Here is a 57,671-nt window from a genome sequence, read left to right as displayed (position 1 = left end):
AAGGCGAGGTGATGGGTACGCTGGTTTGCTATAGCGGCGTTTCAGCCGCCCCGTCTACAGAGGAGCAAAAAGGCGTCACCTTGCTGGCCAACACCGCCGCACTGGTTGTGCAGCGCGACCGCGCGAATCGCGCGCGATCCAAGGTCGAGCGTCGTTTCCAGGGATTGGTCAAAGCCACCAACAGCTTGGTCTGGTCAGCGAGCCCAAGCGTTGAAGTCATCGAACCGCAGCCTGGTTGGGAAGAATTCACCGGACAAGACTTCGACCGGTATCGAAACGGTGGATGGCTACAGGCCGTGCATCCTGATGATGTCGGCGAAGTTCAGGTAGTTCTCGACGAAATGCGTAGGGAGCGCTCGAACAAACGTGCCGAGTTCCGTGTTCGCCGTGCTGACGGCGAGTACCGCCACATGGCTGGCCATGCCGTGCCGATCTTCGACGAGCAAGGCGAGATGAAGGAATGGTCGGGTGGCCTCACCGACATCACTGATCGCAAGCAGGCCGAGCAGCGCCTTAATCACCTGGCGACCCACGACGCGCTGACGGGCCTGCCGAACCGGACTTATCTAAACGACCACCTGCGCGAGTTGGTCAACTTCATCCCGGAAGGCCAGCAGTTGATGATCATGCTCATCGACCTGGACCGCTTCAAGGAAGTGAACGACTCCATGGGCCACGGCTATGGCGACGTCCTGCTGGTGCAAATTGCGCACCGCCTGCTTGAGGCGCTGCCCACTGGCGATCTCGTGGCGCGCCTGGGCGGGGACGAATTCGTCGTGGTTGTGCATCTGCCTGACGGCATGGCCTCGGCCGAGCGCATCGCCACTGACCTGATGCGCGCGATTCAGATCCCGTGCGACGTGCTCGGTACACGCTATTACCCCTCTGCGTCGATGGGCATGTGCCTGTACCCGACCCCCGACACGCGCATCGACGAATTGCTGCAGCATGCCGACATCGCCATGTACCGTGCCAAGGATGCCGGCGGTACGCGCATGCAGTTTTTCTCCGCGGAGATGAGTGTGGAGACCAAGAACCGCATGGCGTTGGAGCTGGACCTGCGCGAAGCGTTGGAGCGCGGCGAGTTCGTGCTGCACTACCAGCCGCGAATCTGCCTGGACGATGATTCTCCCTGCGGTGTCGAGGCGCTGATCCGCTGGAATCATCCAAGCAAGGGGCTGGTTCCGCCGGATGTGTTCATCCCGATCGCCGAAGCAACCGGGCTGATCTGCCAGATCGGCAACTGGGTGCTGCGCCAGGCCTGTAGCGACGTGCAGCGCCTGGTCGAGCGCGTCGGCACCAAACTGATGCTGTCGGTCAATGTCTCGCCGGTGCAATTGAGGTCGCCGACGCTCTGCGGTGAGGTGCGCCAAGCGCTGGAAGCCGCCGGCATGGACACCCACCGCCTCGAACTGGAACTGACCGAGTCCGGCCTGATCGAGGACACCGAATCGTCGCATCAGCTGTTGCGGGAGCTGGGGGACATCGGCGTCAGGTTGGCGATCGATGACTTCGGCACTGGTTATGCCGGCATCGCCTACCTGCGTCAGTATCCCATCAACGTGGTGAAGCTCGACCGTACCTTCCTCTGTCCGACGCCCAAGGCCGACCTCAGTGTCGATTTCATCCGCGCGGTCACGGAGATGTGCCATTCACTCGGCATGCGCGTGGTGGCCGAAGGCGTGGAGGATGCCGAGATGCTGCGCCACCTGCTGCGCTCGGATTGCGACGAGGCTCAGGGCTACCTGTTTGCGCAGCCCATGCCGCTCGCCAAGCTGGGCGACTACATCATCGACCGTCAGGCAAGTTGAGCCCTGACCGGCTGGGGCGTTCGCGCTCGCTAGCCAGCGAATGCTTTAGCCCCGCCGACCAGCAAACGCCCGGCCAACCGACCCGTCGGAGCGATTCACTCGCCTGCTAAAGCGAGCGGCCCGTCCTGTGTCACGCCGTTGGCATCGCGCACCACCTGTTGGAACAGCAGCGGCGCCATCGGCCGGCCGAGGTAGAACCCCTGGGCCTGATCGCAGGCCAGGGCGGTCAGCTTGCCGAGCTGCGACACGGTCTCGATGCCCTCGGCGGTCACGGTCAGTGACAGCGCGTGGCCCATGCTGACGATGGCGTTGACGATCGCTTCGCTGCTCTGTGACTGATCCAGCCCGGCAATGAAGCTGCGGTCGATCTTGATGCCGTCGAACGGATAACTGCGCAAGTAACTGAGCGACGAATAGCCGGTGCCGAAGTCATCCATCGACAACCGGATGCCCAACGCCTTGAGGTTGTTCATGGTCGTCAGCGCGCTGGCGGCATCTTCCAGCATGACGCTTTCAGTGATTTCCAGTTCCAGGCGCGCCGGCGAGATGCCAGTGTTGGCGAGCGCTGTGGCGACGCGCTCGACGAGGTCGCTGCGCTGGAACTCGACCGGGGACAAGTTGACCGACACCATCAACTCTGCGCCCCAGCACAACGCATTCAGGCAGGCCTCGTTGAGCACCCAATCGCTGAGCTCCACGATCAACCCAGTCTCCTCGGCCAGGCCGATGAAGCTGCCAGGGCTGAGCAAACCTCGGGTCGGATGCTGCCAGCGCACCAGCGCTTCGGCGCCGACGATGGTCTGCGAGGACGCATCGTAGCGGGGCTGGAAGTCGAGCCGGAACTCGCGGCGACGCAGGGCCTGGCGCATGTCCATCTCGAGTTGGCGGCGCTCCATGATCCGCTCGTTCATGGCCGGCTCGTAGAACTTGAACAGGTTGCGCCCGTTGGACTTGGCCTCGTAGAGCGCAATGTCGGCGTACCGCAGCAGGTCTTCGGCGGTCAGACCGTCGTAGGGCGCCGAGACGATGCCGATGCTGGCGCCGACGCTGACGTCGTTGGTACCGATGCGGATCGGTTGGTTGATCTGCTCGATCAGCCGCTGACACAGGCGCTCTGCCTGCTCGTGCGTACGGCAATCGGTCGCCACGACGATGAACTCGTCGCCACCCAGGCGCGCCACCAGATCGGTCGAGCGGGTGCAGCCGGTCAGCGCACTGGCGACCTCGCGTAGCACCAAGTCGCCCGCGGCATGGCCGAGCGTATCGTTGATGGGCTTGAATCGGTCCAGATCCAAGGCCAGCAGAAACACCGGATGGTCGCCGCTCACGCCTTCGGCGAGGCGGGCGTTGAGGTAGTGGTTGAGGCGGTGGCGGTTGGCCAGACCGGTCAGAGCGTCATGCTGGCTGATGTGTTCGATACGGGCCTTGGCTTCGATTTCCTCTGTGATGTCGCAGACGGTGCCCAGGAAGCCTTGCAGCGTGCCGTCGGTCGATACCGAGCGGGCCGAGAGCTGGCCATAGCGCTGCCGCCCCTCGCTGTCGCGCATCGAGCAGGGCAGCGGCTTGCGGCCGGCAAGCGCGCCCGGTTCGGCATTGGCGGCCAGCAGATGGGTGTCGTAGGCGAGCAGTTCGGCCAGGGGGCGCCCCAGCCACGCTTCCCAGGGCAGCCCGGTGACTTGGGTGAACCGTTCGGACAGGTAGGTCAGGCGCTGCTCGGCGTCGGTTTCCCAGATCCAGTCCGACGACGCTTCGGAGATATTGCGAAAGCGCTGCTCGCTCACGCGCAGTGCCTGCTGGGCGGCGTCGATCATTGCAGCGGAGCGCGCCACGCGGCCACGCAGCCAGGCAACCAGAATGGCGATCAGCAGACCCAGCACGAGCAGCATGGGCAGAAATTTCTTGAGCAGCGTCTTGCCCAGTTCTTCACTACGCCACTGAAGCGTCACGTTGACGCCCAGGTCGGAGCGCAAGGTCAGCTTTGGGCCCGGCGCGTTGGGCAGCGAGCCAAGGCTGGCGTTTAGGTCGGCGAGGTCGAACGCTTCGTCGATGGCCTTCATTTTGTCCTGGGTCAGAACGTCGACGTAGACCAGGTAGGACATCCGGTCGAAGTCTACATACGAACTGTCGGGCCGAATGACCGCAGCCGAAACGAACGCTGGAATGCCGGAGACGGAGTAGTAGGCCTGCGCGACTGTGTCTTCCAGCGAGCCTTCGCGCGCGGCGGCGAGCAGGGCCGACAGGTCACCGTCGATCCAGTCAAGCGCGGCCGTGTCGGTCAGCTCGCCGTCGATGATGCCGTAGCGGGTTGCGGCATTGCGGTCGAGCACGAACACACCGTCCAGCTCGTAGGTGGTGAACAGCGACGGGCCAATGTTGTTGCGCTCATACGCCCAATTGAGGTCGATTTTCTCGCCCATGAAATTGTAGGCGTCCTCCCAGAAGGCATAGTCGACAAGCGCGGTTTCGATCTTGTCCCAGCGGCTTTGCATGGCCCGGGCGGCATCCTGCTCGCTGTGGTCCATCTGCCGTTCGTCAAGCGCCATGCACAGGTAAACCAGCGCCACGGACGCGATCACGAAGAGCGCGGCGATGAGGCTGATGAAGCTGAGCGATGCCTTGCGGGTCATGGCGGTGTAGCCCGCCACATCTTCTGGGAGGTTCGTTGTGGTGTGTGTCATCGGGACCAATTCGCCAGGCGTTTGAAGGAGGCGGTACGACGGAATGCGAGAAGCGGCTCGTTCGCCGACTTCACGCTGCCGCGTTGACCGGCAATACGGGATGTATCGGCGGGGCGGGCGTTCACCTTGGCCTGCCTGGCGCCATTCCGACGGGCGGTGCGGCCGCGGGCGCAAAGCGGGCGGCAGGCTCGGTGTGCGAATCGAAGTTGCACGAATGTTCTAGAACCCTGTGCCTGCTTGGTGAACACTCGGGCCATGGACGCCGGAAACGGCCGAACTATACCGATGCATATCGATGCATACCGATGCGAGTGGCGTACTGGGGCGCCTTGGCATGAGCGATAACAGCTGGATCGACTTGAAACTGGATGCCGAAACCGGGATCGAGATCATCCGTGCCCATTTCGAAGGCCATGCCTATGACCCGCATTGGCACGACAGCTATCTCGTGGGCTTCACCGAGCAGGGCGTGCAGCAGTTCAACTGCCGCAAAACGCTGCATTCAAGCCTGCCAGGGCAGGTCTTTTTGCTTGAGCCTGGTGAAATCCACGACGGGCTCGCACCGTCGCCCGTCGGCTTTACCTACTCCACGCTCTATCTTCAGCCGCATTGGCTGCGTGCCCAGTTGCAAAGTCTCTGTGAGGACGTGCCGGACGACTGTCTCCCGACATTCGCCGAAACCCTGACCAACGAACCTGACCTGGCGGTGCATATCGCCCGGGCCTTTCAGGCGCTTTACCAGCAGGACATGCGCATCGTCCGGCACGCGGCGCTCGATGCGCTGCTGGAAAGGCTGTCCGCGCGGATGAGCTGGCGCCAGCGCCTCGATGTCACGCCGCGGTTGCCGGGGGCCGCGATCCGGGCGCGGGACTACCTGCACGCGCACCTGGACCAGGACATCGGCCTCGATGAGCTGGCCGTGGTGGCCGGGGTGGATCGCTTTCGCTTGTCCCGCGCGTTCAAGGCGTCATTTGGCCTGGCGCCGCATGCTTATCTCGTGCAGTTGCGCCTGAGCCTCGCGCGCAAGCTGTTGCGCCAGGGCGTGGCGCCGGCGAGCGTGGCGAGCGAGCTGGGCTTTGCCGACCAGAGCCATCTCGGTCGCTGGTTCCGGCGCGCCTACGGTTTGAGCCCCGCCGCGTATCGCCGGCAGTGCTCAAACCTTCCAGACGCCTGAGCCCTGCACGCGCGACAGTAGCAGCACCCTACCGAGGAGCTGCCTATGAACGCCCGCTTTCAAACCTTTGCCCCTCCCTGCACCCGGGAGCTGATGCCATGAGCCAGTTGCTGCCGTTCGTGCTGTTCGCCTTTGTCGCCTCGATCACCCCGGGCCCGACCAACATGCTGGTGCTCAACAACAGCGCGCGCTTCGGCTGGCGTGCCGCGGTGCCGCTGGTCATCGGTGCCTGCGCGAGCGCCGCCGCCATCGTGCTGCTGGTCGGCCTGGGGTTAGGAGAAACGCTGCTGCGCCTGCCAACGCTTCAACAAACGATGGCCTGGGTGGGTGTTGCCTGGCTGTCTCTGCTCGCCTGGAAACTCTGGCGCAGTGCGGGTGAACCGCTCGAAGCCAATGGCGCTGGCCTGCGTATCGGTGCCTGGGGTGGCGCTGGTTTGCAGCTGGTCAACCCCAAGACATGGATGATGGCGATCGCAGTGGCCAGCGTGTTCACCGGAGCCGATGGCGGGCTGGCACGTTATGCAATCTTCGCGTTGCTGTTCTTTCTTGTCGCGCTGCCATGCCTTGCTGCATGGGCTGCGCTGGGACGCGGTGCCGTCGGGCTATTGCGATCGGCAGCCGCGTTCAGACGTTTCAATCAAGGGATGGCGCTGCTCCTGCTCGTCTCGGCCTGGAGCAGCCTGTTGTTGTAAGGCCGCTCGCATGCCGCTTCGCCGGGTCGGGCGAAGGCTCTATCATGCGCCCGCCAGGCTGCCCGCAGATTCCTGTAGCCGGTTGGGGAACCAAAGGCCGATGGCTGGGGGTCGAAGCGCGTACACAGCCAATGGGCGGCGATGCGCATGGGCGCATGCGGCGACCACATGACCTCAAAGGAACGATTGATGAGCACCGACCTCAACGCAGGACGCCTGCCGGATGAACTGACGCTGACCAACATCCCGCGGCTGATTTCGCGCTACTACAGCGACCGGCCGGATGCTTCCGATCCCGCGCAGCAGGTCGCCTTCGGCACCTCTGGGCACCGCGGCTCGTCATTCAAGGTCAGCTTCAATGAATGGCACATCCTGGCCACCACCCAGGCAATCTGCGACTACCGTCGCGAACAGGGCATCACCGGTCCGTTGTTCGTCGGCATGGATACCCACGCACTGTCCGAGCCGGCCTTCGTCTCGGCGCTCGAAGTGCTCGCGGCCAATGGTGTGGAGACGCGCATCGATGCGGGTTGCCCTGAAACCAATGGCGAGCCGGGCTACACGCCGACCCCGGCGATCTCCAACGCCATCCTCGAATACAACGCAGGTCGCAGCAGCGGCCTGGCCGATGGCATCGTCATCACCCCGTCGCACAACCCGCCCGCCGATGGCGGTTTCAAGTACAACCCCACCAATGGCGGCCCGGCCGATACCAATGTGACCAAGTGGATCCAGGACCGCGCCAACGCGTTGCTGGCCGCTGGGCTCAAGGGCGTCGAACGTATGGATTACGCCCGCGCACTCAAGGCATCGACCACCCAGCGCTTCGATTTCATCGACAGCTACGTGGGCGGGCTGGATCAGGTGATCGACCTCGAAGCGATCCGTAACAGCGGATTGAAGTTCGGCGTCGATCCCCTAGGCGGCGCTGGTGTGCATTACTGGACGCGCATCGCCGAGCGCTACGGGTTGCCGCTCGAGGTGCTGTCGACCCGAGTCGACCCGACCTTCCGCTTCATGCGCCTGGACTGGGACGGCAAGATCCGAATGGACTGCAGCTCGCCGCACGCCATGGCCGGGCTGATCGAGAACAAGGACCGCTTCGACGTGTCCTTTGCCTGCGACACCGACCACGACCGCCATGGCATCGTGGCGCGCTCGGTGGGCCTGCTCAACCCCAACCATTACTTGGCCGTGGCCATCGAATACCTGTTTACCCATCGCCCCGAGTGGAGCACGAGTGCAGGCATCGGCAAGACGTTGGTCTCGTCGTCGATGATCGACCGCGTCGCCAAGGGTATCGATCGCAAGGTGGTCGAGGTGCCCGTGGGCTTCAAGTGGTTCGTCGACGGTTTGATGGACGGCAGCCTGGGATTCGGCGGCGAGGAGTCTGCCGGCGCGTCCTTCCTGCGCAAGCAGGGCGGGGCGTGGTCCACCGACAAGGACGGCCTGATCCTTGGGCTGCTGGCCGCGGAAATCACCGCCGTGACGGGCAAGGACCCGGGCGAACGCTATCAAGCCCTGACCGAGCGATTCGGCGCGCCGGTCTACCAGCGCATCGATGCTGCGGCCAATCGCGAGCAGAAGGCCAAACTCGGCAAGCTGTCCGCTTCCCAGGTCACCGCGGGCGAGCTGGCCGGCCAGCCCATCACGCAGATCCTCACCGAGGCGCCGGGCAACGGCGCGGCCATCGGCGGGCTCAAAGTCGTCACCGAAAATGGCTGGTTCGCTGCACGCCCATCCGGCACCGAGGACGTTTACAAGATCTACGCGGAAAGCTTCGAGGGCGAGACGCACCTCAAGCGCATCCAGGAAGAGGCCAAGGCGCTGGTGGATGGCGTGCTGAATGGCTGACGAATGAGCCGCAGGTATCCCTGTAGGAGCGAGCTTGCTCGCGAATGCACTGCTGTGCGGTTCAGCGGGCGAACTACCCGACCCCTGGGCCTCGGCTGACTCGTGTGACAGGCGCTGTGCCGGTGGGCGCAGCGCTTTTTCGCGAGCACGCGGGCGCCTACAGGAGCACGACTTGCACGCAATACGCGAACCTCACGCAGGCTCGGTGAGCTGCATCGATTCGCGTTGCGAAAATTCATCCTGAAACGCCACTAGCTTCGGAAATTCGTTGCGCCAGTAGAGTTCAGCGAAGCGGAAATCCAGGTAACCCAGCGCGCAGGCGACACCGATCTGGGCGATGTCCAGCGGGCCTTGCAGCTGTGATGCGCTGTCTTCCAGTGCACGCAAGGCGCGACGCACCTTACCGAGCTGACCATCGATCCACTCATCCCATTGCCGCTCGGCCGGGCGCATTGCCTTTTCGTAGCGCGCCAATACGGCGGCATCCATCAGCCCGTCCGCCAATGCAACGAGGCGCAAGGTCTGCCAGCGCTGCGCCGGGTCTGCCGGGAACAGGTGCTGTCCGTCGTGCAGGCTATCGAGGTATTCGCAGATCACCCGACTGTCATACAGCGCTTCGCCGTCATCCATCATCAGCACCGGAATCTTGCCGAGCGGGTTGGCGACGTTGACGCGCTCATTGAGGGTTACGGGCATGACGGTCGTTTCGACCGGGTCCAGCCTGCCCATTTGACCGGTTTCAATGGCAAGCACACGGACTTTCCGGGCGAAGGGCGACGCAGGGGCATAGATCAGTTGCATGGAGAGGGCTCTGGCAAAAGTAGTCGGAGCCGGGCAGGTCGGCTGACCGCTCGGTTGCCATTGAGCATAGCCAAACCTGCCCGCAGAGCCGCAAGGGGTTTTACGGGCCAGGGGGAGTGGGTCAGGCGGTGGCTGCTTCGGGCAGCTTGGCGATCACCTTGATCTCGAACTGGAAGCCGTAGAGCCACGTCACACCGATGCCGGTCAGCGTAGGGTGGGGCGCCTCGCCCCAGAACTCCTGCACCACGGGCCAGATGCGTTCGAACTGCTCGTGCGGATCGACGATGAAGACGGTGACATCGATTACGTCGTCGAAGGTGCAGCCGGCTTCCTTGAGGATGGCGTTGAGATTCGCGAAGGCCAGCCGCACCTGCGCCTGCAGATCGGGTTCGGGTGAGCCGTCCTCGCGGCTACCGACCTGCCCGGAAACAAATAGGAAACCATTGGAGCGGATCGCGGGCGAGTAGCGGTTTTTTTTCATACAGCGCCTGGCGGCCGGCTGGGAATACGACGTCACGAGTGCTCATGTTTCCTCCAATTGGGGCGGTACGCCCCGGGTCAGGTTGATGACCAAACTTTAGGGAGCCGAGCCATGCGGATAAACTCGCGAGCCTGACCAGCACCGTTTGCGAATTCCAAACAATCAAGCACGAGAACATGCCATGGATCGCTTCGCCGCCATGCAGGCCTTCGCCCGTGTCGTCGAGACCGGGAGCTTCACCAAGGCGGCCGAAACGCTGCACCTGAGCCGTACCAGCGTCACCCAGCTGATCCAGCAGTTGGAGGCACGGCTGCGCGTGCGGCTGCTCAACCGCACCACGCGCAAGGTCAACGTCACGGCCGATGGCGCCGCCTACTACGAGCGTGTGGTGCAGCTGCTGGCCGATCTGGATGACGCCGAGACGAGCCTTTCCGGCGCAGCCACTGCGCCGCGTGGCCGCCTTCGTGTGGATGTACCGAGCCCCTTTGCACGGCTGATTCTGATACCCGCGCTGCCGGCCTTCCATGCGCGGTTTCCGGAGATTCAACTCGACCTGGGCGTGAGCGACCGCAAGGTCGATCTGATCGACGAAAACGTCGATTGCGTGGTGCGGGGTGGCGAGCTGACCGACCTGTCGCTCATGGCGCGGCCCATCGGGCACCTGCGGCTGGCCGTGTACGCCGCACCGGATTATCTGGAACGAGCCGGGACGCCGCGGCATCCGGTGGAGCTTGAAAACAGCCAGCACCGCACCATCGGCTTCCTCTGGGCGCGCACCGGCAAGGCCTTGCCCTACGCCATGCATCGCGGCGACGAGCGCATCAGCGTGCAGGGGCACCATGTGCTGTCGGTCGATGACGGCAACGCTTATCTGGCGGCCGGTCTGGCGGGGTTGGGTGTGCTGTGGTTGCCGGATTACATGGCGAGGGCGCCACTGGAGCGCGGCGAGCTGACACCTTTGTTCGAGGACTGGACGCTCGACCCGATGCCGATGTACATCGCCTACCCACCGAACCGGCATGTCAGCGCGAAGCTGCGCGTGTTTATCGATTGGGTGGTGGAGTTGATGGAAAAGGGCTGAGGTTGCGGGCGCTTCCTCAGCCCAGGCGGGTGCCTCTACAGATCAGCAAACACGCACGAGCGCCCCGGGACAGACGGGCGGTTCACACCGCGTAACCCAGCACCCTTGGCAGCCACAGCGCGATTTCGGGGAATAGGGCTACCAGCACCAGCGCGCTGCCCATGACCACGACGAACAACAGGGCCCAGCCGACCGTTTGCTCCAGGCGGATTTTCGCGACCTCGGCGGTCACCATCAGGTTGATTGCGACCGGCGGCGTGAACTGCCCGATGGCGATGTTCATCGCCAAGAGGATGCCGAACCAAACGGGGTTCCAGCCGAAATGCTGCATGACCGGGATGAGGATCGGCATCAGGATCAGGTAGATCGAGATCGCATCGAGCAACATCCCCGCAAGCAGCACGGCGACCATCACCAGAATCAGCAGTACCGCGCCGTTATCCGACAGCGAGATCAACCATTCGGCCAGGTGGCGGAAGGTGCCGAGCATGGTGCCGGCCCAGGCGAAGATCCCGGCCAGGGCAATGATCAGCATGACCACGCCGGAAATGACTGCCGCCTCGCCGCAGAGGCGCCAGAGGTTTCGCCAGTCCAGCTCGCGGGTGACGAACAGGCCGACCAGCACGCCGTAGGTCACGCCAGCCACGGCCGCTTCGGTAGGTGTAAACAGCCCGCTGCGCAGACCGCCCAGAATCAGCACCGGCGCGAACAGCGCCGGCAGTGCCTGGCGGAAGCTTTCGCCCAGTGGTGGACGTTCGGCTCCTTCGGGGCTCTCCCAGCCGTAGCGACGTGAAAGCAGCCAGGCCGGAAGCAGCAGCACCAGCCCCGCGATGATGCCGGGGAACAGGCCTGCCGCGAACAGCGCGCGCAGGTCCACGCCGGGTACGACGATGGAGTAGAGGATCAGCGCGATTGACGGCGGGATCAGAATCGCGGTGGAGGCCGACGCGGCGATCAGGGTCGCGGAGAAGGGCTTGGGATAGCCGGCGCGGGTCATGCTCGGCAACATCACCATGGCGACCGCGGCAGCATCAGCCGGTCCTGAGCCGCTCATGCCGCCCATGATCAGGCAGACCAGAATGGCGACCATTGCCAATCCGCCATGCCGCGGGCCGATCAATGCCTGGGCAAAGCGCACCAGGCGCAGCGCCACGCCGGATTTCTCGAACACCAGACCGGTCAGGATGAACAGCGGAATGGCGATCAATGGGTATTTGGCGACCCCGTTGTAGGTGTTGGTGCCGAGCGTGGCGAGCATGTCCGGCGAAAGCCCGGCAATGATGCCGATCGCACCGGACAAGGCGAGGGAGAAGGCCACCGGTACACCAATCAGCAGCAACAACAGGAAGCTGGCGAGCATCCAGACATCAGGGCTCATCGCTAAGCCTCCCGCGCAGGCGGTCGATGGTCATCTGCGTCAGGCGTACCAGCATCAGCAGCGCCAACAGCGGCAGCCAGACCACGTACCACCAATTTGGCAGGCCGAGGCCAGGCGACTCCGATTCCCACTGGTATTCTTCCAACGCGAACTGGCCGCCGTACCAGAGCACCAGCCCTAGCACGAGCGCGCCGGCCAACCATTGCAAGAGGATCAGCGGTACGCGCAGTTGCGGGAACAGCCGTTCGACGAAGCCGATACGGATGTGCCGGTTGCTGCGCATCGCCACCGAAGCGCCGGCGAATGTGAGGATCACCAGCAAGAAAACGGAGATTTCTTCAGTGAAAGCAAAGGATGCATTGGTGAAATAGCGAACCACTACGTTGGCGAGGCTGATCAGGCCGATGATCACCAGCGCCAGGGTGGCCAGCACGCGCTCAAGGCGCGCGTCCTGTCGATTGTCCATGAAAGTCCTCGAACCCCGGCGGCCCCGCGCCGCCGGGCAAAGCGGTGTTTACTCAGCGATGGCGGTGCGTGCAGCTTCGATCAGCTCGGCACCAATCTTCGGCGCCCACTTCTCATGGACTACGCGGGTGGCTTCGACAAAGGCCTGATGCTCGGCATCGCTCAGCTCGGTCACCTCGACGCCACGGGCGCGAATGTCCTCAAGCCGCTTGGCTTCGGCGCTGCGTGACAGCTCGATTTCCCACTTACCAGCGTCAATGGCGGCCTGACGCAGTATTTCGCGATCCGCTTCCGGCAACTGCTTCCAGACACGCTGGTTGACGGCGAAGACCAGCGGGTCGGCCATGTAGTGCCAGAGGGTCAAGTACTTCTGGCCGACCTGGTCGACACGCGCAACGTCAAATACCGACAGCGGGTTTTCCTGACCGTCGACGGCACCTGTGGTCAGTGCCGGTTTGGCGTCGGCCCAGCTCATTTGCGTCGGGTTGGCGCCGAGGGCGCTGAACGTGTCCTGGAACAGCGGAGAGCCTACGACACGAATCTTCAGGCCAGAGAGATCGGCAGGCGTCTTGACCGGCTTGACCGAATTTGAAATCTCACGGAAGCCATTCTCACCCCAGGCCAGCGGGACGATGCCGCGCTTCTCGATGGCAGCAAAGGCCTGCTGGCCGGCTTCGCCCCCGGTAATGGCGTCGAGGTCGGCACTGTCGGCCATCAGGAAGGGCAGCGAGAAGAGGTTCAGCTCCGGCACTTGCGGCGACCAGTTGATCGTGGAACCAACGGCCATGTCGATCAGGCCCGAGCGCATCGCTGAGAACTCTTTGGTCTGGTCGCCCGCGACGAGTTGCGCGTTAGGGTAGACGCGCAGGGTAATTTCGCCGTTGGAGCGCTCGGCTACCAGGTCGGCCCACTTTTGCGCCGCTTGGCCCCATGGGAATGCATCGGAGAGCACGGTAGAGACGGAGTATTCACGGGCAGCGGCCGAGAAGGTCGCGGACAGCGCCGCGGCGGCGGCCAATGCAGTAAGGCAGCGAGTCAGTTTCATGAGGCGTCCTTGTTCGGATCAGTTTTGGTTTTATTAGCGAACGGCCTGGCGCCGATGGGTGACAGGCTTGGTGGCCGGTGAGCCACGGGACGCGCGGGTAGCGCGAGAAAAAAGGACGCGAGCGGCTGTACGGTTGATCAGCTGGGCACTTGATGCGTCACATAACCCGCAAGCCTTGTGGGCTGGGGGTTGCCAGCGGCGATTCACTGGCCGCGTCACTATCGCAGATGGCATCTGGGAGCGCCATTGTCGGGCGCCTCGTCTTTGGTCGTGCCTAGGTCAGGCGTCGCGTAGCAGGTCGTGGGTGTTGAGCAGCGCGAAGGCGATCTCGGGGCGCTTTTCCAGCCCGCGGCGTATGGCGGCGGGAATCGACTGGCGTGTCTTGCGACAGAGGCCTGGCTGCTCAGCGATTTCGATGCGGATACCGCGCATGCTGCGCACTTCGTTCGGTCCGGGTGCGATGGCCATGAGAATGCCCAGCTGATCCTGGATGCGTTGCTGCAGGCGCTCCAGATCTTCGAGGCTCTTCAGGTTTTCCAGCCGTTCAAGCAAGCGATTTTCCTCGGCGCGCGTTAGCCGAAGGATGCGAAGGTCATGGCTCTCGGGTGCCTCGAGCATTTGCTCGCGCCGGCAGATGCAGGCGCCGGGCGGGCAAGGGGAGCGAATCGGAATGGCAGTCGTCATGGCCGCTGATCATAGCGAGGCGGCGCCCGGATGCACCCACCGTTCGGCGGCTACCCGGGCGCGCCTAGCCTCAAGCTAGTTGAAGCGGCCGTGCACACCACCGACGCTGTAACGGCCGGCACCAAGCAGTGCGATCGCCACCGAGCCGAACAGGAACAGCCCCTGGGTTTCCAACGCCCAACCGCCCATCTGGCCCAGTGAAAAGAGTTCGGCCATATGCGCAAGGAGCAGAGCAACCAGCATGTTGCCGATCATCAGCAGCGCGCCGATGCGTGTGAACAGGCCGATGATGACCAACAACGGGCCGACCACCTCGCCCAGGTAGACGCCATAGGCGAAGAACTCCGGCAGGCCACGTCCCGCCAGCATTCCTGCAATACCTCCGACGCCGCCTGACAGCTTGGCGATGCCGTGCAGCAGCATCATCAAGCCAACACTTACCCGCAGAACCAGTTTGCCTACGTCATCTGTCATTTCCATTTCTCCGAAAGGCGGTGAGTCGCACACAAAGCCTAGCGGCAGATTGCTGCGGTCGCGTTATGGCGCCGGCTATTTTTCTTCGCACGGCCAAGGCGCTGCGCTGTCCTAGCGCTGAAGACGAATAAGGAGGACAGCATGTCTGAGGAAGCCGATTTTGCCTTGCTAGAGCGTTTGCTGATGGCGCGCGGGCCGGGCGGTCAGGAGGAAGAGGTGCGGACGCTTTGCCGTGAGTCGCTAGAGGCCAGCTGTGATGAGGTCTGGCTGGACGCGGCAAACAATCTGGTGGGTTGGATACGTGCTGAGGGCGCTTCACGCGACGTGGCGCAGGCCAACGCAATTCGAGTGATGGCACACCAGGACGAGATCGCGATGGTGGTCAAGCGCGTTGCCGATGATGGCCGTCTCCACGTAGTGGCGTTGGGTGGCGCGTTTCCGGTCAATTTCGGTATGTGCCCGGTCGACATCATGGGTGAGTCGGAAAACCTGCCCGGTGTGCTTTCATTCGGCACCATGCACGGTACGCCCGAGTCCAGCCAGTCAATGGACATCCTGAGCGGCAATGTCCAATGGCGCGATGTGCACGTGATCACTCGCCGGACCACGGAAGAGCTTGCACGAATGGGCGTACGGCCCGGCACGCGTGTTGTGCTAAGCCAGCACTGGCGGCGTCCGTTCCGCGTGCACGACGCGATCGCCGCTCATTTCCTCGACGATCGCGCACCCGTGGTCGCAGCCCTGCGCTCTGCCGAGGAGTTGGCGGGACGCAAGGGCGAACTCGCTCAGGACGTCTATTTCGTGTTTACCACCAACGAAGAAGAAACCAATTCCGGTGCGCAATACGCTGCCCGTACGCTTCCCGGCCTGGCCTGCATCGCACTCGAGGTAGGCCCGATCGCCGAGGAATACGGCACCCGGTTGTGCGCCGATCCGATCATCCTGACCGGCGATGAGAAGGGGCTTTACACCAAGGCGCTGTCCGATGCCCTGTTCGCCGCTGCCGTCCGCTGCGGTTACACGCCCCAGCCTGCCCTGATGCCGGGCTTCGCCTCGGATGCAAGTGCTGTGCTCGGCTCTGGCTCTTCACCGCAAGCTGGTTGCCTGGCGATTCCCACCGAGAATACCCATGGCTATGAACTGATCACCGAAGGTGGCATCCAGGCGTGCACGCGGACCCTCACCGAGTATTTGCTGAACGCAAGATGATCGGACGGACGCTCGGCGGGGGATAGCGCGTCACTTCCGTCACCTTGGCCCTAGTCCGCACGTTGGCAGCTCTAGGCGCTGGTTCTACCCGCATCCAAGGCAAACCCTCTCTCCGGCCTGCCGGGTGGAAAGCAGAGCTTTGTCCTACAGCCGACAGCAGTTGAGCCGGAAGGACAAACTCCGTCCCGTAGGAGCCAGCTTGCTGGCGATCCAGGGCACGCCGACAGCCGGATCGCGAGCAAGCTCGCTCCTACGAAGCGCATCGGCGGCGTGCTAGGCCTCGCCCTCTGTGCTGGCAGTTGCTTCATTTGGGCCGCCAGGACACGCTCCGTCCCGTAGGAGCCAGCTTGCTGGCGATCCAGGGCAGGGCGGCTTCCGGATCGCGAGCAAGCTCGCTCCTACGAAGCGCATCGGCGGTGCATGCTAAGCCTCGGCCTCTGTACTGGCAGTCGCTTCACTTGGGCCGCCAGAACAAGCTCCGTCCCGTAGGAGCCAGCTTGCTGGCGATCCAGGGCACGCCGGCAACCAGATCGCGAGCAAGCTCGCTCCTATGAAGCGCATCGGCGGTGCGTGCTAGGCCTCAACCTCTGTGCTGGCAGTTCATTTGGACCGCCAGGACAACCTCCGTCCCGTAGTAGCCAGCTTGCTGGCGATCCAGGGCACGTCGTCGGCCGAATCTCAAACAAGCTAACGCCTACCGAGCGCTTGCCCAGGTTATGCGTCCATCCGGCCGGACAGGCCCACATCGGGGGTGTCGCGTGGGGTAGGCATGTCCAAGGTTGCGGACATTTTCAGGGCTGCAAAATGACCCCAGCCGCCGTGCCAAGCCGGCGCGATACCACACAGACGCTGGCGTTAACGGACGCTACCGATCAATCGGCGTGCGACACCTGAATTGGCACGTCTTTCGCTCCGGGTCTAGGGTCAGGCTTGTTCGACCGGTTCTCTGACCGGGCGAGACAACTAGAACAACAAGGAAACCGCCCATGAAGTCCATTGCCGCCTCGGCCGCCCCTTCGGCCTGCCTCGTGTCGTTCGCTTCATTCTTCAACCCGCTGCTGCGTCCGCTTAATACCGAGGGCCAGCCATGAACCTGCACGGCAAAATCGCCCTCGTGACGGGCTCCACCAGCGGTATCGGCCTTGGCATCGCCAGCAAGCTGGCCGAGGCTGGTGCAGACGTGATGCTCAATGGATTCGGCGATTCGGAGGGAGCTATTGCGCATGTGGCTGCCTTCGGCACGCGCGTACGGCATCATCCGGCCGACGTTTCCGATGCCGAGCAGATCGCCGACATGGTTCGCCAGGCCGAGCGCGACTTAGGCCGCGTCGATGTGCTGGTCAACAACGCCGGTATTCAGCATGTCGCGCCGATTGAACAGTTTCCGGTCGAGCGCTGGGACAGCATCATCGCCGTCAACCTCTCCTCGGCGTTTCACACCATTCGCCTGGTGTTACCTGGCATGCGTCAGCGCAACTGGGGCCGGATCATCAATATCTCGTCCGCTCACGGTCTGGTCGCCTCGGCCGGTAAATCGGCCTACGTCGCAGCCAAGCACGGACTGCTCGGGCTCACGAAAAGTGTGGCGCTGGAAACGGCGACGACGGGTATCACCTGCAATGCGCTATGCCCCGGCTGGGTCCTGACGCCGCTGGTCCAGCAGCAGATCGACAACAACGCCAAGGCCCATGGCGACGTCCAACGGGCGACCCGCGAATTGCTGATGGAAAAACAACCTTCGTTGGACTTCGTTACGCCGGAGCAGCTGGGCGAATTGGCGCTGTTCCTATGCAGCGACGCCGCAAAGCAGGTCCGTGGTGTCGCATGGAACATGGACGGTGGCTGGGTGGCGCAGTAGCGCTAAGAATCGCACGCGCGTGAGTTAATTGGCTCGCAATGCCGCATGCTCTGCCAGTTCGGCCTCGATGAACCCGGCGATCATCGCCCGATATATCTGTTCGGTGATGTCGGGGTTCGCCTGCAGAGTGGTCGCCAGCGCGCGGACCTTTTCGATGACCCGCTCGACCCGCTGAGGTGCCCTCACATCGTCGCTGGTCTTTTTGAACGCTGCCGCGCGCTTCACGTACCGCCCACGCTCGGCAAGAAGCGCGACCAACGCTTCGTCGATACGGTCGATGTTCTGGCGGACTTCGTCGAGCGAGGTGCAGTTGGCGGCTGGATGCATGGTGGACTCCCGTCGGTTCTGGTTATCTTTCGCGGCGCATATGGATCAGTGCGAGGCGCTCGCCATCGAGCCCTTCGCGCGGCTCGATGCTGATGGGCATGAAGCCCAGTTTCGGATAGAACAGCAATCCGGCCGTATTGTGATTGAAGCAGGACACGCGCACTTCGCTGGCTCCATAACGATCGAAAGCGAGTCGGCATAAGTGCTCGACCAGCATGCTGGCAGCACCGAGGCGTCGGGCGCTCGAATCCACCATCACATTGCCGATTGCGCATACGCCGCCTTGTTCCCATCGGTAAAAGTTCGCGAACGCAACCGGCCGGTTCGACAGGCACACCACGGTCGACTCGGCACGCTGCGCAATTGCCGCGGACAATTGCCCAACGGTCAATGGGTAACGAGCCTTGGGAAACAGTAGTAGAGCTCGGTCGCGGTTTCCGGCCAGCGGCAAATCGCGGCAAGGTCGTCCGGCTGGACGGGGCGGAGGCTAAACGTCATGAGGCGCATCCTGCGGCTGTCTTAACGGTGCTGCTACCACCTTAGCGCCGCCCGCCATGCACCACAACGCGCTGGCGAGTGGCATCGTCAGGATAGGTTGCGCCTGATCAACGCTCGCTCAAACCGTGCAGTTGCAGCTTCGAATAAAGGCTGGCGCGCGAGATGCCAAGTTCGGTAGCGGCCCGGCGGCGGTTGCCTTTGCAGGCGAGCAGGGCGCTTTGCAGGGCGCGGCGTTCAGCTTGGGCGATGCTTTCGGCAAGGCGTTGCAGTGGAGCGGGGTCACTGGCTGCGGTTTCCAACCCTGCAGTGCCAGCACTTGTGGCGGCGACTTCAATGAGCGCGGCGGCTGGTGGCGCCGGCTTGCTGGTTTGGTCGGCTAGCAGTGGCAGGAAGTGCTTGGCTTCGAGTGGCGCGCCATCGGTGCTTAGCTGGGCCCGTTCCAGCAAGTTGCCGAGTTCACGAACGTTCCCGCGCCAGGGCTGGTGACAGAGCAGCGCAATCGCATCGGCCGTCAGTTCCATGGGCGCCTGGCCCGAGCGGTTGGCGATGTCGTCGAGCAGGTGCTCGATGACCGAAGGGATGTCGCTGGCGCGCTCACGTAAAGGCGGCACCTTCAATGCGAGCACGTTGAGGCGGTAGTAAAGATCGTCACGAAATTCGCCCGCGGCCACCTTCGCTTCGAGGTCGATATGTGTGGCGGCGATCACCCGCACGTTGAGCGGTTTGACCTGGTTGGAGCCCAGCGGCTCGATCTCCTGCTCCTGCAGCACGCGCAACAGCTTGGCTTGAAGGGCCAGCGGCAGGTCACCAATTTCGTCGAGAAACAGGGTGCCGCCATTGGCCACTTCGAACTTGCCGATGCGCGCCTTGCGGTCGGCGCCAGTGAAGGCGCCGGGTGCGGTGCCGAACAGCTCGGCTTCGACCAGCGTCTCTGGAATCGCCGCTACGTTTACCGCAACGAATGGCCCATTGGCGCGCGGGGACAGGTTGTGGATGCCTTGGGCAAGCAGCTCTTTGCCGGTGCCGGTTTCACCTCGGATAAGCACCGTCGCATCCAGCTGCGCGGCGCGCCGAGCCTGACGCTTCACCTCGCTCGCGGCCGGGCTGGTACCGATGAACCCTGCGATCGTATAGCGGGCACGGCGAGCCTTGGCCAGTTCGTTCTGCGTCGCGACAAGCTGGGTCTGCAGTACGTTGAACTTGGACATGAGCGGCTTGAGGTGCCGGGCGCGGTCGAACAGGACGAACCCCAGGGCCCCTACGAGGGTGCCGTCTTCATCGCGGAGCGGGATACGGGTGACGACGAAGTGTTCGTCGCCGAACGCCATGAGGTCGAGCATGCTCGGCAGGCCACTGTCGACTACCTCGCGCAGGCGGCTGGCCGGCAAGACCTCCTCGACCTCTTTGCCTAACACGCTGCGCGGATCGCTGATGCCAATCTTCTCGGCATATTTGTCGTTTATCCAGACGATGCGTGCCTGCCGGTTTACCGCGATGGTGCCTTCGCACTGGGCGTTCAGGTGGTCAAACAGGAGCGGCATCGCCACCGCGCGAAAGCGCTCAGGCGAGACCCCGATGATCAGGCCGTTGTGGTCGAGGTCGTTGCGTGCAATTGCCATGAGCGGAGCTGTCCGGTTTCGATCGGCCGATTATGGGAGGCGCCGGTTGTGCGGAGCAAGGCGACCGGCCCGCCACGAACCAGCCTGAAAACGTTGGCGAGGCAAGCCATGCAGTATCGCCAACGCAGGTCGTTTTACTGCGCGTACACCTCGTTCGGCAGCCAGGTCGCCAAAGGCGCGAAGAAGAACACCAGTGCGAGCCCCAGCAGCTGGATGAGGATGTAAGGCAGCACACCCAGGTAAACATCCCGCGTGGTCACCTCTGGCGGGCAGACGCCCTTGATGTAGAACAGCGCGAAACCCACTGGCGGCGTGAGGAAAGATGTCTGCAGGCAAAGCGCGAAGAGGATCGCGAACCACAGCGGGTCGACACCCATCGAGAACAGCACAGGCGCGACCAGCGGCAGGATGATCAGGGTGATCTCCACCCAGTCGAGGAAAAAGCCGAGCAGGAAGGTGATCAGCAGTACCGTCAGCAGAACTCCCGTCTGGCCGAACGGCAGCCCGGTGAGCGCTGCGCGAATGACATCGTCGCCGCCCAAACCGCGAAGCACCGCAGCGAATACCGTGGCGCCGATGAAGATGCCGAAGATGAACGCCGCGGTGCGGCTGGTCTGGTAGAGCGCGTCTTTCAGCACCGCCATGTTCAGTCTGCGGCTGAACGCCGCCATCAGCACCGCGCCGAAGGCACCGACAGCCGAGGCTTCGGTGGTGGTCGCGATCCCGAAAAAGATCGAGCCGAGCACCGCGAGGATCAGCACGAACGGCGGCACGACGGCCCAGAACACGTCGACCAATGCCTTTGCATCGAGCTTCTGCCGGTTGGCCGGAGCGGGCGCAAAATCTTTCTTCAGCCAGGCGACTACCACGATGTAGAGGATGTACATCAGCGCCAGCATCATCCCCGGAATTAGCGCGCCCATGAACAGCTTGCCCACGGACGCTTCGGAGGTGCCTAGCCGGTCGGCCATCAGCACCAGCATGATGCTCGGCGGGATAAGAATGCCCAACGTACCAACGGAGCAGGCCGTGCCGACCGCCAGGCTCTTGTTGTATTTGGCCTGCAGCATCGGCCCGATGGAGAGCATGCCGAGAAGCGCCACCGAGGCACCGACGATGCCGGTAGATGCGGCAAGCAGAATACCCACCAGCACCACTGTCACGGCGTAGCCGCCGCGCAACGGGCCGAGCACCCGGACCAGGCTGTGCATCAGCCGCTCGGCGATGCCGGAGCGGTCGAGCATGATGCCCATGAAAATGAACAGTGGCAGGGCAACCATGAGTTCGTTGGCGACGATGCCATAGATGCGCGCATCCAGGACGCCAATGGTGCCATCCCACGTGAACCAGAGATCGGCATCGTAGTGCTCGACCAGCACATGACCGAGCACGGCGAACAACAGTCCGATGCCGGCCAGCGACCAGGCGACTGGGAAGCCCAGCAGCAGGAGCCCCATGAACGAGGCGAACATCGCGATGACGAGAATTTGTTCCAGACCCATGATCAAGACGGCTCCATCAGGGCTGCGCATGGCCGCGGTCGCGGTCATGCCGGGGGGCGGCGAGCGCCCGCGGGAAGTTGAACAGGAAGGTGCTGCAGCGGCTTGCGCGTGACAGCAGTGCCAGGGCGACCAGCGTCAACCCGAGCGGAAACACACTCTTGAAGATGAAGCGATGCGGCAGGCCGCTTGGGGCCTGAGAGCGCTCGTCGTAGATGTACGCCTGGTAAGCGAACGGTACGAGGGCGTCGACCATCAGCACCACGATCGGAAGCGCGAGAAACAGGATAGCGAGCAGCTCGATCATGGCCTGGCTGCGCAAGCTGAATTTTTCGCGCAACACATCGACCCGCACATGATCATCGCGCACCACCGCATAGGCGAGCGAAAGCATCAGCACCGCACCGAACAGGTGCCAGGAGAGCTCTTCCAGGGCGATCGAACCGCGTGCGAGCACGAAGCGGCTGAAGACGTTGGCCAGCACGACGGCCAGCACCAGCAACCAGATCCAGGCGCTGGCTTCGCCGATCGCGACGAGCGCCCGGTCGAGCCAGTGGGATAACCGGTTATGGGGTAGCGGATCGCCAGGCGCGACGCTACCGGGCGTTTCGGATACAGGAGCAGCGGACACGATCTCACCTCGACAGTCCGGACCATAAGAGGGAGCGGGCGCACCCTGGCGGCGCGCCCGCTGAGCGGCGCCAGGCCTCAGTCGTACTGGTAGTAGTCGCGTGGCAGGTAGCCTTTGCTCTGCCAGATGGAGTGGTGCTTCATGAAGTTGCGCTGGCTGGTCAGGACGCGGTTGAACATCTCGTCCTTCGCAGCGATCTCGTCCAGCACTTCGTTGGTCACACGTTCCAGTTCGCGCAACACCGGCTCCGGCAGCACCTGGGCCTTCACGCCCTGCTTCTCGTAGTCGCGCAGGGCAGTGGGCTGGGCCCACTCGCTTTCGGCGAAACCTTTGAGCGTGGCCGATTCGCAACCCATCTCGATCAGCGCGCGGCTTTGCGGCTCCAGCTTGTCCCACACGCCCTTATTGACCAGCAGATGCGAGGTGGTCAGCGTCTGGTGCCAGCCCGGCATGACGTAGTTCTTGATGATCTGGTCGAGGCCCAGCATCTTGTCGACGGCAGGCTGAGAGAACTCGGTGGCGTCGATCGTCTTGCGTTCCAACGCCTGGTAGATCTCGCCACCCGGCACCATGGTCACCGAGGCGCCGAGTTTCTCCAGCACCTTGCCGCCGATGCCGGCGAAGCGAATACGCAGGCCGTCAATGTCTTCGAGCTTTTCGATTGGTTTGGAGAACCAGCCGGCACCCTCCGGGCCGATGATGCTGCAGAGCATCGGATGGATGTTGCGCTGAGCGTAGATCTCCTCGAGCAGCTTCTTACCGTCGCCTTCGTAGTACCAGGCCAGATAAGCCGGCGGTTCCATGTTGAACGGCGCGCCGGAATACAGTGGCAGCGCAGCGATGGTGCCCTGATCATAGCCAATCCAGGTGTAGCCGGCTGGGTACTTGCCGTTGCTGACCGCATCCATGATTTCGAACGGCGGCACCAGTTCGCCCGGCTCGTAGTAGCGCAGCTGGATGTCGCCGCCAGAAATGGCCTTGAGCGATTCGGAAAGATGCTTGATGGGTGTGGTCAGGCCGATCAGATGCGATGGAAAGGCCAGCGGGACTTGCCAGCGAATCTTCTCCGCGGCTACGGCGTGGCCGCCAACCAGGCTGGCACCGAGCACGGTGGTGGCGCCAATGGCACAGGCGAGACGGGACAGCTTCTTGGTAATCGACATTGCAGGTTTTCCTTCTTTCTTGTTGTTCTGGGCCAGAACCGGCGTTTGGGCCGGGCGGCAAACGAAACGGCCGCAGCCATACGTGCCACCTGGGGATCTGGCGTTGTGTGGAAAGACTTAGCAGGTTCTATGCCTGACCGGGAAATCAGGCTGGAGCGGCCGGTTTAGAGCGGTTTAGCCGGTTGGAGCAGGTCGGTGGTGTCCAGGTGGCTGGACAGCCGCCGAGCGGCTGGAGTCGTGTGTCCAGAAATCTGGAAGCCTGTCCAGCTCACTGGACGGTTCGGCCCGCTCACGTCAGCGCTTAGCTCGCTTCCTTGCCCAAGGTGGTCTTGAGCGCGGTCAGGCAACGTTCCTCGGCGGTGTCGAGTTCAAGTTGCATCTGTTGGATATCCAGCAGCTGCTGTTCGAGCTGCTGGCGGCGCTCGGCGATCATGCCAAGCATGATGTTCAGCTGCTTCTGGTTGCCGGCCTTGGGGTCGTAGAGTTCGATCAGAGTTTTACACTCGGCTAACGAGAAGCCGATGCGCTTGCCGCGCAGGATGAGCTTGAGGGCAACCCGATCCTTCGGACTGTAGATGCGTTCCTGACCGCGGCGGGTCGGCGAGAGCATGCCTTGTTCTTCGTAGAAGCGGATGGCGCGGGTGGTGATGTCGAGCTCGTTGGCCAAATCGGAAATGCTGTACGTCTGCTTTGCCATGAAGGTAATCCAGTCCTGCCTATCCACCCGCGGCTCGCGTCGAGCCGGGTGCGTGCTTGCGTTTGAAACGGGCCAAGGCTACACGCTGCGCTGGCCCGATGCACAGTGGCGTCGGGCCATGTCACAGAGGTGCGAGTTCGCTCAGCGGTGGATGGTGCAGCCGGTGGCCTGCTGCATCGCCTCGAAACTCACACCGTCGGCCAGCTCCACCAGCTTCAGGCCCTGCTCGGTCACGTCCAGTACGCCGAGGTCGGTGATGATGCGGTCCACGACGCCGACGCCGGTCAGTGGCAGGTCGCAGTGCGGAATGATCTTGTGCGCGCCCTTGGCGGTGTGCTCCATCAGCACCACGACGCGCTTGACGCCCGCGACCAGGTCCATCGCACCGCCCATCCCCTTGACCATCTTGCCGGGGATCATCCAGTTCGCCAGGTCACCCTCCTCAGACACCTGCATGGCGCCGAGAATCGCCAGGTTGATATGGCCACCGCGGATCATGCCGAAGCTCATGGCGTTGTCGAAGAAGGCGCTGCCGGGCAGGGCGGTGACGGTCTGCTTGCCGGCGTTGATCAGATCCGGGTCGATCTCGTCTTCCGTGGGAAAGGGGCCGATGCCGAGCAGGCCGTTCTCGCTCTGCAGCCAGACGTCCATCCCCTCGGGAATGTAGTTGGCGACGAGTGTCGGCAGGCCGATACCCAGATTGACGTAGAAGCCGTCCTGTAACTCCTGCGCGGCGCGTTGCGCCATCTGTTCGCGTGTCCAGGCCATGATCAGCTCCTCACCGTGCGTTTTTCGATGCGCTTTTCGGCGTCAGGGTTGTGGATGATGCGCTGCACGTAGATGCCGGGCAGGTGAATCTGGTCCGGGTCCAGCTCACCGGTTTCCACGAGATGATCGACTTCCACGACGCAGACCTTGCCAGCCATGGCGGCGAGCGGGTTGAAGTTGCGTGCCGTCTTGTTGAAGACCAGGTTGCCGGCCTTGTCCGCCTTGAACGCCTTGACCAGCGAGACATCGGCTGGCAGCGACTCTTCCATCACGTACCACTCGCCGTTGAACTGGCGGGTTTCCTTACCCTCGGCGATCAGCGTGCCGTAGCCGGTGCGGGTGTAGAACGCCGGAATCCCGGAGCCGGCCGCGCGCAGCTTCTCGGCCAGCGTGCCCTGTGGGGTGAACTCCAGTTCAAGCTCGCCCGCTAGATACTGACGCTCGAACTCCTTGTTCTCGCCCACGTAGGACGAAATCATCTTGCGCACCTGGCGCGTTTCGAGCAGCAGGCCGAGGCCGAAACCATCGACGCCCGCGTTATTACTGATCACGGTGAGGTCTTTCTTGCCGGTGTCGCGCAAGGCCGCGATCAGCGCTTCGGGGATGCCGCACAGGCCGAAGCCGCCGACCGCGAGGGTCATGCCGTCCTCGACCAGACCGTCGAGCGCCTGCTGCGCGTTGGGGTAGATCTTGTTCATGTAGGCCTCTTGTTATCCGAGTTGGGCTACAGGGTCGGGTTATTCCGCACTCAGACGCGCTCGCGCGACCCGCGATCCATTGGGGCGGCCCAGGACATCGCTGATGCGCTGCCCGGCGGCGATCAGCGCGCCGAGATCGATACCAGTCTCTATGCCCAGACCGTTAAGCATGTAGAGCACGTCTTCGCTGGCGATGTTACCGCTGGCGCCCTTGGCATAGGGGCAGCCGCCGAGACCAGCGACGGAGCTGTCGAAGGTGCATATCCCCTCCTGCAGGCTGGCGTAGATATTGGCCAGCGCCTGGCCGTAGGTGTCGTGGAAATGCCCGGCGAGCTTGTCACGCGGTACCTCGCGGCTGACCGCTTCGATCAGCTGGCGGGTCTTGCCGGGTGTGCCCGTGCCGATGGTGTCGCCCAGCGAGACTTCGTAGCAGCCCATGGCGAACAGTTCGCGAGCAACATGCGCAACGCGCTTGGCCTCAATTTCGCCTTCATACGGGCAGCCCAACACGCAGGAGACGTAGCCGCGTACCTGAATGCCGTTCTCCCGGGCGGCGGCCATCAACGGCGCGAAGCGCTCCAGGCTTTCGGCGATCGAGCAATTGATGTTTTTCTGCGAAAAGGCTTCGGATGCCGCGCCGAACACCGCCACCTCGCTGACACCGGCTTCGATCGCCGCTTCCAGACCTTTTAGATTCGGCGTTAGCGCCGCATAGGTCACGCCGGGCTTCTGTTTGATCTGCGCGAAGACTTGCGCTGAGCCGGCCATCTGTGGCACCCATTTGGGCGAGACGAAGCTGCCTACCTCGATGTAGTGAAGGCCGGCTGCGGTCAGGTCATCGACCAGCCGGACCTTGTCCGCGACGTCGATGGGCTGCTTTTCGTTCTGCAGGCCGTCGCGCGGGCCGACTTCCACCAGGCGGACCCGGCGTGGGATGTCTGTGGTCATGGGCGTTTCTCTTTCTGTGTGACGGTATGGAATGGGCTACCGAAGCTGAGTGACTTTTCGGTCACAACGGGACCTCCGGCTCAAGTTCGCAGGGTGCTGGCAGATAAGAATAGGAAGCCCGGTCCCACCGCGCGCACTTATTGAGGGCGTCATGCTGCGTAAAATCCGAATATCCCATCGCACACTGCTGTTTTTTGCGATCGTCGCTGTGCTGCTCACCGCCCTCGGGCTGTTCAGCCTGATGCAAATGGCGGCGATCCGCGCAGCGGGCAGCGAGATCGACTCGGACTGGATGCCGAGCCAGGCAGCCGCAGATGACATGGCGCTGGGTTTTGCCCAGGTGCGGACCGAATCCCTGCGCCAGCTGGCCTTCCGGGACGCCGAGACGCAGCGCAGCAGCGATGCGCTTATCGCATCGGCGATGGCCGACCTGCAGCAGCACATGACGCAGTACCAGGCGCACATCACCGGGGACGAGGAAGCGCGTGCCTTCAACGCAGCCAAGGCGTTGTTCGAGCAATACGCCGCAACCCTCGAAGAGCGCCAGCGGTTGATGGCCGGGCAGCCGAACGATGCAACCATGGCGCCGATCAATGAACGGCTCGCCGCGCTCGGGCCGCAATTCAACGATGCGCTGATGAGCCTTAGAACATTCAACGAGGAGGGCGCGCATCACGCCGTTCAGGCCTCGACAGCCGTCTATCAAAACGCGCGCACCGTGATCCTGGCCGTGATCGTCCTGGCGCTCGTAGCGACCGTTGCGTTGGCGCTGGTGCTGACGGCGAGTATTGTCCGGCCGATGCGCCAGGCGGTGGCCGTGGCCGACCAGATCGCACATGGTGATTTGACCCATCTGGTGCCGGTCGATGGCAACGACGAGGCCACCCAGCTGCTCGTTTCGCTGCGTGACATGCAGGCCAACCTGCGAAAGATCATCGGGCAGATCAACGATTCGGCCAGCGTACTGACGACTTCCGCCGAAGAGATGACTGCCGTGATGCTCGACAGTACCGATGGCTTGCACCGGCAGAACGAGCAGATCGAACAGGCTGCCACGGCGGTCAATCAAATGACCTGCGCGGTCGAGGAAGTGGCGAGCAACGCGGTGTCCACCTCCGAAGCGTCGCGGGCTTCCAGCGACTCGGCGCAGCAAGGGCGCCGGCAGCTGGACGAGGCGATTGCCGCGATCCAGGCGTTGACCGATGACGTGGTCAGCGCTTCGGCGCGGGCGGGCGACCTGGCCGACCAAACGCACAACATTACCCGTGTGCTGGACGTTATCCGTGCCGTTGCTGAACAAACCAACCTGCTTGCGCTCAACGCCGCCATTGAAGCGGCGCGGGCCGGGGACGCTGGCCGTGGCTTCGCCGTTGTCGCCGATGAGGTGCGTGCCCTGGCCAAGCGTACCGGTGAATCCACACGCGAAATCGAGTCGATGATCGGCAGCATCCAGCAAGGCACCGGCCTGACGGTCGAGGCGCTGCAGCAGACCGCATCGCGCGCGCAGGGTACGTTGGACAAGGCGCACGCAGCGGGCGCGGCGCTGGTGCAGATCGCTGAAACGGTCGCCGGTATCAACGAGCGCAACCTGGTGATCGCCAGCGCCTCCGAAGAGCAGGCGCAGGTCGCGCGGGAGATCGACCGCAACCTTGTCAGCATTCGTGACCTTTCGGTACAGACCTCCGCCGGCGCGCAGCAAACCAGCATCGCAACCCAGGAACTGTCCCGCCTGGCCGTGGACCTGAACGAGACGGTCAGCCGCTTCCGGATGTAACGGCGGGGTAGCGTTTGCGCGCCTGATGAGGGGGAGCGGGCGTTTCCTGATCAGCTCGCGAAGGCGCGCCTCCTGATCGTCGCCTTTGCGTGCAAGCGCGCCCCTGCGACAGGCCATCGTGGCGGCCAGGTTCACGAGGCCGGCGCTCGGCGAAGCCGGCAGGCATCGCCCGAATCGCGGACCAGCGTCGGCGGTCATTCTTCAAGCTCTACCAGCGTGGCGCCTTCGCTGATCATTTCGCCTTCGCTGCAATAGACCGCCTTGACGACGCCGGCCTCCGCGGCGCGAATGCTGTGCTCCATCTTCATCGCTTCCAGCACGATCAGCGTGGCGCCGGCTTCGACCTGCTGCCCGGCCTCGACCAGCACACGAACGATGCTGCCGTTCATGGGAGCCGTCAGCCCGCCATGGTGCTGGTGGCTGGCCTCGGCCTTTGCGATGGGATCGAAGGCGGTCACGGCGTGCAGCGCGCCATTCCATTCGAGATACAGCGTGTGGCCCTGACGAATCGCCTTCGGCCTGCGCAAGGCTTCCGTTTTCGCAGGCGCGAGCTCGCTCGGTATGGCAGCGGCCGAGACGGCATCTGATTCGCGAGCCAGGGCGGGAGCGCTCGCCTCTGAACCCGCACCGACGCAAACCCGTCTGCTTTCGCCATTGCACTGAAGATGCACGCCGATCCGCGCCGGCATCCCGAAGCGCAGGCCGTCGCGCCTTGCCCAAGGCGAGTGCATGTCGTCGTGGCGAACGTTAGCGGGTTCGGTTTGTACGTAAAGCTCGCCGGCCATTTGCCAGAACGCATCGCCCAATTCGCCGGGCTTGCGCATCAGCTCGGCTTCGTGGCGGGGGATGAATCCGGTGTCCAGTTCTGCGGCTGCGAACGCAGGGTGACCGATTACCCGCCGCAGGAACGCCAGGTTGGTGCGCACGCCGCCAACGTAGGTTTCCTCCAGCATCGCCAGCAGCCGCAGGCGCGCTTCCTCGCGGTTCTCGCCCCAGGCGATGAGCTTGCCGAGCATCGGGTCGTAGAACGGCGAGATCTGGTCCCCTTCGGCCACGCCGCTATCGACGCGACGGCCGGGCCCAGCAGCGGATTCGCGGTACAGACCCAGCGTGCCGGTGGCCGGCAGGAAGTCGTTGTCCGGGTCTTCGGCGTAGAGCCGCACTTCGATGGCGTGGCCCTTGAGCGGCACCTGATCCTGAGTGATCGGCAGCGGCTCGCCGCGGGCGACGCGAATCTGCCATGCAACCAAGTCCAGCCCGGTGATTGCCTCGGTCACCGGGTGCTCGACCTGCAGGCGTGTGTTCATCTCCATGAAGAAGAACTCGCCGCGTGCATCGAGCAGAAATTCCACGGTGCCGGCGCCGACGTAACCGATGGCCTGCGCAGCCTTTACCGCGGCTTCGCCCATGGCGCGGCGAAGCTCCGGAGAAAGGCCAGGCGCGGGCGCTTCCTCGACGACCTTCTGGTGGCGACGCTGGATCGAGCAGTCTCGCTCGTTGAGGTAGAGGCAGTTGCCGTGCTGATCGGCGAACACCTGTATCTCGACGTGGCGCGGCTTGAGTACGTATTTCTCGACCAGCATGCGCGAGTCGCCGAACGACGACTGTGCTTCGCGCTGGGCCGACTGCAGTGCTTCGGCGAGGTCGGCTTCGCGCTCGACGATCTTCATGCCTTTGCCGCCACCGCCGGCGGTGGCCTTGAGCAGCACCGGGTAGCCGATCTTTTCCGCGGCGAGGCGGAAGGTTTCCAGATCCTGCGCTTCGCCGTGATAGCCCGGCACCAGCGGCACGCCGGCTTTCTCCATCAGCGCCTTGGCGGCGGATTTACTGCCCATGGCGTCGATGGCCGAGGCGGGCGGGCCGAGGAAGATCAGACCGGCGTCTTCAATAGCGCGGGCGAAGTCGGCGTTTTCGGAGAGAAAGCCATAGCCGGGGTGAATCGCCTGGGCGCCGCTGGCCTTTGCCGCATCGATCAGCTTGTCGATCAGCAGGTAACTCTCGCCGGGCTTGGCGCCGCCGAGGTCGATACGAATGTCTGCTTCCCGGGCATGCCGGGCATGGCGATCGATGGCGCTGTGCACGGCGACGGTGGTCAGGCCCATGGCCTTAGCGGTGCGCATCACGCGGCAAGCGATTTCGCCGCGGTTGGCGACCAGGAGGGTGGTAATCATTGTTGTAGCTCCCGCGTGGCCTTGAGTGGGTTTCCCCTCACCCTAGCCCTCTCCCCATAGGGGCGAAGGGGATGGCGGAGTGAGGCGAAGAAATGGTGTGGTTTGGTAGCTCGGTGCTTGTCTGGTAGATGTCGCAGGACGGGCATCGCTGCCATCGCTGCGGTAAGTACGACGACTTTTCAGATCTGCTGGCCCAGCACCCGGGTCGTAGCGGGCGGCCACCGCGCTCCAGGTCCCGCACCGCCAAACCCCCTCGCCCCGCTGGGGAGAGGGCTGGGGTGAGGGGGCGGTGTTCCAGGCGAGCCCGGTCATCAAGTGTCCCCCAGCCAGGCTGGTTTGCGCTTTTCCAGAAAAGCATTGAGCCCTTCCTGGCCTTCCGGACTGACGCGGATTCGGGCGATGGCGTTCTCGGTGTAGCGCCGCAGTGCCGGGTTCAACGAGGCACTGGCGGCTTCGCGCAGCAGATCCTTGCTGGCCCGCATGCCCTGTGGGCTGTTGAGCATCAGGTTGTCGAGCCAGCCTTGCAGAGCGTCGTCCAGTTCGGCGGCGGCGTAGGTTTCGGAGAGCAGACCCAGTTCGCGGGCGCGTTCGCCGCTGAAGCGTTCACCGGTCATGGCGTAACGGCGCGTAGCGCGCTCACCGATGGCCTTGATCACGAAGGGGCTGATCACCGCAGGCGCGAGGCCGATTCGTACCTCCGAAAGCGAGAAGAGCGCGTCGTGCGCGCCGATGGCCATGTCGCAGCAGGCGACGAGCCCGACGGCACCGCCGAAGGCCGCACCCTGCACGACGGCCAACGTTGGCAGCTTCAGGTGGTAGAGGCTGTACATCAGCTCGGCCAACTCACGCGCGTCGTTGAGGTTGGCGTCGAAATCGAGCTTCGCCGATTCCTGCATCCACGCCAGATCCGCACCGGCGGAGAAGTGCTTGCCGCGCCCGCGCAGCAGCAGGAAGCGCAGATGCTTGTCCATCTGGACCTGGTCGATCGCCTGCACCAGCTCACGGATCATTTCGGCGTTGAAGGCATTGTTCTTTTCCGGCCGGTTGAGCCAGAGGGTGGCGAAACCCTTGTCGCTGTATTCGAGTTCGATGGTCTGAAAATCGGTCATCTGCTTCTCCTGTGGGAGCGAGCTTGCTCGCGATCATGTGACGCCGCTGCGCCCGGTCACCAGCCAGGTCTAACCATCACCTGATGGCCTTGGCCGCGCCATGCGCTGATCGCCGCAGGCTCTACATCCGGAATACGCCGAACCGCGTCGGCTCGATCGGCGCGTTGAGACTGGCTGAGAGTGCCAGGCCCAGCAGATCACGCGTCTGCGCCGGATCAATAACGCCGTCATCCCAAAGGCGCGCACTCGAATAATAGGGGTGGCCCTGGTGCTCGTACTGCTCCAGGATTGGCTGCTTGAGCGAGGCTTCCTCCTCATTCGAGAAGGTCTGCCCGCTGCGCTCGGCCTGTTCGCGCTTGACCTGTACCAGCACGCCGGCTGCCTGCTCGCCACCCATCACGCCAATCCGCGCGTTGGGCCACATCCACAGGAAGCGCGGGTCATAGGCGCGGCCGCACATGCCGTAGTTACCGGCGCCGAAACTACCGCCGATGACCACGGTGAACTTCGGCACCTGAGCGCACGCGACTGCTGTAACCAGCTTGGCGCCATGCTTGGCGATGCCGCCGGTCTCGTATTTCTGCCCAACCATGAAGCCGGTGATGTTTTGCAGGAACAGCAGCGGAATGCCGCGCTGACAGGCCAGTTCGATGAAGTGCGCGCCTTTCTGCGCGGCTTCGGCAAACAGAATGCCGTTGTTCGCCAGGATCGCGATCGGATAGCCGTGCAGGTGGGCGAAGCCGCAGACCAGGGTGGTGCCGAACAGCGCTTTGAATTCATCGAACTCGCTGCCGTCGACCAGCCGTGCAATCACTTCGCGGACGTCGTAGGGCTGCTTGGCCTGCGCCGGAATCACGCCGTAAAGCTCATCGGCCGGGTACAGCGGCGCGCGAGGCTCACGTACCTGCACCTGACCGAGCTTGCTCCAATTGAGGTTAGCCATGCAGCGACGGGCGAGGGCGAGGGCATGTTCGTCGTTCTCGGCGTAATGATCGGCGACGCCGCTCGTCTTGCAGTGCACGTCGGCGCCGCCCAGCTCCTCCGCCGTGACGACTTCGCCGGTGGCGGCTTTCACCAGCGGCGGGCCTGCAAGGAAGATGGTCGCCTGATTGCGCACCATGATGGTCTCGTCCGCCATCGCCGGCACATAGGCGCCACCGGCGGTGCAGGAGCCCATGACCACAGCCAGCTGCGGAATGCCCATGGCGCTCATGTTGGCCTGGTTGAAGAAGATGCGGCCGAAGTGTTCGCGGTCCGGGAACACCTCGTCCTGGCGGGGCAGGTTGGCGCCACCGGAATCGACCAGGTAGATGCATGGCAAGCGGTTCTGCTGAGCGATGGCTTGGGCGCGCAGGTGCTTCTTGACCGTCAGCGGGTAGTAGCTGCCGCCTTTTACCGTGGCGTCGTTGGCGATGATCATGCACTCGACGCCTTCGACCCGGCCAATGCCGGCGACCACACCGGCAGCGGCGACGTCCTCGCCATAGACTTCGTGAGCGGCCAGTGGCGCAACCTCGAGGAAGGCCGAACCGGGGTCGAGGAGGGCGTTGATGCGGTCACGCACGAGCAGCTTGCCGCGGGCGACATGGCGCTGCTGGGCCTTTTCGCCGCCGCCTTCGCTGACACGGCCAAGCAGCGACCTTAGTTGCTCGACTTGTTCGAGCATCGCGTCGCGGTTGGCGGCGAACTCAGGCGAGCGGGTGTTGATTTGGGTGTTCAGGATGGCCATGTTCGGGCTCCCGTGGGGTGGAAATCGGCGAAGCGATTTCCACCTTGTTTCGTCAATGCGGTGGAAGAGGCCGTTGGCCGTTTCCACCCTACGGCTCACTTGGTTTCGTTGAACAGCTCGCGGCCGATCAGCATGCGGCGGATCTCGCTGGTGCCGGCACCAATCTCGTAGAGCTTGGCGTCGCGCAGCAGCCGGCCGGTGGGGAATTCGTTGATGTAGCCGTTGCCACCGAGGATCTGGATCGCCTGCAGCGCCATCTGCGTGGCCGCCTCGGCGGTGTAGAGAATCACCCCGGCGGCGTCTTTGCGGGTGGTTTCGCCGCGATCGCAGGCCTGCGCCACGGTATAGAGGTAGGCGCGACTGGCGTTGAGCTGGGTGTACATGTCGGCCACCTTGCCCTGGATGAACTGAAACTCGCCGATGCTTTGGCCGAACTGCTTGCGGTCGTGGATGTAGGGTACGACTACATCGAGGCAGGCTTGCATGATGCCAACCGGCCCGCCAGCCAGAACCACGCGTTCATAGTCCAGGCCGCTCATCAGTACCTTGACGCCGCCGTTCTCGACGCCCAGCACGTTCTCTTCCGGCACCTCGACGTCATCGAAGAACAGTTCGCAGGTGTTGGAGCCGCGCATGCCGAGCTTGTCGAACTTGTTGCCGCGGGAGAAGCCCTTCCAGTCGCGCTCGACGATGAAGGCGGTGATGCCGTGCGGGCCCTTGTCCAGGTCGGTCTTGGCGTAGATCACGTAGGTGTTGGCGTCCGGCCCGTTGGTGATCCAGGTCTTGCTGCCGTTGAGCACATAGCGGTCGCCTTGCTTATCGGCGCGCAGCTTCATCGAGACGACGTCGGAGCCGGCGTTGGGCTCGCTCATCGCCAGCGCGCCGACGTGCTCCCCGGACACCAGCTTGGGCAGGTATTTGGCTTTCTGCTCGGGCGTGCCGTTGCGGTTGATCTGGTTGACGCACAGGTTCGAATGCGCGCCGTAGGACAGGCCCACCGAGGCCGAGCCGCGGCTGATTTCCTCGAGCGCGACGACGTGCGCCAGATAGCCCATCCCGGCGCCGCCGTATTCCTCGTCTATGGTGATACCGAGCAGGCCCATGTCGCCGAACTTGCGCCACATGTCGCTCGGGAAGAGGTTGTCACGGTCGATGGCTTCGGCGCGGGGCGCCAGTTCATCGGCCACGAAACCGCGCACCTGGTCGCGGAGCATGTCGACGGTTTCACCGAGGGCGAAGTTGAGACCGGAGTAAGTCATGTGCCACCTGCTTGTCTTGTCATTGTTCTGTTCGACTGCTGGGCGAGGCGAAATGTTGATTCCACCTGCACTCCAGCCTGTTCCTAACGCCATGCCCAGGCCGACGTTCGGCGTAGGGTGCGGTGGGTTGTCACGCTGTGACCTTTACGTTAACGTAATCCCGGCCCGAAGCAACTGTCAACTCATCGACAGGCCGGGCTGCAGGGCCTCATAACAAACATAAGACCGAGGATTTATGACATGAGTCTTCCGAGCTACACCTGCGGACCGCAAACCAAACCCCTGCTGGCGATGACCATTGGTGCGGCATTCGACCGGACGGTCGAGCGGTTCTCCGAACGTGAGGCCTTGGTCGTACGGCACCAGAACCTGCGTTACACCTGGGCCCAGCTGGCCGAACAGGTTGATCGCTGCGCACGCGGGCTGCTCGCGCTCGGATTGAAGGCTGGCGAGCGGGTGGGCATCTGGTCACCGAACAACGCCCAGTGGTGCATCACCCAGTTCGCCACGGCCAAGATCGGCGTGGTGCTGGTGAACATCAACCCGGCCTATCGGCTGAACGAGCTCGAATACGCACTCAAACAGTCCGGCTGCCGTTGGCTGATCTGTGCAGATGCATTCAAGACGTCCGATTACCACGCGATGCTCAACGACTTGCTGCCGGAGCTGGAACGCTCGGCGGTGGGCGCGCTACAGAGCCATATGTTGCCGGAGCTGCGCGGCGTGATCAGCCTGTGCGACACGCCTGTGGATGGCATGCTGCTCTGGAAAGGCTTGATGGACATGGCCGAGCAGGTCGGTCCGGAACAGCTGCGCCAGTGCAGTGAGCAGCTTCAGTTCGACGATCCCATCAACATCCAGTACACGTCCGGCACCACCGGCTTCCCCAAGGGCGCCACCCTTAGCCACTACAACATTCTCAACAACGGTTACATGGTCGGTGAGAGCCTGAAACTCACCGAGCAAGACCGGCTGGTCATCCCGGTGCCGCTGTATCACTGCTTCGGCATGGTCATGGGCAACTTGGGTTGCGTCACCCACGGCACCACGATGATCTATCCGAGCGCCGCCTTCGAGCCGCTCGCCGCGCTGCAGGCTGCGACCGAAGAAAAAGCCACTGGCATGTACGGCGTGCCGACTATGTTCATCGCCATGCTCGATCACCCGGAGCGACAGTCGCTCGATATGAGCAGCCTGCGTACCGGCATCATGGCGGGCTCTACGTGCCCCATCGAAGTCATGAAGCGCGTCATCGATGACATGCACCTGGCGGAGATGCAGATCGCCTACGGCATGACTGAAACCAGCCCGGTCTCCACCCAGACCGGTCCGGACGATGACCTCGAACGGCGCGTCACCAGCGTCGGTCGTACTCAGCCGCATCTGGAAAGCAAAGTGGTCGACGAGCACAACCGCATCGTGCCGCGCGGGCAGATTGGCGAGCTTTGCACCCGCGGCTACAGCGTGATGCTCGGCTACTGGAATAACCCGGAAGCGACCGCAAGCGCGATCGACGGGGCGCGCTGGATGCACACCGGCGACCTCGCGATCATGGATGACGAGGGCTATATCAAGATCGTCGGGCGCAACAAGGACATGATCATTCGCGGCGGCGAGAACGTGTATCCACGCGAAATCGAGGAATTCCTCTTCACTCATCCTGCGGTTGCGGATGTGCAGGTGATCGGCGTGCCGGACAAGACCTACGGCGAGGAGATCGTCGCCTGGGTCAAGCTGCACCCCGGGCACGAGGCCAGTGAGGAGGAGCTGCGCGGGTTCTGTAAGGGCCGCATCGCACACTTCAAAACGCCCAAGCACATCAAGTTCGTCGACGAATTTCCCATGACCATCAGCGGCAAGGTGCAGAAATTCAAGATGCGCGAAGTCAGCGTCGCTGAGTTGGGCCTGGACCACGCGTAAACGGGAGGGCGGCGGCCAGCCGCCCTTGATCTGCGCACATACCTAATACCGGAGCGCCCCATGGCAGATGCAATCAGCCGTTTCCCGCTTGTCGCAGACCTCGATTCGCTGCCTGCTGACGTGCGCGAGCGCATCCTCGCAGTGCAGGAAAAAGCCGGCTTCGTGCCGAATGTCTTCCTGATGCTGGCCCATCGGCCAGATGAATTTCGTGCTTTTTTTGCTTACCACGACGCGCTGATGGAACGCGAATCCGACAGCCTGACCAAGGCCGAGAAGGAGATGATCGTGGTGGCAGTAAGCGCGGACCACGGCTGCCTCTATTGCGTGGTTGCGCATGGCGCCATCCTTCGCATTCTGGCGAAAAATCCTCTGATTGCTGACCAGATCGCCGTCAACTACCGCACCGCGCCCATCAGCGAGCGCCAGCGGGTGATGATCGATTTCGCGCTTCATCTGGCGGCCAACAGAGGTGTGCTGGATGACGACTGGCAGGCGCGATTGACGAAACTGGGCTTCACTGATGGCGATATCTGGGATATCGGCTCCATAGCTGCGCTGTTCGGGCTATCCAATCGGCTGGTTTCGATGGCGCGCACGCCGCCGAACGAGGAATTCTATTTGCTGGGCCGAGTGCCCAGGGCTGCCGCAGGCTAGGCGTCAGCGTCAGGTTTACCACTTGCTGTGGTAAAGCCGAGTCGGTGGGAGAGTGAGGCCGGCTCTACAGCTGCATCAACCAAGACAATAACAAGAGTGATCACTATGCAACTGAAACCCCTTAGCCGTTATTTCATCCTCAGCAGCCTGGCGGCTACCGCCCTGGGTACCTCGTCGATGGCGTCTGCGGCGTTCCTGGACGACAGCAAGGCAGCCGTCGAACTTCGCAACTTCTACATGAACCGCGACTTCCGCAGCGGTACCGGTCAATCGAAAGCCGAGGAGTGGGCCCAAGGCTTCATTCTCAAGCTCGAATCTGGCTATACCGAAGGGCCGATCGGCTTCGGCATTGATGCCATCGGCCTGCTCGGCGTCAAACTCGACTCGGATCCCGAGCGGACTGGCACCGGCCTGCTGCCACGAGACCGCGAGGCGCCGAACAAGGCGCACGACGACTACGGGACCGCCGGCCTGACGGCCAAGGCCAAGGTGTCCAGCACAACGCTGCATGTCGGCACGCTGCAACCGATCATCCCCGTATTGATGCGCAACGACAGCCGCCTGCTGCCCAATGTCTACCGGGGTGCCTGGCTTCAGAGCAAAGAGCTTGAAGGCTTGACGCTCGACGCCGGTATGCTTGACCGCACCAGCTATCGCGATTCGTCCGATTACGAGGAGATGACCGTTTTCAACGGCGGCGCGCGCAACATCAGTCTGGGCAGCAGCACGACGAGCGATGAGTTCATGTTCGCCGGCGGCAAGTACCAGTTCACGCCCGAGCTGACCGCCAGCTATTACTACGGCGCGCTTGACGGGATCTACAAGCAGCACAACACACAGCTGGTGCATATCATGCCGCTGGGTGAGAACCAGAGCTTCAAGACCGACCTGCGCTATGTGCGCTCCACCGACGATGGTGGCAGCAACGTCGACAACAATGCTTTCGGCGCGCTGTTCACCTACAAGATCGGTGGCCACGGCTTCACCGGCGGTTATCAGAAGATGAGCGGCGATACGGGCTTCGCGTATGTCAGCGGTGGCGACAACATGCTGATAAACCTGTTGCAGATCAATGACTTCGGCAACCAAGATGAGAAGTCATGGCAGGTTCGCTACGACTATGATTTCGCAGCGGCGGGCATCCCCGGGTTGAGCCTGATGGCCCGTTACGTGTCCGGTGACAACGTCGCGCTGGCCGGCGGCGGTGAAGGGGAAGAGTGGGAGCGCGACACCGATATCGCCTATGTGGTCCAGAGCGGTCCGCTGAAGAACTTCGGCATGAAGGTGCGCAACGCTACCGTGCGGACCAATTTCGGTCGTGACATTGATGAGACCCGGCTGATTCTCAGCTACACGCTAGCGCTCTGGTAAAGCCGGCCGCTCTACGTAATACCTCCTCGTTGGTCTTTTTCCGGGCCGCCACCGGCCCGGCTTTTTCAAGATGTTTCACCAGTAGTCCTTGGCCGCGGGAAGCGCGTCACCAGTAAGCCTTCGCTCAATCGGGCGTTTGAAAACGGGGCTTGCCTGGCGCTGAAAACGGTTGTTATCGTTTACGTAAAGGTCATCCGGTGACCTGCGCCATAACCAACAACAATAATCAGGGTTAGAGGGCATCCCATGGCACCCGAGTTCGTGCTGGAAACGCGCGGCCTGACCAAGGAATTTCGCGGCTTCACCGCAGTGGATTCCGTTGATCTTCGTGTCCAGACAGGGCACATCCACGCACTCATCGGCCCCAACGGCGCCGGCAAGACGACCGTCTTCAACCTGCTCACCAAGTTCCTCACACCCACACGCGGCGACATTCTCTATCGCGGCCAATCCATCACCGGGATGAAGGCGAACCAAATCGCGCGATTGGGGCTGGTGCGCTCGTTTCAGATTTCCGCTGTGTTCGGTCACATGACGGTCCTGGAGAACGTCCGTGTCGCGCTGCAACAGAAGCTCGGCAATTCGTTTCATTTCTGGAAATCGGAAAACACGCTGCGCCAACTCGATGATCGCGCGATGCAGTTGCTCGCTGATGTCGACCTTGAGCATTACGCGCAAACCCTTGCCATCGAGCTGCCCTACGGGCGCAAGCGTGCTCTCGAACTTGCTACCACGCTCGCGCTCGATCCCGTGGTTCTGCTGCTCGATGAACCCACCCAAGGCATGGGCAGCGAGGATGTCGACATGGTGGTTGCGCTCGTCCGGCGCGCAGCGCAGAACCGTACGGTGCTGATGGTCGAGCACAACCTGAGTGTGGTCAGCCGCCTATGCGACCGCATCACGGTGCTGGCACGCGGCGCGGTATTGGCCGAGGGCGACTACGAGACGGTTTCGGCCAACCCGCAGGTCCGCGAGGCCTATATGGGCAGCGAAGCCCCGGCAGAGGAGGCTCACGCATGACGCCCTCGGCTGATCGGGACCAACTGCGAGTCGATGACTTGCACGCCTTTTATGGCGAATCGCACATTCTGCATGGCGTCGACATGGTGGTCGGGCGCGGCGAGCTGGTGACGCTTCTCGGGCGAAACGGCTCGGGTCGGAGCACTACGCTGCGGGCGATCATGAACATGGTGGGCCGGCGCACCGGCTCCATCGTCGTCAACGGTAACGAAACCATCGGCTTACCTGCTCACCAGATTCCGCGGCTCGGCGTGGGTTACTGCCCGGAAGAGCGTGGCATCTTCGCCAGCCTCAGCGTCGAGGAAAACCTGCTGCTACCACCCACGGTGCGTAGCGGCGGCATGGGCCTGGACGAGCTCTACGAGATGTTCCCCAACCTCTACGAACGTCGTTTCAGCCAGGGCACGCGGCTCTCCGGTGGAGAACAGCAGATGCTGGCAATGGCGCGCATTCTTCGCACCGGCGCCAACCTGTTGTTGCTCGACGAAATCACCGAAGGCCTCGCGCCTGTAATCGTGCAGAAGCTCGGTGAGGTACTGCTCAAGCTGAAGAAGCGCGGCCTGACCATTGTGCTGGTAGAACAGAATTTCCGCTTCGCCGCGCCCCTGGCCGACCGGCATTACGTCATGGAGCACGGCCAGGTCATCGAGGAAATCCACGCCGCCGAGCTGGATTCGAAAAAGGAGTTTCTGAACAGCTGTCTCGGGGTCTGACCCCTGCCAGAGGGATCTGCTGGCTCGCTGTAAGCCGGCGTCGTCATCAACCACCAACAAAAACAATCACAGTGGGTGAATATGAAAAATCTACGGAAAACCGCAGCCGCCGTTCTCGTCTCCAGCTTCATTGCCGGTGCCGCGCAGGCAGATATCAGTAACGACGAAGTCCGCATCGGCTACCTGGCTGACATGTCCGGCACCTACCGCGACCTCTCCGGCCCCGGTGGGCTCGAAGCGCTGCAAATGGCCATCGAAGATTTTGGTGGCACCGTCAATGGCAAGAAAATCGTCACCTTCAATGCCGACGACCTGAACAAGCCTGACGTCGGCGCCAACACGGTTCGCCAGTGGATCGACGAGCGCAACGTGGACATGGTGACCGGCATGGTTGCGAGTTCCGTCGTGTTGGCCGCCGCTAAGGTCGTGGAGCAGGGCGGCAAGCTGGCGCTCATCTCCGGCGCGGCGGCCTCCAGCATTACCAATGAATATTGCGCCCCGAGCCATATCCACTGGACGTACGACACCTTCGCGCTGGCCAACGGCACCGCTAACGCGGTGCTCAAGGATGGCGGCAAGAGCTGGTTCATCCTCACCGCCGACTACGCCTTCGGCCATGCGATGGAAAACGACATCAAGAAAGTCGTCGAAGGCGAGGGCGGCAGCGTGGTCGGCACCGTTCGCCATCCCTTCCCGAGCAGCGACTTCTCCTCCTACATCCTCCAGGCCCAAGGCTCCGGCGCCGACGTAGTCGCGCTGGCGAATGCGGGCGCCGACACGGTGAATTCGCTGAAAACCGCCAGTGAGTTCGGCGTGACCCAGTCCGGACAAAAGCTGGCCGGTATGGTGGTGTTTCTCAACGACATCCACGCCATGGGCCTGGACGTGACCCAAGGCTTGATGCTGACCACCGGCTGGTATTGGGACATGAACGAGGAAACCCGCGCCTGGGCCAAGCGCTACCACGAGCGTGTCGGGCGCATGCCTGGCATGGTGCCGGCTGGTATCTACTCGGCCACGATGCATTACCTCAACGCGGTGAAGGAGACCGGCAGCGATGATGTCGAGACCGTCCGCGCGCACATGGCCAAAACACCGGTGAACGACATGTTTGCCAAGAACGGGAAGATCCGCGAAGACGGCCGCATGGTGCATGACATGTACCTGGTGCAGGTCAAAACGCCGGAGGAATCCAAAGGCGAGTGGGACCTGTACAAGATCGTCAGCACCATCCCGGGCGACGAAGCGTTCCGTCCGATTGGTGAAAGCCAGTGCCAGAAGATGGCACCGAAGAGCTGACGGCCGAGCTGCCGCTGCCCGGCCATCTCTCGCCTGAGGGGCCGGGCATTCGAGGACATTCTCTGGTGGGTACCCCATGACTCTCGTATTCGGCGTTCCGCTGAGCGTTCTGTTCGGGCAATTGCTGCTCGGCCTGATCAACGGCTCGTTCTACGCGCTGTTAAGCCTTGGTCTGGCGATCATCTTTGGCCTGTTGCGCATCATCAACTTCGCCCACGGCGCGCAATACATGCTGGGTGCGTTCGCCGCCTTCCTCGGGCTGAACTACCTGGGCATCAACTACTGGATGGCCTTGCTGTTGTCCCCGGTGCTTATCGGGCTGTTGGGCATGGGCATCGAGCGCGGCTTGCTGCGCCGTATCGCGGGAGAAGACCACTTGTACGGTCTACTGCTGACGTTCGGCCTGGCGCTGATCGTCGAGGGCAGTTTCGTCAAACTGTTCGGCGTGTCCGGCTCGCCGTATCCGATGCCGGACCTGCTCAAGGGCGGGCACAACCTGGGCTTCATGTTTCTGCCGACCTATCGCGGCTGGGTGATCGTCGCCGCGCTGACGGTGTGCCTCGTGACCTGGTACATGATCGAGCGCACCCGGCTGGGTTCCTACCTACGTGCCGGTACGGAAAATCCGAAGCTGATGCAGGCGTTCGGAATCAACGTACCGGTGCTGGTCACCCTGACCTACGGCTATGGCGTTGCGCTCGCCGCGTTCGCCGGCGTGCTGGCTGCACCGATCTACGCCGTGACGCCGGGCATGGGCTCGAACCTGCTGATCGTGGTTTTCGCTGTGGTGGTGATCGGCGGGATGGGCTCGATCATGGGCGCGATTGTGACGGGCCTCGCCATGGGGCTGATCGAGGGCCTGACCAAGGTGTTCTATCCCGAGGCGGCCAACACGGTGATTTTCGTGATCATGGTGCTGGTACTGCTGCTTCGCCCGGCCGGGCTGTTTGGAAAGGAGGCATGACCATGTCGACCCCACAGAGCGTTCAGGGCTCGGTCTTGCCTGAATCTTCCCCCCAGGTGCGGGCCAATGCCGAGCGTGAGCGCCGCCGCGCCGCGCGACGGCGCCAGCATCTGTTCTACCTGGCACTGCTGGGTGTGGCGCTGGTGGCACCGTTTATGGTCTACCCCCTTTTTCCTGATGAAGCTGCTGTGCTTCGCGCTGTTCGCCTGCGCCTTCAATTTGCTGCTGGGCTATGCCGGGCTGCTGTCGTTTGGGCATGCAGCGTTCTTTGCCTGCGGCGGCTACATCACCGGTTACATGCTGAGTACCTACAGCGGGCTGAGTACAGAGTTGGGCATCATCGCCGGGACGCTGGCCTCGACGGTGCTGGGAGTGATCTTCGGCGTACTGGCTATCCGTCGCCACGGCATCTACTTCGCGATGATTACCTTGGCGCTGGCACAAATGGTGTTCTTCGTCTTCGTCCAGGCGCCGTTCACCGGCGGTGAAAACGGTATGCAGGGCGTGCCGCGAGGGCATCTGTTCGGGCTGTTCGATATGCAGAACAACATGGCGCTGTATTACTTCGTGCTCGCCGTCTTCGTGTTGGGTTTCGTGATCATCCAACGAACAATCCATTCGCCCTACGGACAAGTGCTCAAGGCGATCCGCGAGAACGAGCCGAGAGCGATTTCGCTGGGCTACAACGTCGATGCACACAAGCTACTGGCCTTCGTGATCTCCGCTGCGCTGACAGGCCTGGCCGGTTCGACAAAGACGGTGGTGTTCCAGCTGGCGTCGCTCACCGATGCGCATTGGCACATGTCGGGCGAAGTCATTCTGATGACCTTGCTAGGGGGCGTCGGCACCATTCTGGGGCCGGTGGTGGGGGCAACGGTGGTGGTCACGCTGCAGAGCTCACTGTCCAACGGGCCGCTAGGGGAGTGGGTGCATGTGATTCTCGGCGTGATCTTCGTGCTTTGCGTGTTGCTGTTCCGCTCGGGGATCGTGGGTTGGATCGAACGACTCATCAAACGCAATTTCAAGTAGGGGACGGTGGGAGGGTATCCAGACTCTCCCGCTAAGCAGCAGGAGAGTGGTCCCTAGGCAAAGCTATCGGGCTGAGGAGCGCGGGAGCTTCAATATCGTGGGCCGGCGGACTGATTGTGGGAGCCCCGACCCGGGCCGAATCTGTCTGGCGGCGAGTTAGCCCTGCGGTCACGCAGGGCCCTCGTTGCTCAGGCGTTTTTCCAGTTCGGGCTGCGCTTTTCCAGAAAGGCGTTAACGCCTTCTTTTTGATCCTGGGTGTCGAAGAGCTCCGCAAAGAGTTCGCGCTCAGCCGCCCACCCGGTGGAATGGTCATCATGGCGCGCGTTCATCACCAGGCGCTTGCAACGACTAACAGACGACGGGCTTTGTTTGCTTGCACCTTCGGCGAGCTTCAATGCCGCTGCAAGAGACTCGCCGCGCGGGACAACTTCCTCGACCAGCCCGATCTTTTCCGCGCGTTGCGCGTCAATGCGTTCGCCGCAAAGAATCATGCGCTTGGCCCAACCTTCGCCCACGAGCCACGGCAGGTTCTGCGTGCCGCCGGCGCAAGGCAGCAGGCCGACGCTGGCTTCGGGCAGTGCCATCTGCGCCTGTTCCTCGGCGATGCGGATATCGCAGGCCAACGCGCATTCCAGCCCACCGCCCATGGCATAGCCATTGATGGCGGCGATGGACACACCGCGAAAGCGCGTCAGCGCATCGAAGGCACGACCGAATAGGGCGGCAACTTCACTCGCGGCCGCCTTGTCGCCGTCGGCGAACTGCTTGAGATCAGCGCCGGCGGAGAAGAACTTCTCGCCTTGGCCGGTGATGACCAGTGCATAGACTTCAGGGTTTTCGTTGAGCTCCCCGATCATCCGTTCCAGGTCGGCGAGCGATTCGCGATCCCAGGTATTGGCGGGCGGATTGGCGATGGTCAGCAGGGCAGTATGGCCACGCATGTCGAGCTGGATCTTCTGGCTCATGTCGGTTCCTTCTTCTTCGAATGATTGGTGGAATGGCGTGAGGTGATGCAGTGATTGACGAGCCTAGCAGCGAAAAAATAGTAAACCCATGCCGCGAAATGCAGAGGTATTCTGTTTTTTTGCACAGCGAGCCAAGCTGCCCGCTTGATGAACGATGGAGTCGGTAGTGGATTGGGACAACCTGCGTTATTTCCTCGAACTGTCCCGCGCGGGCAAGTTGACCATTGCAGCGCGGCGCCTGGGTGTCGATCACACCACCGTCGCGCGGCGGGTGCAGGCTCTGGAGAAATCGCTGGATCGGCAATTGTTCATCCGCGCCAAGGCGGGCTATCGCCTGGCCGAGGCCGGGCGTGAGCTGCTCGCTCAGGCCGAAGCCATGGAGAGCGCCATCGCCAGCATCGAGCAGCCCAGCCTGACGGGAGACAAGCTATCCGGCCAGGTTCGCATCGGCGCCACGGAAGGCTACGGCACGCTCATGCTCGCCGGCCAACTGGCCAGCCTGACGCAGGATTATCCGCACCTGGGCGTGGACCTGCTCGCCGTGCCGCGCTCGGTGCGCCTGGCGCGGCACGAGGCTGACATCGTCATCACGCTGGAACGTCCTGAGCGCGGCCCCTACGTCATCACCAAACTCACCGATTATGTCCTGCGTCTCTACGCATCGGAGGCCTACCTGGCGGCGCACCCGCCTATTCGCAGCCGCGAGGATCTGAGCGGTCACGTATTCGTCAGCTATATCGAGGACCTGCTCTACAGCAAGGAGCTGTACTTCCTGGACGAGATCGTTCGCCCGCGTCAGCATTCGCTGCGCAGCACCAGCATCATGGCCCAGCAGGAGGCGGTTGCGGCCGGTGCGGGGCTGGCGATTCTGCCGGCGTTCTCGGCGCGCCAGGAGCCGCGACTCAGGGAAGTGCTGGTCGAGGAGATCGAGTTCACCCGTACCTTCTGGATGCTGATGCCGGTCGAAAACAAGGATTTGGCGCGCATGCGGGTGTGTTGGGACTTCCTGCGCGACGTAGCCGCCAAGAGCCACGACGTGATGATGGGACGCGCATGAGCCGAGACAGCAAGGGAAGCATATCGGTCCGGCTGGTCGAGGAGGCGCTACGCGCGTTCGTCTCCACGGGCCTGCCTGCGGAGCTGATCATTCAGCAACTGGGGCTGGAGCCGATCGCGCTGGACGACCCGGACATACGCATCGACGTAGCCGACTACAGCCGCCTCTGGCGTCGGCTCGCACGGCACTTCGATGATGAATTCTTCGGCATGGACGCGCGGCGCCTGCGCGTCGGCAGCTTTGCCTTCGCCTGCCGCGCCGCCATGGCGCAACCCAGCCTGGAACGCGCGCTGGATGTAGTGCTGGGCTTCTTCGGACTCTCGCTCGAAGGCTTTCGCGGCCGGCTCGTGCGTAGTGAGAGTTTGGCGGAGGTCACCCTTCAAGAAACCGGCGAGCCGCTGAGGGCCTTTGGTTATTTCACGTTCTGGATGCTGGTGCATGGGCTGGCCTGCTGGCTGGTCGGGCGCCGTATTCCGTTGCTGGCCGTCGAGCTGCGCTGCCAAGAGCCCACCTACGTCGATGACTACCGGGTAATGTTCTCGCGCAATTTGCGCTTCGGCCGGCCGCGCACGCGGATCATCTTCGCGGCCGAGGTGCTCGACCTGCCGGTCCGCCGCAGCGAGCAGGAGCTGCACGGCTTTCTCGCCCAGGCGCCGGCAAACATTCTGGTCAAGTATCGCGACCCCACCAGCCTGGCCAGCCGTATCAAGGCGCAGCTGCGTGAACTGCCGGCGGAGCAGTGGCCAACCAGCGAACGGCTCTCGAAAAGCCTCTGTGTGTCCGCCTCGACCCTGCGCCGCCGGCTGGCCGATGCCGGGCAGCCTTACCAGGCGATTAAAGATCAGATCCGCCAGGAAATGGCCACTTTGTGGCTGTCGGACGCCTCCATCACCTTCGCCGAAATCGCCGAGCGGTTGGGCTTCGCCGACGTCAGCTCGTTCTACAAAGCCTTTCGCAAATGGACCGGGACCAACCCTGGGCAGTATCGCGGGCTGATTCTTCGCGGCGACGAAGCGCATCAGTTGCCAAGCTAACGTGCAGCATTCATCGAGCAAGCCCGTCGTTTAGCCAAGAGTCGCTTCCGCTTTTGCAGGAGCCGGCTCTGCCTGCGACCGGTGTCCAATAACCGACACCCTGTGGAGGCCGAGCCTTGTGGTCGCGGGCAGAGCCCACTCCTACAGCGGTCATGCATAACCGCACATGCTTTTGTAGGAGCAGGCTCTGCCTGCGACCGGTGCCCGATAACCGACACTCTGTGGAGGCCGAATCCACGGGTCGCGGGCAGAGCCCACTCCTACAGCGGTCAGGCATGAAACGCAGCGCTTTTGTAGGAGCAGGCTCTGCCTGCGACCGGTGTCCATGACCGAGACCAAGTGGGGGCTACGTTGGCCAAAACAGTCACTGCTATTGCGTGCAACGACCATTGCCGGTGGCTATCGCTCTAATGAAGATGAACTCAATCGAACGGGCGCCGGTTGTGCAGCGTCCCGAACATCTTCGTGAGGTCGTGCAGTGAACATTCAAGACAAGATTTTCCTGATCACCGGCGGCGCATCCGGTCTGGGCGCGGCCGCTGCCGAAACCTTGGTCGTCGCGGGTGCGAAGGTGGTGCTCGCCGATATCAATGCCGAGCTGCTGAGCGAACGCTGCGAGGCGCTGGGTGCTAACGCTCACGCCGTGGTCACCAACGTATGCGACGAAGCGGCGGCACAAGCGGCAGTCAACGCAGCGGTCGAGCATTTCGGCGGCCTGCACGGGCTGGTCAACTGCGCCGGCGTCGCCAGCGGCGAAAAGATCCTCGGCCGCCAGGGCCCGCACGGGCTGGCGAGCTTCAGCAAAGTCATCAACCTCAACCTGATTGGCAGCTTCAACATGCTGCGCCTGGCGGCCGAAGCCATCGCGCGTGGCGAGCCGGATGCCCAGGGCAATCGCGGCGTGATCATCAATACGGCTTCTATCGCCGCTTACGACGGGCAGATCGGCCAGGCGGCCTATGCAGCGTCCAAGGGCGGCGTCGTGGCCATGACGCTACCGGCGGCACGTGAACTGGCACGTCACGGCATCCGCGTCATGACCATCGCGCCCGGTGTGTTCGAGACGCCGATGATGGCTGGCATGCCTCAGGAAGTGAGCGACTCGCTCGCATCGGGTGTGCCGTTCCCGCCACGTCTGGGCCGCGCCAGTGAGTACGCGGCGCTGGTCCGCCATATCGCCGAGAACGACATGCTCAACGGCGAAGTGATCCGCCTCGACGGCGCGCTGCGCATGGCCGCCAAATAATCGGGAGACAGATGATGAACAACGATCCAATCGTGATTCTAGGCTCGGCCCGCACCCCCATGGGCGGTTTCCAGGGTGATCTGAAGAGCCTCAGCGCGCCGGAGCTGGGTGCCGCAGCGATTCGCGCGGCGGTGGAGCGCAGCGGTGTTGCCGCTGAGCAGGTGCAGGAAGTGCTGATGGGTTGCGTACTGCCGGCCGGTCTCGGCCAGGCGCCGGCCCGTCAGGCGGCACTCGGCGCGGGGCTGGGCAAGGCGACCGCGTCCACCACGCTGAACAAGATGTGCGGCTCGGGCATGCAGGCGGCCATCCTTGCCCACGATGCGCTGCGCGCCGGCAGTGTCGATTTGGTCGTCGCCGGCGGCATGGAGAGCATGTCCAACGCCCCCTACTTGCTGGAAAAGGCGCGCGGCGGCTATCGCATGGGCCACGGCAAGGTGCTCGACCATATGTTCCTCGACGGCCTTGAAGACGCCTATGACAAGGGCCGCCTGATGGGCACCTTTGCTGAGGATTGCGCACAGAATCATGGCTTCACCCGCGAGGAACAGGACGCTTATGCGTTGACCTCGCTGCAGCGTGCGCGTGATGCCATTTCCAGTGGCCGCTTCGCCAGCGAAATCGTCCCGCTGGAGGTCACCCAGGGCCGCGAACAGCGCACCGTACGCGACGACGAGCAGCCGCCTAAGGCGATGCCGGAGAAGATTCCGTCGCTGAAGCCCGCATTCCGTGAAGGCGGCACCGTAACGGCGGCCAACTCCAGTTCGATTTCCGACGGTGCTGCAGCACTGCTGTTGACGCGGCGGTCCCACGCCGAGCAACTCGGGGTGAAACCCCAGGCCGTGATTCATGGCCATGCGGTGTTCGCCGACGCGCCTAACCTGTTTCCTACCGCGCCCATTGGCGCCATCCACAAGCTGCTCGAGCGCACTGGCTGGCGCCTCGACGAAGTCGATCTGTTCGAGATCAACGAGGCGTTTGCGGTGGTGAGCATGGTCACCATGCGCGAGCTGGGGCTCGACCACGCCAAGGTCAACGTCAATGGCGGCGCCTGCGCCTTGGGCCATCCAATCGGTGCGTCCGGCGCCCGGATTCTGGTCACCTTGATCGCTGCGCTGCGTGACCGCGGTCTGCGCAAGGGCATCGCGGCCATCTGCATCGGTGGTGGCGAAGCGACTGCCATGGCCGTCGAACTGCTCGACTGAGGACTCGTCATGCTGCTCAACGAAGATCAAACCAGCATTCGCGACATGGCCCGGCAGTTCGCTCAGGAACGCCTCAAACCCTTCGCTGCCGATTGGGACCGTGAACATCGTTATCCGGCCGAGGCGATCAGCGAGATGGCCGAACTCGGTTTTTTCGGGATGCTCTGTCCCGAACAGTGGGGCGGCAGCGACACCGGCTATATCGCCTATGCGCTGGCGCTGGAAGAGATCGCGGCCGGGGACGGCGCCTGCTCGACCATCATGAGCGTGCACAACTCGGTCGGCTGCGTGCCGATCCTGCGCTTTGGCAATGAGGAGCAGAAACAGCGCTACCTGACGCCGCTGGCCAGCGGTGCGCAAATCGGCGCCTTCGCCCTGACCGAACCCCATGCCGGCTCCGACGCCAGCAGCCTGCGCACCCGTGCGCGGCGTGACGGTGACAGCTATGTGCTCAACGGCGCCAAGCAGTTCATCACCTCGGGCCAGCGCGCCGGTACGGTAATCGTCTTCGCTGTGACCGACCCGGACGCCGGCAAGCGCGGTATCAGCGCCTTTATCGTGCCGACCGACACGCCCGGTTATCAGGTGGTGCGCGTCGAGGACAAGCTCGGACAGCACGCCTCGGATACCTGCCAACTGGCGTTCGAGGACATGCGCGTGCATGAATCCCAGCGCCTGGGCGAGGAGGGCGAGGGCTACCGCATCGCCCTGGCCAATCTGGAGGGCGGCCGTATCGGCATTGCCGCTCAAGCGGTCGGCATGGCCCGCGCAGCGTTCGAAGCCGCCCGCGACTATGCTCGTGAGCGTGAGGCGTTCGGCAAGGCCCTCACCGAACATCAGGCTGTCGCTTTCCGCTTGGCCGACATGGCCACGCAGATCGCCGTCGCCCGGCAGATGGTGCTGCATGCCGCTGCCTTGCGTGAAGCCGGCCAGCCGGCACTGGTCGAGGCCTCCATGGCCAAGCTGTTCGCCTCCGAGATGGCCGAGAAGGTCTGCTCGGCGGCGATCCAGACGCTGGGTGGCTACGGCTATCTGCAGGACTTCCCAGTGGAACGCATCTATCGCGATGTGCGGGTCTGCCAGATCTACGAAGGCACCAGCGACATCCAGCGGTTGGTGATCGCGCGTAATTTGGGCGAGTAGATCGGTCCTGCGCCCCACCGGCGCGCGCCTACAATTGCCCGATCACAAGTCAGGGCTGCGCGCCGGAGAGAGCAAATGCACATCGTCATCCCCAATGATTACCAGGACGTCGTCCGTTCGCTGGAATGCTTCAGGCAGCTCGACGGGCATCGGGTGACGATCTATCACGATGCGGCGGAAGACCCCGAGGTGCTCGCGGAACGGTTCGCTGACGCCGACGCGTTGGTCCTGACTCGCGAACGTACAGTCATCGACGAAGCGTTGTTGGCTCGCTTACCCAATCTCAAACTCATCAGCCAGACAGGCAAGGTCGCGGCTCACCTTGACCTTGATGCCTGCACACGCCACGGCGTGGCGGTGATGGAGGGGCGTGGCTCCCCCATCGCGCCGGCGGAGCTGGCCTGGGCGCTGATCATGATGGCGCGGCGGCAGCTGTACCCCGCCATGCAGGCGCTGTACGCCGGGCAGTGGCAGGTGAATCTAGGTGACCGGTTGTATGGTCAGACGCTGGGCATTTGGGGCTACGGCAAGATCGGCCAGCGCCTGGCCCGTTATGCACAGGCGTTCGAAATGCCAGTGTTGGTCTGGGGTAGCGAGGGGTCGCGACAAGCAGCGGAGCGTGACGGCCATCGCGCAGCAGCAAGCCGCGAAGCATTCTTTGCCGAGGTGGATGTGCTGAGCCTGAACCTGCGACTGGTCGAGGCGACCCGGCACATCGTCACTGCTGCGGATCTCGCACGGATGAAGCCCTCTGCGTTGCTGGTCAATATCAGCCGCGCAGACCTTATTGCGCCCGGCGCCTTGCTCGCCGCGCTGGACGCCGGACGGCCCGGCTACGCGGCGCTGGACGTGTTCGAAGACGAGCCCGTTACCGGCCCGGAACATCCCTTGCTGCGCCATCCCAGGGTGCTGTGCACGCCGCATCTCGGATATGTGGAGCGGCAGGGTTACGAACTTTACTTCGGCGACGCCTTCGCCAACGTGGCGGCGTTCTTTCGGGGAGAGGCGTGCGAAGTAGCCAACCCAGGCGTGCTCGATGCGCTTCAATAGCAGCGGCGTGTGGCGATCGGGGTGGCGTGCGGGTGCGCGGGTCGCAGGTAGAACCTGCTCCTACAGGCGGGCTGCGGTGTGCTTTTGTAGGAGCCGCCTCTGGCTGCGACCGGGGTGATGCACGGGTGCGCGGGGGTCGCAGGTAGAACCTGCTCCTACAGGGGCTTCGGTGGGCTTTTGTAGGAGCTGCCTCTGGCTGCGACCGGGGTGATGCACGGGTGCGCGGGGGTCGCAGGTAGAACCTGCTCCTACAGGGGCTTCGGTGGGCTTTTGTAGGAGCTGCCTCTGGCTGCGACTGGGGTGGCGTGCGGGTGCGCGGGTCGCTGGTAGAACCTGCTCCTACAGGCGGCTGCGGTGCTTTTGTAGTAGCAGCCTTAGGCTGCGACTGGGCGGCGTGCGCGCGCCAGGTCGCAGGTAGAACCTGCTCCTACAGGCGAGTGCGCGGTGCTTTATGTAGGAGCTGCCTCTGGCTGCGACCCGGGTGGCGGTTTCAGATCGCCGACGCCGGCGCCTTTGGGCAGCTTTAGTCCCAACCGTCGGCGTTGAACGACGGGCGAATATTGCCGGGGGTGCGGGAGAATCGCGGCGCGGGGGCGGCGTGGAGAGCGCCGTCGATTGCGTGGTATACGCCACGTTGCTGCATGTGCGGATGCGCAGCGGCTTCTTCCAAGGTGAGGACCGGGGCAAAGCAGGCATCGGTGCCTTCGAGCAGTTCGCACCACTGGGCCTGGGTTCGGCTGGCGAAGAGGGTGGCGAGCTGTTCGCTTTGTGCCTGCCAATGGTCAGGATTGGCGCAGCTTTCTAGCAGGCTCTCTGAGGCGCCGATTCGCTGCATCAGCTCGGCAAGAAACTGTGGCTCCAGTGGCCCGATGGCGATGTCGCGTCCGTCGGCACAGGTGTAGCAGCGGTAATGCGGCGCGGCGCCGGAGAGCAGGTTGCGGTCGCGCTCCAGCGAAATGGTACCGCTGGGCAGCAGCCCGGCGAAGAAGGTCATCATCGACGACACGCCGTCGACGATGGCGGCATCGACCACCTGGCCCAAACCTGAGCGCTCACGCTCCCACAGTGCGGCCATGATGCCGAACGCCAGATACAACGAGCCGCCGCCGAAATCGCCCACCAGGTTGAGCGGCGGAATCGCCGGGCCTTCACGACCTCCAATGGCGGCGAGGGCGCCGGTCAGCGCGATGTAGTTGATGTCGTGCCCGGCACTCTGGGCCAAGGGTCCGGTCTGGCCCCAGCCGGTCATCCGGCCGTAGACCAGCCGCGGATTGCGCGCATGGACCTGTTCCGGCCCGAGGCCGAGGCGTTCCATCACGCCGGGTCGCATGCCTTCGATCAGTACGTCGGCACCCTCCGCCAGGGCTAGGCAGCGCTCGCGTCCGGCAGCGGTGCGGATATTCAGCGTCATGCGCTTGCGACCACGATCCGCGACCGGATTGGGCCAACCATTGCCACCCTCGCGCTCGATGCGGATCACTTCGGCGCCGAGATCGGCCAGCAGCATTGCGCAATGCGGGCCGGGGCCGATGCTGGCGAATTCCAACACGCGCAGTCCGAGCAGCGGGCCCTGGCGGGGTGTAGCGGTGGCGGTCGGCATGGGGCGCTCCTTATTTGTGTTTATGTTGAGCGGTTAGGCTCATTTGGCTGCGATCCGACCGGGCTAGTCAGCGAGTCATGACTGGAAGATCACGCTGCGGTGCCGTGGCGGAAGCCAAACGTCGAACTATGCGCTGCCGATTGCCGTGCGCATGCTCGCTCCTCGCGCCGGTGGACCGAAGCGTAATAAGAAATCACCACCTAGCCATCCTAACGATCGGTCCCGGCGCCGCGCCGTGCTGAAGCCGCTGCGAGATACGGCATGAACGTTCACAGAAAGCGTCAGCGGTCGCAGCAGAACGCCTCGCCGTTCTGCACTTGCTCCCAGCCGCGTCGTGCTAGAGCCGCCGCACGATGCGGCAAGTGTTGCAGTGCCTTAAGGGAACCGGGTCAAAGCGCAAACAGCTTGGTGCTCAACGGGGGGCGCTCGGTCTGGCCCCAGTCACATGCCCGCCGCATCCGCCGCGCTTTCCTCCTGCTCGATCAGGTGGTCGCGGTAGCGGTCGCGCAGGGTCTTCTTGTCGATCTTGCCGGTGGCGGTTAGCGGAACGCTGTCGAAGATCACGGCATCGGGCATCCACCATTTGACGATCTGCGATTCCAGGAACGTGAGGACCGTTTCGGCGCAGACCTCGGCATCATCGTGCGCTTCGATGATGAGAATCGGGCGCTCTTCCCATTTGGCGTGGGCCACGCCAACCACCGCGGCGATGCGCACGCCTGGGCAGCCGACGGCGATGTTTTCGATGTCGATCGAGCTGATCCACTCACCGCCGGACTTGATCACGTCCTTGCTGCGGTCGGTGATACGCATGTAGCCGTTCGGGTCGAGGGTCGCGATATCCCCGGTGTCGAACCAACCATCCTTGTCCAGCGCGCTGGCGTCGCTGCGGAAGTAGCGCTCGACCGTCCACGGGCCGCGTACTAGAAGCGCGCCGGAACTGACGCCGTCGTGCGGCAGCTCATTGCCCGCTTCGTCGACGATCTTCAGCTCGATGCCAAATTGCAGGCGGCCCTGGCGCGTCCAGATGGCCTCGTTGGTAGCGGCTTCGCCCAGGGCAGCCAGCTTGGGCGTCGGGGTGGCGACGACGCCGAGCGGGCTGGTTTCGGTCATGCCCCAGAGCTGGCGGACGCTGACGCCGTATTTCGTCTCGAACTTCTCGGCCAGTGCCCTGGGCACGGCTGAGCCCGCGATCACCAGGCACTTGAGCTGGCCGGTATCCTCGCCGGTGCGCTCCAGATGGTTGAGGTACATCGTCCAGATCGTCGGCACGCCGCCGGAGAAGGTGACGCCTTCGTTTTGGATCAGCTCCTGCAGGCTGGCGCCATCCATCTTGTCGCACGCCAGGACGAACTTGCAGCCATTGATCGCGGCGGTAAACGGCACGCCCCAGGCGGCCGCGTGGTAGAGCGAGGAGCAGGGCATGATGCAATCGAATGCCGAAAAGCCGAAGGCGCCGGTGAGGCCCGCGGCCATGGCGTGCAACACGACGGAACGGTGGCTGTAGACCACACCCTTCGGATTGCCGGTGGTACCGGAGGTGTAACAGAGCATGGCGCCGGCGTGCTCGTCGAACTGCGGCCAGTCGGTGAGCGGATCTGCTCGCTCGATAAGGGTTTCGTAGCTCAATGCGCCCACTTCGCCCGGCTCGGTGCGTTCGGCATCCGACAGCATGATGTAAGTGCGGATGTGCTCCAGCCGGGGCCGAACCCGCTCGACGACAGCCAGGAAGCTGCGATCGAACAGCAGTACGCCGCTGCCGGCGTGGTTCAGGGTGTAGATGATCTGGTCGTCCGACAGCCGCGGATTGGCGGTGTGCAGCACGGCGCCGATGCCCGGTACGGCAAAGAAGAGTTCGAAGTGACGATGGGTATTCCAGGCCATGGACGAGACCAAGTCGCCGGATTTGACGCCCAGGCTGCGCAGCATCGAGGCGGCTTGGCCGGCACGTTTGGCCAGTCCCGCGTAGTCGTAGCGCCAAAGGGGTTCGTCCACCAGCCGCGACACGATTTCACGGTCGCCATGGGCGAGGGCGGCGTGGGTGAGGATGCCGCTGATCATCAGCGGGGTCTGCTGCATCGTACCTTTGAGCATCTTCGTATCCTTTTTATTGTTGTTGGATGGCGGCTCGCGCCGCCGCCATCGGCCGTTCGGAATACTGCTTCGAGGTGGTCCTTCTCTACTGTTTGGGTTAGCGCTTGATCGCCAGCAAGCTGGCTCCTACAAAGCAGGGATCGTGCATTCCGTAAGAGCCAGCTTGCTGGCGATCCTTTTCGGTAACGCCCACTTGGACTGCGATCAGAGTCCGTAATTATTCAACTCACGCGCAATCAACAGCCGCTGAATCTCGCTGGTGCCTTCGTAGATCTGCGTGATCCGCGCGTCACGGTAGTAGCGCTCGACCGGGTAATCCTCGAGATAGCCGTAGCCGCCATGGATCTGCATCGCTTTTGAGCAGACGTACTCGGCAACTTCGGACGCGAACAGCTTGGCCTGGGAAGCCTCGGACAGGCACGGCAGATTGGCGCTGCGCAGGCGCGCGGCATGCAGGATCAGCAGACGCGCCGCGTTGATACGGGTGTGCATGTCCGCAAGCATGTTGGCCACGCTCTGGTGCTCGATGATCGGCTTGTCGAACTGGATTCGCTCGCGGGCGTAACCCAGTGCCGCCTCGAACGCGGCGCGGGCGATGCCCAACGCCTGCGCGCCGATTCCGATACGCCCGCCTTCGAGATTCGACAGGGCGATAGCCAGTCCTTTGCCGCGCGGGCCGAGCAGGTTGGCCTCAGGAATGCGGCAATCACGCAGGGTGACGCCGCAAGTATCCGAGGCTTTGATGCCCATCTTCTTTTCCATCCGGTCGACGACGAAACCGGGGTTGTCGGTGGGCACCAGGAACGCTGAAAGTCCCTTTTTGCCCAGCTCCGGATCGGTGACGGCGAAGACGATCGCGATCTTGGCGCGCTTGCCGTTGCTGACGAATTGCTTGGCGCCGTTGATCACCCATTCCCCGTTTTCCAGCACGGCGCGGGTGCGCAGGTTGTGCGCCTCGGAGCCGGCCTGGGGTTCGGTCAGGGCGAAGCAGCCGATGGCACGGCCAGCCGCCAGATCCGGCAGCCACTCATCCTGCTGCTCCGGCGTGCCGTATTTGAGGATCGGACCGCAGCCGACCGAGCTGTGAATGCTCATCAGCGCGCCGATGGCGCCATCGCCTGCGGAAATTTCCTCGACGGCCAGGGCGTAGGCGACGTAGTCAATGTAGGTGCCGCCCCATTGCTCGGGCACGATCATGCCCAGCAGACCGAGCTCGCCCAGTTGGGTCACGGTGTCGTCACCGATCCAGGCTGCCTGCTCCCAGGCTTCCGCCTTGGGCGCGATTTCGGCGCGGGCGAAGTCGCGCGCCATTTCGCGGATCATCCGTTGTTCTTCGCTCAGTTCGATGTCTTGCATAGCAGTTCCTATCAGACGCCGTCGAAGAAAGCCGCCACGCGCGCGGGCGCCACTTCATCCAGCGTAGGCGGGTTCCAGCGGGGATTCTTGTCCTTGTCGACGATGAGCGCACGCACGCCCTCGATGATGTCGCCTTCGTCGAACCACTGGCGGTCCAGGTGCAGTTCCATGGCGAAGCATTCGGCCAGCGACGCGTTCCGACCACGGCGGAGCATTTCCAGGGTCACACTCATCGATAGCGGCGAGCGGCTGTCCATGGTTTTCAATGTCTCGGCAGCCCAGTCTCGGTACTCGGCGCGGGTTTCGCTGGCGAGGGATTGGCGAATGGCGGCGACGTTGTCATGTGAGAAGTGTTCGTCGATGGCGGGCGCGAGCGTCTTGAACGGCGCATCGGGCAGCTCAGGGCTGCCCATGGATACCAGCAGGTTGGTCAGTGCCTGCAGCGGCGGCATGGACCAGTCCTGCTCGTCGAGACGGCGCTCCAGTTCGGCGAACTGCTCATGCGGCAGGCAATAGTCGGCCAGGCCCGCAAATAGCGAATCGGCAGAGCCCACATGGTGGCCGGTCAGGCCCATGTAGAAGCCGAGGTGGTTAGGCAGACGCGACAGGAAATAGCTGCCGCCCACATCGGGAAAGTAGCCAATGCCGACCTCTGGCATCCCCATCCGGGTGCGCTCGGAAATAACCCGCAGCGACGCGCCCTGAACCAGCCCCATACCGCCACCCAGCACGAAGCCATTCATCAACGCCAGAAGTGGCTTGGTGTAGGCGTGGATGTACTGGTCAAGCGCGTATTCCTCTTCGAAGAAATCACGGTGCAGGTTGTCGCCGTTCTGGTAGCTGTCATACAGCGAACGGATGTCGCCGCCTGCACAGAAGGCTTTCTCGCCAGCGCCGCGCAACACCACGGCGACCACATCTTGGTCGTCTGCCCAATCCTTCAACTGGCGGTGCAGCACGCGCACCATGTCCAGGGTGACGGCATTCAGGCCGGCCGGGCGGTTGAGGGTGAGATAGCCGACGCGGTTACGGAATTCAATCAGTACCGGTGCTTCTGCCTGGGTCATGTCTCGTCCTCTTGGCGGTAGAGTTTGATGATCGCGGAGAAGTCCAGCCCGCCATGGCCCTGCATGCTGAAGGCTTGGTAGAGCTGCTGCGCGAGACCACCGAGGATAACTGGCTGGCGCACCTGTTTGGCTGCCTCGCTGGCAAGGCCGAGGTCCTTGAGCATCAGATCGGTGCCGAAGCCGCCACTGTAGCCCCGCGATGCAGGGCCATTTTCCAGCACGCCTGGGAAGGGATTGTTGATCTCCGAGGCCCAGCAACGGCCGCTCGACGAATTGATGATGCCGGCCAACACCTTGGCATCCATCCCCAGC

General features: G+C 63.3%; 47 protein-coding genes and 4 pseudogenes (2 of these 51 running past the window's edge). 23 read left to right on the top strand and 28 right to left on the bottom strand.

Annotated elements, in window-relative coordinates:
- Window positions 1–1,811: the 3' portion of a bifunctional diguanylate cyclase/phosphodiesterase gene (locus M1D78_RS11535; protein ID WP_437419131.1), read on the top strand. The gene continues 754 nt to the left of window position 1, outside the view; the window shows 1,811 of its 2,565 coding nt (coding positions 755–2,565); its start codon lies beyond the left edge, outside the window; it ends in the stop codon at window positions 1,809–1,811.
- A 95-nt stretch (window positions 1,812–1,906) separates the two neighbouring features.
- On the opposite strand, the gene M1D78_RS11530 is transcribed toward M1D78_RS11535, so the two are convergent.
- The gene (locus M1D78_RS11530) at window positions 1,907–4,489 is read right to left on the bottom strand and encodes a bifunctional diguanylate cyclase/phosphodiesterase (RefSeq protein ID WP_437419132.1); all 2,583 of its coding nucleotides are present in this window, start codon (window positions 4,487–4,489) and stop codon (window positions 1,907–1,909) included.
- Window positions 4,490–4,823: 334 nt separating this feature from the next.
- On the opposite strand from M1D78_RS11530, the gene M1D78_RS11525 reads away from it, so the two are divergent.
- The 3 genes from M1D78_RS11525 (at window position 4,824) to pgm (ending at window position 8,209) form a co-directional block, all read left to right on the top strand.
- Window positions 4,824–5,663, top strand: a complete 840-nt coding sequence (locus M1D78_RS11525; RefSeq protein ID WP_437420339.1) for an AraC family ligand binding domain-containing protein — start codon at window positions 4,824–4,826, stop codon at window positions 5,661–5,663.
- Between the two features lie 98 nt (window positions 5,664–5,761).
- The gene (locus M1D78_RS11520; protein WP_437419133.1) at window positions 5,762–6,355 is read left to right on the top strand and encodes a LysE family translocator; all 594 of its coding nucleotides are present in this window, start codon (window positions 5,762–5,764) and stop codon (window positions 6,353–6,355) included.
- Between the two features lie 189 nt (window positions 6,356–6,544).
- On the top strand, window positions 6,545–8,209 hold the full coding sequence (pgm, locus tag M1D78_RS11515) for a phosphoglucomutase (alpha-D-glucose-1,6-bisphosphate-dependent) (RefSeq protein ID WP_437419134.1): 1,665 nt from the start codon (window positions 6,545–6,547) through the stop codon (window positions 8,207–8,209).
- Between the two features lie 192 nt (window positions 8,210–8,401).
- Here pgm and M1D78_RS11510 read toward each other — a convergent pair whose 3' ends face one another.
- Together M1D78_RS11510 and M1D78_RS11505 are read right to left on the bottom strand one after the other, a co-directional pair.
- The gene (locus M1D78_RS11510; protein ID WP_437419135.1) at window positions 8,402–9,010 is read right to left on the bottom strand and encodes a glutathione S-transferase; all 609 of its coding nucleotides are present in this window, start codon (window positions 9,008–9,010) and stop codon (window positions 8,402–8,404) included.
- A gap of 121 nt (window positions 9,011–9,131) precedes the next feature.
- Window positions 9,132–9,537, bottom strand: a pseudogene (locus tag M1D78_RS11505) (RidA family protein).
- 135 nt (window positions 9,538–9,672) lie between these two features.
- Between M1D78_RS11505 and M1D78_RS11500 the strand changes: the two are divergent.
- Window positions 9,673–10,572 carry a LysR family transcriptional regulator gene (locus M1D78_RS11500; protein ID WP_437419137.1) on the top strand — a complete coding sequence of 300 codons (900 nt, stop codon included), beginning with the start codon at window positions 9,673–9,675 and terminating at the stop codon, window positions 10,570–10,572.
- 82 nt (window positions 10,573–10,654) lie between these two features.
- Here M1D78_RS11500 and M1D78_RS11495 read toward each other — a convergent pair whose 3' ends face one another.
- The 5 genes from M1D78_RS11495 to M1D78_RS11475 form a co-directional block, all read right to left on the bottom strand.
- A complete protein-coding gene (locus M1D78_RS11495) occupies window positions 10,655–11,950 on the bottom strand; it encodes a TRAP transporter large permease (protein WP_437419138.1) in 1,296 nt (431 codons plus the stop codon).
- Window positions 11,940–12,416 (bottom strand): TRAP transporter small permease, encoded by a 477-nt coding sequence (locus M1D78_RS11490; RefSeq protein ID WP_437419139.1) that lies wholly within the window; start codon window positions 12,414–12,416, stop codon window positions 11,940–11,942. Before M1D78_RS11490 ends, M1D78_RS11495 begins: the two co-directional genes overlap by 11 nt.
- A 48-nt stretch (window positions 12,417–12,464) precedes the next feature.
- On the bottom strand, window positions 12,465–13,460 hold the full coding sequence (locus M1D78_RS11485; RefSeq protein ID WP_437419140.1) for a DctP family TRAP transporter solute-binding subunit: 996 nt from the start codon (window positions 13,458–13,460) through the stop codon (window positions 12,465–12,467).
- 279 nt (window positions 13,461–13,739) lie between these two features.
- A complete protein-coding gene (locus M1D78_RS11480; RefSeq protein WP_437419141.1) occupies window positions 13,740–14,144 on the bottom strand; it encodes a hypothetical protein in 405 nt (134 codons plus the stop codon).
- 75 nt (window positions 14,145–14,219) lie between these two features.
- Window positions 14,220–14,618, bottom strand: coding sequence for a DoxX family protein (locus M1D78_RS11475; RefSeq protein WP_437419142.1), 399 nt, complete (start codon window positions 14,616–14,618; stop codon window positions 14,220–14,222).
- Between the two features lie 141 nt (window positions 14,619–14,759).
- Here M1D78_RS11475 and M1D78_RS11470 point away from each other — a divergent pair, with 141 nt between their 5' ends.
- Window positions 14,760–15,827: a zinc-binding metallopeptidase family protein gene (locus tag M1D78_RS11470; protein WP_437419143.1), complete on the top strand. Its 1,068-nt coding sequence runs from the start codon at window positions 14,760–14,762 to the stop codon at window positions 15,825–15,827.
- Window positions 15,828–16,914: 1,087 nt separating this feature from the next.
- Window positions 16,915–17,685, top strand: a complete 771-nt coding sequence (locus tag M1D78_RS11465; protein WP_437419144.1) for a 3-hydroxybutyrate dehydrogenase — start codon at window positions 16,915–16,917, stop codon at window positions 17,683–17,685.
- 24 nt (window positions 17,686–17,709) lie between these two features.
- Here the strand turns inward: M1D78_RS11465 and M1D78_RS11460 are convergent, their stop codons facing one another.
- The 10 genes and pseudogenes from M1D78_RS11460 to M1D78_RS11415 all read right to left on the bottom strand — a co-directional run bounded on the left by M1D78_RS11460 (window position 17,710) and on the right by M1D78_RS11415 (window position 26,533).
- A complete protein-coding gene (locus M1D78_RS11460; protein ID WP_437419145.1) occupies window positions 17,710–18,012 on the bottom strand; it encodes a chorismate mutase in 303 nt (100 codons plus the stop codon).
- A 22-nt stretch (window positions 18,013–18,034) separates the two neighbouring features.
- Window positions 18,035–18,510, bottom strand: a pseudogene (locus M1D78_RS11455) (N-acetyltransferase family protein).
- A 107-nt stretch (window positions 18,511–18,617) separates the two neighbouring features.
- Complete coding sequence (locus M1D78_RS11450) at window positions 18,618–20,129, bottom strand: sigma-54 interaction domain-containing protein (RefSeq protein WP_437419146.1); 1,512 nt, start codon at window positions 20,127–20,129, stop codon at window positions 18,618–18,620.
- A 134-nt stretch (window positions 20,130–20,263) separates the two neighbouring features.
- Window positions 20,264–21,631: a TRAP transporter large permease gene (locus M1D78_RS11445; protein ID WP_437419147.1), complete on the bottom strand. Its 1,368-nt coding sequence runs from the start codon at window positions 21,629–21,631 to the stop codon at window positions 20,264–20,266.
- 16 nt (window positions 21,632–21,647) lie between these two features.
- Window positions 21,648–22,259, bottom strand: coding sequence for a TRAP transporter small permease subunit (locus M1D78_RS11440; RefSeq protein ID WP_437419148.1), 612 nt, complete (start codon window positions 22,257–22,259; stop codon window positions 21,648–21,650).
- Window positions 22,260–22,336: 77 nt separating this feature from the next.
- Window positions 22,337–23,422 carry a TRAP transporter substrate-binding protein gene (locus M1D78_RS11435; protein WP_437419149.1) on the bottom strand — a complete coding sequence of 362 codons (1,086 nt, stop codon included), beginning with the start codon at window positions 23,420–23,422 and terminating at the stop codon, window positions 22,337–22,339.
- Between the two features lie 301 nt (window positions 23,423–23,723).
- On the bottom strand, window positions 23,724–24,119 hold the full coding sequence (locus tag M1D78_RS11430) for a MerR family transcriptional regulator (RefSeq protein ID WP_437419150.1): 396 nt from the start codon (window positions 24,117–24,119) through the stop codon (window positions 23,724–23,726).
- A gap of 141 nt (window positions 24,120–24,260) precedes the next feature.
- Window positions 24,261–24,887, bottom strand: a complete 627-nt coding sequence (locus M1D78_RS11425; protein WP_437419151.1) for a CoA transferase subunit B — start codon at window positions 24,885–24,887, stop codon at window positions 24,261–24,263.
- A 2-nt stretch (window positions 24,888–24,889) separates the two neighbouring features.
- Window positions 24,890–25,585, bottom strand: coding sequence for a CoA transferase subunit A (locus tag M1D78_RS11420; RefSeq protein WP_437419152.1), 696 nt, complete (start codon window positions 25,583–25,585; stop codon window positions 24,890–24,892).
- A gap of 39 nt (window positions 25,586–25,624) precedes the next feature.
- Window positions 25,625–26,533, bottom strand: coding sequence for a hydroxymethylglutaryl-CoA lyase (locus M1D78_RS11415; RefSeq protein WP_437419153.1), 909 nt, complete (start codon window positions 26,531–26,533; stop codon window positions 25,625–25,627).
- A gap of 151 nt (window positions 26,534–26,684) precedes the next feature.
- Here M1D78_RS11415 and M1D78_RS11410 point away from each other — a divergent pair.
- Both M1D78_RS11410 and M1D78_RS11405 read left to right on the top strand, forming a co-directional pair.
- A pseudogene (locus M1D78_RS11410) lies at window positions 26,685–27,401 on the top strand (MCP four helix bundle domain-containing protein); the annotation flags it as partial.
- Between the two features lie 42 nt (window positions 27,402–27,443).
- Window positions 27,444–28,307, top strand: coding sequence for a methyl-accepting chemotaxis protein (locus tag M1D78_RS11405; RefSeq protein ID WP_457933590.1), 864 nt, complete (start codon window positions 27,444–27,446; stop codon window positions 28,305–28,307).
- Window positions 28,308–28,501: 194 nt separating this feature from the next.
- Here M1D78_RS11405 and M1D78_RS11400 read toward each other — a convergent pair whose 3' ends face one another.
- From M1D78_RS11400 to M1D78_RS11385, 4 genes are all read right to left on the bottom strand, one after another.
- A complete protein-coding gene (locus tag M1D78_RS11400) occupies window positions 28,502–30,478 on the bottom strand; it encodes an acetyl/propionyl/methylcrotonyl-CoA carboxylase subunit alpha (protein ID WP_437419155.1) in 1,977 nt (658 codons plus the stop codon).
- A 311-nt stretch (window positions 30,479–30,789) separates the two neighbouring features.
- Window positions 30,790–31,587, bottom strand: coding sequence for a gamma-carboxygeranoyl-CoA hydratase (locus tag M1D78_RS11395; protein WP_437419156.1), 798 nt, complete (start codon window positions 31,585–31,587; stop codon window positions 30,790–30,792).
- A gap of 121 nt (window positions 31,588–31,708) precedes the next feature.
- Window positions 31,709–33,316, bottom strand: a complete 1,608-nt coding sequence (locus M1D78_RS11390) for a carboxyl transferase domain-containing protein (protein WP_437419157.1) — start codon at window positions 33,314–33,316, stop codon at window positions 31,709–31,711.
- A gap of 95 nt (window positions 33,317–33,411) precedes the next feature.
- Complete coding sequence (locus tag M1D78_RS11385) at window positions 33,412–34,575, bottom strand: isovaleryl-CoA dehydrogenase (RefSeq protein WP_437419158.1); 1,164 nt, start codon at window positions 34,573–34,575, stop codon at window positions 33,412–33,414.
- Window positions 34,576–34,815: 240 nt separating this feature from the next.
- On the opposite strand from M1D78_RS11385, the gene M1D78_RS11380 reads away from it, so the two are divergent.
- From M1D78_RS11380 to M1D78_RS11345, 8 genes and pseudogenes are all read left to right on the top strand, one after another.
- Entirely contained in the window at window positions 34,816–36,495 is a 1,680-nt protein-coding gene (locus tag M1D78_RS11380) for an AMP-binding protein (protein ID WP_437419159.1), read from the top strand.
- Between the two features lie 60 nt (window positions 36,496–36,555).
- The gene (locus M1D78_RS11375; protein WP_437419160.1) at window positions 36,556–37,149 is read left to right on the top strand and encodes a peroxidase-related enzyme; all 594 of its coding nucleotides are present in this window, start codon (window positions 36,556–36,558) and stop codon (window positions 37,147–37,149) included.
- Between the two features lie 105 nt (window positions 37,150–37,254).
- Window positions 37,255–38,520: an OprD family porin gene (locus M1D78_RS11370; protein ID WP_437419161.1), complete on the top strand. Its 1,266-nt coding sequence runs from the start codon at window positions 37,255–37,257 to the stop codon at window positions 38,518–38,520.
- 246 nt (window positions 38,521–38,766) lie between these two features.
- Window positions 38,767–39,540, top strand: a complete 774-nt coding sequence (locus M1D78_RS11365; protein ID WP_437419162.1) for an ABC transporter ATP-binding protein — start codon at window positions 38,767–38,769, stop codon at window positions 39,538–39,540.
- Window positions 39,537–40,253, top strand: coding sequence for an ABC transporter ATP-binding protein (locus tag M1D78_RS11360; protein WP_437419163.1), 717 nt, complete (start codon window positions 39,537–39,539; stop codon window positions 40,251–40,253). The genes M1D78_RS11365 and M1D78_RS11360 overlap by 4 nt, the downstream gene beginning before the upstream one ends.
- 81 nt (window positions 40,254–40,334) lie before the next feature.
- Entirely contained in the window at window positions 40,335–41,552 is a 1,218-nt protein-coding gene (locus M1D78_RS11355) for an ABC transporter substrate-binding protein (protein ID WP_437419164.1), read from the top strand.
- 76 nt (window positions 41,553–41,628) lie between these two features.
- Window positions 41,629–42,516, top strand: coding sequence for a branched-chain amino acid ABC transporter permease (locus M1D78_RS11350; RefSeq protein ID WP_437419165.1), 888 nt, complete (start codon window positions 41,629–41,631; stop codon window positions 42,514–42,516).
- 2 nt (window positions 42,517–42,518) lie between these two features.
- A pseudogene (locus M1D78_RS11345) lies at window positions 42,519–43,545 on the top strand (branched-chain amino acid ABC transporter permease).
- Between the two features lie 188 nt (window positions 43,546–43,733).
- On the opposite strand, the gene M1D78_RS11340 reads toward M1D78_RS11345, so the two are convergent.
- The gene (locus tag M1D78_RS11340; protein ID WP_437419166.1) at window positions 43,734–44,510 is read right to left on the bottom strand and encodes an enoyl-CoA hydratase; all 777 of its coding nucleotides are present in this window, start codon (window positions 44,508–44,510) and stop codon (window positions 43,734–43,736) included.
- A gap of 166 nt (window positions 44,511–44,676) precedes the next feature.
- On the opposite strand from M1D78_RS11340, the gene M1D78_RS11335 reads away from it, so the two are divergent.
- From M1D78_RS11335 to M1D78_RS11310, 6 genes are all read left to right on the top strand, one after another.
- The gene (locus M1D78_RS11335) at window positions 44,677–45,567 is read left to right on the top strand and encodes a LysR family transcriptional regulator (RefSeq protein WP_437419167.1); all 891 of its coding nucleotides are present in this window, start codon (window positions 44,677–44,679) and stop codon (window positions 45,565–45,567) included.
- Window positions 45,564–46,601 carry an AraC family transcriptional regulator gene (locus tag M1D78_RS11330; protein WP_437419168.1) on the top strand — a complete coding sequence of 346 codons (1,038 nt, stop codon included), beginning with the start codon at window positions 45,564–45,566 and terminating at the stop codon, window positions 46,599–46,601. Before M1D78_RS11335 ends, M1D78_RS11330 begins: the two co-directional genes overlap by 4 nt.
- A gap of 478 nt (window positions 46,602–47,079) precedes the next feature.
- On the top strand, window positions 47,080–47,847 hold the full coding sequence (locus M1D78_RS11325; protein ID WP_437419169.1) for an SDR family NAD(P)-dependent oxidoreductase: 768 nt from the start codon (window positions 47,080–47,082) through the stop codon (window positions 47,845–47,847).
- Window positions 47,848–47,861: 14 nt separating this feature from the next.
- A complete protein-coding gene (locus tag M1D78_RS11320) occupies window positions 47,862–49,049 on the top strand; it encodes an acetyl-CoA C-acyltransferase (protein WP_437419170.1) in 1,188 nt (395 codons plus the stop codon).
- A gap of 9 nt (window positions 49,050–49,058) precedes the next feature.
- Window positions 49,059–50,192: an acyl-CoA dehydrogenase gene (locus tag M1D78_RS11315; protein ID WP_437419171.1), complete on the top strand. Its 1,134-nt coding sequence runs from the start codon at window positions 49,059–49,061 to the stop codon at window positions 50,190–50,192.
- Between the two features lie 75 nt (window positions 50,193–50,267).
- Window positions 50,268–51,242: a D-2-hydroxyacid dehydrogenase family protein gene (locus M1D78_RS11310; RefSeq protein ID WP_437419172.1), complete on the top strand. Its 975-nt coding sequence runs from the start codon at window positions 50,268–50,270 to the stop codon at window positions 51,240–51,242.
- Between the two features lie 523 nt (window positions 51,243–51,765).
- On the opposite strand, the gene M1D78_RS11305 is transcribed toward M1D78_RS11310, so the two are convergent.
- The 5 genes from M1D78_RS11305 to mmsB form a co-directional block, all read right to left on the bottom strand.
- Window positions 51,766–52,842 (bottom strand): CaiB/BaiF CoA transferase family protein, encoded by a 1,077-nt coding sequence (locus M1D78_RS11305; RefSeq protein WP_437419173.1) that lies wholly within the window; start codon window positions 52,840–52,842, stop codon window positions 51,766–51,768.
- A gap of 441 nt (window positions 52,843–53,283) precedes the next feature.
- A complete protein-coding gene (locus tag M1D78_RS11300; protein ID WP_437419174.1) occupies window positions 53,284–54,936 on the bottom strand; it encodes a long-chain fatty acid--CoA ligase in 1,653 nt (550 codons plus the stop codon).
- A 204-nt stretch (window positions 54,937–55,140) separates the two neighbouring features.
- Entirely contained in the window at window positions 55,141–56,292 is a 1,152-nt protein-coding gene (locus M1D78_RS11295) for an acyl-CoA dehydrogenase family protein (protein WP_437419175.1), read from the bottom strand.
- 11 nt (window positions 56,293–56,303) lie between these two features.
- Entirely contained in the window at window positions 56,304–57,359 is a 1,056-nt protein-coding gene (locus M1D78_RS11290; RefSeq protein ID WP_437419176.1) for an enoyl-CoA hydratase/isomerase family protein, read from the bottom strand.
- Window positions 57,356–57,671, bottom strand: partial view of a 3-hydroxyisobutyrate dehydrogenase gene (gene mmsB, locus M1D78_RS11285; protein ID WP_437419177.1) — the end only. It continues 581 nt past the right edge of the window; the window shows 316 of its 897 coding nt (coding positions 582–897); the start codon falls outside the window, past its right edge; its stop codon occupies window positions 57,356–57,358. The genes M1D78_RS11290 and mmsB overlap by 4 nt, the downstream gene beginning before the upstream one ends.

The organism is Pseudomonas sp. SA195 (genome assembly GCF_054131565.1).
The sequence above is the reverse complement of the archived record's forward strand: the minus strand, read 5'-3'. Positions and strand labels throughout refer to the sequence as shown.

Coding starts and splice junctions, on each gene's coding strand:
- M1D78_RS11355 (WP_437419164.1), top strand. CDS start 40,335: ATGAAAAATCTACGGAAAACCGCAGCCGCCGTTCTCGTCTCCAGCTTC.
- M1D78_RS11405 (WP_457933590.1), top strand. CDS start 27,444: ATGCAGGCCAACCTGCGAAAGATCATCGGGCAGATCAACGATTCGGCC.
- M1D78_RS11465 (WP_437419144.1), top strand. CDS start 16,915: ATGAACCTGCACGGCAAAATCGCCCTCGTGACGGGCTCCACCAGCGGT.
- M1D78_RS11525 (WP_437420339.1), top strand. CDS start 4,824: ATGAGCGATAACAGCTGGATCGACTTGAAACTGGATGCCGAAACCGGG.
- M1D78_RS11530 (WP_437419132.1), bottom strand. CDS start 4,489: ATGACACACACCACAACGAACCTCCCAGAAGATGTGGCGGGCTACACC.
- M1D78_RS11430 (WP_437419150.1), bottom strand. CDS start 24,119: ATGGCAAAGCAGACGTACAGCATTTCCGATTTGGCCAACGAGCTCGAC.
- M1D78_RS11480 (WP_437419141.1), bottom strand. CDS start 14,144: ATGACGACTGCCATTCCGATTCGCTCCCCTTGCCCGCCCGGCGCCTGC.
- M1D78_RS11395 (WP_437419156.1), bottom strand. CDS start 31,587: ATGACCGATTTTCAGACCATCGAACTCGAATACAGCGACAAGGGTTTC.
- M1D78_RS11300 (WP_437419174.1), bottom strand. CDS start 54,936: ATGCTCAAAGGTACGATGCAGCAGACCCCGCTGATGATCAGCGGCATC.
- M1D78_RS11375 (WP_437419160.1), top strand. CDS start 36,556: ATGGCAGATGCAATCAGCCGTTTCCCGCTTGTCGCAGACCTCGATTCG.
- M1D78_RS11490 (WP_437419139.1), bottom strand. CDS start 12,416: ATGGACAATCGACAGGACGCGCGCCTTGAGCGCGTGCTGGCCACCCTG.
- M1D78_RS11305 (WP_437419173.1), bottom strand. CDS start 52,842: ATGCCGACCGCCACCGCTACACCCCGCCAGGGCCCGCTGCTCGGACTG.
- M1D78_RS11390 (WP_437419157.1), bottom strand. CDS start 33,316: ATGGCCATCCTGAACACCCAAATCAACACCCGCTCGCCTGAGTTCGCC.
- M1D78_RS11460 (WP_437419145.1), bottom strand. CDS start 18,012: ATGCATCCAGCCGCCAACTGCACCTCGCTCGACGAAGTCCGCCAGAAC.
- M1D78_RS11310 (WP_437419172.1), top strand. CDS start 50,268: ATGCACATCGTCATCCCCAATGATTACCAGGACGTCGTCCGTTCGCTG.
- M1D78_RS11370 (WP_437419161.1), top strand. CDS start 37,255: ATGCAACTGAAACCCCTTAGCCGTTATTTCATCCTCAGCAGCCTGGCG.
- M1D78_RS11350 (WP_437419165.1), top strand. CDS start 41,629: ATGACTCTCGTATTCGGCGTTCCGCTGAGCGTTCTGTTCGGGCAATTG.
- M1D78_RS11485 (WP_437419140.1), bottom strand. CDS start 13,460: ATGAAACTGACTCGCTGCCTTACTGCATTGGCCGCCGCCGCGGCGCTG.
- M1D78_RS11320 (WP_437419170.1), top strand. CDS start 47,862: ATGAACAACGATCCAATCGTGATTCTAGGCTCGGCCCGCACCCCCATG.
- M1D78_RS11470 (WP_437419143.1), top strand. CDS start 14,760: ATGTCTGAGGAAGCCGATTTTGCCTTGCTAGAGCGTTTGCTGATGGCG.
- M1D78_RS11315 (WP_437419171.1), top strand. CDS start 49,059: ATGCTGCTCAACGAAGATCAAACCAGCATTCGCGACATGGCCCGGCAG.
- M1D78_RS11475 (WP_437419142.1), bottom strand. CDS start 14,618: ATGACAGATGACGTAGGCAAACTGGTTCTGCGGGTAAGTGTTGGCTTG.
- M1D78_RS11510 (WP_437419135.1), bottom strand. CDS start 9,010: ATGCAACTGATCTATGCCCCTGCGTCGCCCTTCGCCCGGAAAGTCCGT.
- M1D78_RS11290 (WP_437419176.1), bottom strand. CDS start 57,359: ATGACCCAGGCAGAAGCACCGGTACTGATTGAATTCCGTAACCGCGTC.
- M1D78_RS11360 (WP_437419163.1), top strand. CDS start 39,537: ATGACGCCCTCGGCTGATCGGGACCAACTGCGAGTCGATGACTTGCAC.
- M1D78_RS11520 (WP_437419133.1), top strand. CDS start 5,762: ATGAGCCAGTTGCTGCCGTTCGTGCTGTTCGCCTTTGTCGCCTCGATC.
- M1D78_RS11385 (WP_437419158.1), bottom strand. CDS start 34,575: ATGACTTACTCCGGTCTCAACTTCGCCCTCGGTGAAACCGTCGACATG.
- M1D78_RS11330 (WP_437419168.1), top strand. CDS start 45,564: ATGAGCCGAGACAGCAAGGGAAGCATATCGGTCCGGCTGGTCGAGGAG.
- M1D78_RS11450 (WP_437419146.1), bottom strand. CDS start 20,129: ATGGCAATTGCACGCAACGACCTCGACCACAACGGCCTGATCATCGGG.
- M1D78_RS11380 (WP_437419159.1), top strand. CDS start 34,816: ATGAGTCTTCCGAGCTACACCTGCGGACCGCAAACCAAACCCCTGCTG.
- M1D78_RS11435 (WP_437419149.1), bottom strand. CDS start 23,422: ATGTCGATTACCAAGAAGCTGTCCCGTCTCGCCTGTGCCATTGGCGCC.
- M1D78_RS11445 (WP_437419147.1), bottom strand. CDS start 21,631: ATGGGTCTGGAACAAATTCTCGTCATCGCGATGTTCGCCTCGTTCATG.
- M1D78_RS11415 (WP_437419153.1), bottom strand. CDS start 26,533: ATGACCACAGACATCCCACGCCGGGTCCGCCTGGTGGAAGTCGGCCCG.
- M1D78_RS11400 (WP_437419155.1), bottom strand. CDS start 30,478: ATGATTACCACCCTCCTGGTCGCCAACCGCGGCGAAATCGCTTGCCGC.
- M1D78_RS11495 (WP_437419138.1), bottom strand. CDS start 11,950: ATGAGCCCTGATGTCTGGATGCTCGCCAGCTTCCTGTTGTTGCTGCTG.
- M1D78_RS11365 (WP_437419162.1), top strand. CDS start 38,767: ATGGCACCCGAGTTCGTGCTGGAAACGCGCGGCCTGACCAAGGAATTT.
- M1D78_RS11425 (WP_437419151.1), bottom strand. CDS start 24,887: ATGGCCTGGACACGCGAACAGATGGCGCAACGCGCCGCGCAGGAGTTA.
- M1D78_RS11500 (WP_437419137.1), top strand. CDS start 9,673: ATGGATCGCTTCGCCGCCATGCAGGCCTTCGCCCGTGTCGTCGAGACC.
- M1D78_RS11295 (WP_437419175.1), bottom strand. CDS start 56,292: ATGCAAGACATCGAACTGAGCGAAGAACAACGGATGATCCGCGAAATG.
- M1D78_RS11340 (WP_437419166.1), bottom strand. CDS start 44,510: ATGAGCCAGAAGATCCAGCTCGACATGCGTGGCCATACTGCCCTGCTG.
- M1D78_RS11420 (WP_437419152.1), bottom strand. CDS start 25,585: ATGAACAAGATCTACCCCAACGCGCAGCAGGCGCTCGACGGTCTGGTC.
- pgm (WP_437419134.1), top strand. CDS start 6,545: ATGAGCACCGACCTCAACGCAGGACGCCTGCCGGATGAACTGACGCTG.